Origin of the sequence: Colwellia sp. 5_MG-2023, from assembly GCF_030547795.1 — a bacterium.
GTDB lineage: Bacteria > Pseudomonadota > Gammaproteobacteria > Enterobacterales > Alteromonadaceae > Colwellia.
The window spans coordinates 1-57,671 of sequence record NZ_JAUOPW010000015.1; the positions used below are offsets into that span (position 1 = coordinate 1).

The 57,671-nt window shown below is 35.4% G+C and carries 45 protein-coding genes and 1 tRNA gene; 28 read left to right on the top strand and 18 right to left on the bottom strand.

The features are described from left to right. Positions 1-76: transfer RNA gene (locus Q4496_RS11075), tRNA-Val, on the bottom strand. Between the two features lie 291 nt (positions 77-367). On the opposite strand from Q4496_RS11075, the gene gltX reads away from it, so the two are divergent. Next, positions 368-1,780: a glutamate--tRNA ligase gene (gene gltX / locus Q4496_RS11080; RefSeq protein ID WP_215974611.1), complete on the top strand. Its 1,413-nt coding sequence runs from the start codon at positions 368-370 to the stop codon at positions 1,778-1,780. Positions 1,781-1,910: 130 nt separating this feature from the next. Here gltX and Q4496_RS11085 read toward each other — a convergent pair whose 3' ends face one another. Further along, positions 1,911-2,279, bottom strand: a complete 369-nt coding sequence (locus Q4496_RS11085) for a hypothetical protein (protein ID WP_354668423.1) — start codon at positions 2,277-2,279, stop codon at positions 1,911-1,913. A 219-nt stretch (positions 2,280-2,498) separates the two neighbouring features. On the opposite strand from Q4496_RS11085, the gene Q4496_RS11090 reads away from it, so the two are divergent. Beyond that, the gene (locus Q4496_RS11090) at positions 2,499-3,848 is read left to right on the top strand and encodes a DEAD/DEAH box helicase (protein ID WP_215974610.1); all 1,350 of its coding nucleotides are present in this window, start codon (positions 2,499-2,501) and stop codon (positions 3,846-3,848) included. A 259-nt stretch (positions 3,849-4,107) separates the two neighbouring features. Next, positions 4,108-5,769 carry an FMN-binding glutamate synthase family protein gene (locus Q4496_RS11095; protein WP_215974609.1) on the top strand — a complete coding sequence of 554 codons (1,662 nt, stop codon included), beginning with the start codon at positions 4,108-4,110 and terminating at the stop codon, positions 5,767-5,769. A 168-nt stretch (positions 5,770-5,937) separates the two neighbouring features. On the opposite strand, the gene Q4496_RS11100 is transcribed toward Q4496_RS11095, so the two are convergent. The 3 genes from Q4496_RS11100 to Q4496_RS11110 form a co-directional block, all read right to left on the bottom strand. Continuing rightward, positions 5,938-6,795, bottom strand: a complete 858-nt coding sequence (locus Q4496_RS11100; RefSeq protein WP_303610455.1) for a 23S rRNA (adenine(2030)-N(6))-methyltransferase RlmJ — start codon at positions 6,793-6,795, stop codon at positions 5,938-5,940. A 147-nt stretch (positions 6,796-6,942) separates the two neighbouring features. Continuing rightward, positions 6,943-8,535: an ABC-F family ATPase gene (locus Q4496_RS11105; RefSeq protein ID WP_215974607.1), complete on the bottom strand. Its 1,593-nt coding sequence runs from the start codon at positions 8,533-8,535 to the stop codon at positions 6,943-6,945. 344 nt (positions 8,536-8,879) lie between these two features. Beyond that, positions 8,880-9,077: a LytTR family DNA-binding domain-containing protein gene (locus tag Q4496_RS11110; RefSeq protein WP_303603138.1), complete on the bottom strand. Its 198-nt coding sequence runs from the start codon at positions 9,075-9,077 to the stop codon at positions 8,880-8,882. A 407-nt stretch (positions 9,078-9,484) separates the two neighbouring features. On the opposite strand from Q4496_RS11110, the gene Q4496_RS11115 reads away from it, so the two are divergent. The 9 genes from Q4496_RS11115 to Q4496_RS11155 all read left to right on the top strand — a co-directional run bounded on the left by Q4496_RS11115 (position 9,485) and on the right by Q4496_RS11155 (position 16,669). Further along, positions 9,485-10,111, top strand: coding sequence for a hypothetical protein (locus Q4496_RS11115; RefSeq protein WP_303610456.1), 627 nt, complete (start codon positions 9,485-9,487; stop codon positions 10,109-10,111). Between the two features lie 123 nt (positions 10,112-10,234). Continuing rightward, positions 10,235-10,474 carry a hypothetical protein gene (locus tag Q4496_RS11120; protein WP_303603136.1) on the top strand — a complete coding sequence of 80 codons (240 nt, stop codon included), beginning with the start codon at positions 10,235-10,237 and terminating at the stop codon, positions 10,472-10,474. Positions 10,475-10,600: 126 nt separating this feature from the next. Continuing rightward, complete coding sequence (locus Q4496_RS11125) at positions 10,601-10,954, top strand: MerR family transcriptional regulator (RefSeq protein ID WP_303610457.1); 354 nt, start codon at positions 10,601-10,603, stop codon at positions 10,952-10,954. 59 nt (positions 10,955-11,013) lie between these two features. Continuing rightward, positions 11,014-11,835: an SDR family oxidoreductase gene (locus tag Q4496_RS11130; protein ID WP_303603134.1), complete on the top strand. Its 822-nt coding sequence runs from the start codon at positions 11,014-11,016 to the stop codon at positions 11,833-11,835. A gap of 214 nt (positions 11,836-12,049) precedes the next feature. After that, on the top strand, positions 12,050-13,009 hold the full coding sequence (locus Q4496_RS11135; protein WP_215974605.1) for a phosphotransferase: 960 nt from the start codon (positions 12,050-12,052) through the stop codon (positions 13,007-13,009). 144 nt (positions 13,010-13,153) lie between these two features. Further along, positions 13,154-13,783, top strand: a complete 630-nt coding sequence (gene upp, locus Q4496_RS11140) for a uracil phosphoribosyltransferase (RefSeq protein ID WP_215974604.1) — start codon at positions 13,154-13,156, stop codon at positions 13,781-13,783. Between the two features lie 253 nt (positions 13,784-14,036). Continuing rightward, complete coding sequence (locus tag Q4496_RS11145) at positions 14,037-14,471, top strand: GNAT family N-acetyltransferase (protein WP_303610458.1); 435 nt, start codon at positions 14,037-14,039, stop codon at positions 14,469-14,471. A 187-nt stretch (positions 14,472-14,658) separates the two neighbouring features. Next, positions 14,659-15,066 carry an SHOCT domain-containing protein gene (locus Q4496_RS11150; protein WP_215974602.1) on the top strand — a complete coding sequence of 136 codons (408 nt, stop codon included), beginning with the start codon at positions 14,659-14,661 and terminating at the stop codon, positions 15,064-15,066. Positions 15,067-15,322: 256 nt separating this feature from the next. Next, positions 15,323-16,669 (top strand): DEAD/DEAH box helicase, encoded by a 1,347-nt coding sequence (locus tag Q4496_RS11155; RefSeq protein ID WP_215974601.1) that lies wholly within the window; start codon positions 15,323-15,325, stop codon positions 16,667-16,669. A 97-nt stretch (positions 16,670-16,766) separates the two neighbouring features. Here Q4496_RS11155 and Q4496_RS11160 read toward each other — a convergent pair whose 3' ends face one another. After that, positions 16,767-19,073, bottom strand: a complete 2,307-nt coding sequence (locus tag Q4496_RS11160; protein ID WP_303610459.1) for a YgiQ family radical SAM protein — start codon at positions 19,071-19,073, stop codon at positions 16,767-16,769. A 162-nt stretch (positions 19,074-19,235) separates the two neighbouring features. Then, a complete protein-coding gene (locus tag Q4496_RS11165; RefSeq protein WP_303601847.1) occupies positions 19,236-19,679 on the bottom strand; it encodes a hypothetical protein in 444 nt (147 codons plus the stop codon). Between the two features lie 261 nt (positions 19,680-19,940). Between Q4496_RS11165 and Q4496_RS11170 the strand changes: the two genes are divergently transcribed. Then, the gene (locus tag Q4496_RS11170) at positions 19,941-20,606 is read left to right on the top strand and encodes a response regulator transcription factor (RefSeq protein WP_215974631.1); all 666 of its coding nucleotides are present in this window, start codon (positions 19,941-19,943) and stop codon (positions 20,604-20,606) included. 44 nt (positions 20,607-20,650) lie between these two features. On the opposite strand, the gene Q4496_RS11175 is transcribed toward Q4496_RS11170, so the two are convergent. Further along, a complete protein-coding gene (locus tag Q4496_RS11175) occupies positions 20,651-24,199 on the bottom strand; it encodes a PAS-domain containing protein (protein WP_215974598.1) in 3,549 nt (1,182 codons plus the stop codon). A 262-nt stretch (positions 24,200-24,461) separates the two neighbouring features. Here Q4496_RS11175 and Q4496_RS11180 point away from each other — a divergent pair, with 262 nt between their 5' ends. From Q4496_RS11180 to Q4496_RS11220, 9 genes are all read left to right on the top strand, one after another. Next, positions 24,462-25,544, top strand: a complete 1,083-nt coding sequence (locus Q4496_RS11180) for a DcaP family trimeric outer membrane transporter (protein ID WP_215974597.1) — start codon at positions 24,462-24,464, stop codon at positions 25,542-25,544. Positions 25,545-25,664: 120 nt separating this feature from the next. After that, positions 25,665-26,483 carry an ABC transporter ATP-binding protein gene (locus Q4496_RS11185; protein ID WP_215974596.1) on the top strand — a complete coding sequence of 273 codons (819 nt, stop codon included), beginning with the start codon at positions 25,665-25,667 and terminating at the stop codon, positions 26,481-26,483. Next, a complete protein-coding gene (locus tag Q4496_RS11190) occupies positions 26,483-28,462 on the top strand; it encodes a long-chain fatty acid--CoA ligase (protein WP_215974595.1) in 1,980 nt (659 codons plus the stop codon). The genes Q4496_RS11185 and Q4496_RS11190 overlap by 1 nt, the downstream gene beginning before the upstream one ends. After that, positions 28,459-29,352 (top strand): branched-chain amino acid ABC transporter permease, encoded by an 894-nt coding sequence (locus tag Q4496_RS11195; protein ID WP_215974594.1) that lies wholly within the window; start codon positions 28,459-28,461, stop codon positions 29,350-29,352. The genes Q4496_RS11190 and Q4496_RS11195 overlap by 4 nt, the downstream gene beginning before the upstream one ends. Before the next feature lie 42 nt (positions 29,353-29,394). Next, positions 29,395-30,468, top strand: coding sequence for a branched-chain amino acid ABC transporter permease (locus Q4496_RS11200; protein WP_215974593.1), 1,074 nt, complete (start codon positions 29,395-29,397; stop codon positions 30,466-30,468). Positions 30,469-30,606: 138 nt separating this feature from the next. Then, entirely contained in the window at positions 30,607-31,866 is a 1,260-nt protein-coding gene (locus tag Q4496_RS11205; RefSeq protein WP_215974592.1) for an ABC transporter substrate-binding protein, read from the top strand. Between the two features lie 212 nt (positions 31,867-32,078). Next, entirely contained in the window at positions 32,079-32,900 is an 822-nt protein-coding gene (locus Q4496_RS11210; protein ID WP_215974591.1) for an ABC transporter ATP-binding protein, read from the top strand. A gap of 136 nt (positions 32,901-33,036) precedes the next feature. Continuing rightward, positions 33,037-34,287 carry a phenylacetate--CoA ligase family protein gene (locus tag Q4496_RS11215; RefSeq protein ID WP_303610460.1) on the top strand — a complete coding sequence of 417 codons (1,251 nt, stop codon included), beginning with the start codon at positions 33,037-33,039 and terminating at the stop codon, positions 34,285-34,287. Between the two features lie 153 nt (positions 34,288-34,440). Then, on the top strand, positions 34,441-34,938 hold the full coding sequence (locus tag Q4496_RS11220) for a PaaI family thioesterase (RefSeq protein ID WP_303610461.1): 498 nt from the start codon (positions 34,441-34,443) through the stop codon (positions 34,936-34,938). A gap of 338 nt (positions 34,939-35,276) precedes the next feature. On the opposite strand, the gene Q4496_RS11225 is transcribed toward Q4496_RS11220, so the two are convergent. Together Q4496_RS11225 and Q4496_RS11230 are read right to left on the bottom strand one after the other, a co-directional pair. Continuing rightward, the gene (locus tag Q4496_RS11225; RefSeq protein ID WP_303610462.1) at positions 35,277-39,971 is read right to left on the bottom strand and encodes an EAL domain-containing protein; all 4,695 of its coding nucleotides are present in this window, start codon (positions 39,969-39,971) and stop codon (positions 35,277-35,279) included. 175 nt (positions 39,972-40,146) lie between these two features. Then, positions 40,147-42,957, bottom strand: a complete 2,811-nt coding sequence (locus tag Q4496_RS11230; protein WP_303610463.1) for an insulinase family protein — start codon at positions 42,955-42,957, stop codon at positions 40,147-40,149. Between the two features lie 198 nt (positions 42,958-43,155). Here Q4496_RS11230 and sixA point away from each other — a divergent pair, with 198 nt between their 5' ends. Continuing rightward, positions 43,156-43,698 (top strand): phosphohistidine phosphatase SixA, encoded by a 543-nt coding sequence (sixA, locus tag Q4496_RS11235; RefSeq protein WP_215974586.1) that lies wholly within the window; start codon positions 43,156-43,158, stop codon positions 43,696-43,698. 33 nt (positions 43,699-43,731) lie between these two features. On the opposite strand, the gene smrB is transcribed toward sixA, so the two are convergent. Beyond that, complete coding sequence (gene smrB, locus Q4496_RS11240; RefSeq protein WP_215974585.1) at positions 43,732-44,304, bottom strand: endonuclease SmrB; 573 nt, start codon at positions 44,302-44,304, stop codon at positions 43,732-43,734. Positions 44,305-44,448: 144 nt separating this feature from the next. Here smrB and prmB point away from each other — a divergent pair, with 144 nt between their 5' ends. Next, positions 44,449-45,396, top strand: a complete 948-nt coding sequence (prmB, locus tag Q4496_RS11245) for a 50S ribosomal protein L3 N(5)-glutamine methyltransferase (protein ID WP_303610464.1) — start codon at positions 44,449-44,451, stop codon at positions 45,394-45,396. A gap of 105 nt (positions 45,397-45,501) precedes the next feature. After that, positions 45,502-46,632 (top strand): chorismate synthase, encoded by a 1,131-nt coding sequence (gene aroC / locus Q4496_RS11250; protein ID WP_303610465.1) that lies wholly within the window; start codon positions 45,502-45,504, stop codon positions 46,630-46,632. Positions 46,633-46,791: 159 nt separating this feature from the next. Here aroC and Q4496_RS11255 read toward each other — a convergent pair whose 3' ends face one another. Both Q4496_RS11255 and tpx read right to left on the bottom strand, forming a co-directional pair. Beyond that, positions 46,792-47,250: an Hsp20 family protein gene (locus Q4496_RS11255; RefSeq protein WP_303610466.1), complete on the bottom strand. Its 459-nt coding sequence runs from the start codon at positions 47,248-47,250 to the stop codon at positions 46,792-46,794. Between the two features lie 341 nt (positions 47,251-47,591). Next, positions 47,592-48,164 (bottom strand): thiol peroxidase, encoded by a 573-nt coding sequence (gene tpx / locus Q4496_RS11260; protein ID WP_354668422.1) that lies wholly within the window; start codon positions 48,162-48,164, stop codon positions 47,592-47,594. Between the two features lie 281 nt (positions 48,165-48,445). Between tpx and Q4496_RS11265 the strand changes: the two genes are divergently transcribed. After that, the gene (locus Q4496_RS11265) at positions 48,446-49,552 is read left to right on the top strand and encodes a response regulator (RefSeq protein ID WP_215974580.1); all 1,107 of its coding nucleotides are present in this window, start codon (positions 48,446-48,448) and stop codon (positions 49,550-49,552) included. 58 nt (positions 49,553-49,610) lie between these two features. Further along, the gene (locus tag Q4496_RS11270; protein ID WP_303610467.1) at positions 49,611-50,576 is read left to right on the top strand and encodes a GGDEF domain-containing protein; all 966 of its coding nucleotides are present in this window, start codon (positions 49,611-49,613) and stop codon (positions 50,574-50,576) included. A 40-nt stretch (positions 50,577-50,616) separates the two neighbouring features. Here the strand turns inward: Q4496_RS11270 and lnt are convergent, their stop codons facing one another. The 5 genes from lnt to miaB all read right to left on the bottom strand — a co-directional run bounded on the left by lnt (position 50,617) and on the right by miaB (position 56,159). Beyond that, positions 50,617-52,194 carry an apolipoprotein N-acyltransferase gene (gene lnt / locus Q4496_RS11275; RefSeq protein WP_368411055.1) on the bottom strand — a complete coding sequence of 526 codons (1,578 nt, stop codon included), beginning with the start codon at positions 52,192-52,194 and terminating at the stop codon, positions 50,617-50,619. Beyond that, entirely contained in the window at positions 52,187-53,080 is an 894-nt protein-coding gene (locus Q4496_RS11280; RefSeq protein ID WP_215974577.1) for an HlyC/CorC family transporter, read from the bottom strand. Before Q4496_RS11280 ends, lnt begins: the two co-directional genes overlap by 8 nt. A 26-nt stretch (positions 53,081-53,106) precedes the next feature. Continuing rightward, a complete protein-coding gene (gene ybeY / locus Q4496_RS11285) occupies positions 53,107-53,562 on the bottom strand; it encodes an rRNA maturation RNase YbeY (RefSeq protein WP_215974576.1) in 456 nt (151 codons plus the stop codon). Beyond that, positions 53,562-54,554 (bottom strand): PhoH family protein, encoded by a 993-nt coding sequence (locus Q4496_RS11290; protein ID WP_303610473.1) that lies wholly within the window; start codon positions 54,552-54,554, stop codon positions 53,562-53,564. Before Q4496_RS11290 ends, ybeY begins: the two co-directional genes overlap by 1 nt. A 147-nt stretch (positions 54,555-54,701) precedes the next feature. Further along, the gene (gene miaB / locus Q4496_RS11295) at positions 54,702-56,159 is read right to left on the bottom strand and encodes a tRNA (N6-isopentenyl adenosine(37)-C2)-methylthiotransferase MiaB (protein WP_215974575.1); all 1,458 of its coding nucleotides are present in this window, start codon (positions 56,157-56,159) and stop codon (positions 54,702-54,704) included. A 237-nt stretch (positions 56,160-56,396) separates the two neighbouring features. On the opposite strand from miaB, the gene Q4496_RS11300 reads away from it, so the two are divergent. Then, positions 56,397-57,650 (top strand): FAD-dependent oxidoreductase, encoded by a 1,254-nt coding sequence (locus Q4496_RS11300; RefSeq protein ID WP_215974574.1) that lies wholly within the window; start codon positions 56,397-56,399, stop codon positions 57,648-57,650. The last annotated feature ends 21 nt before the right edge of the window (positions 57,651-57,671 follow it).

The window sequence follows — 57,671 nt, forward strand, 5'->3', positions numbered from 1 at the left end:
TGGTGGACGATACTGGGCTTGAACCAGTGACCCCCGCCTTGTAAGGGCGGTGCTCTCCCAACTGAGCTAATCGTCCGTCTCTGTGGGTGCGTATTATAGGGAGATCCAAAATACTGTCAACATAAAAACTACTAAAAACACTAATTTTTTTCGAAAAAGTGATTGTTTGATTTTTTTTTGCGCATAACGGTGTTTTTGTCGACATTATCGTTGAAATCTTTGCGCAATATTAGAGATTAGTTGTAAACAAATTCTGTTAACAGGTGAATTCGCACAAGCACAGTGTTAAAATGTCGCCAATTTTAGACCTATTTATTTTCTAGGCTGCTTCTTTATATAGCCTAGTTTTTTTCATATTGAGAATTTTATGACTTTAACTACTCGTTTTGCCCCTAGTCCTACCGGTTATTTACATGTTGGTGGTGCTCGTACTGCTTTATATAGTTGGCTTTATGCTAAAAAGAATGGCGGTGACTTTATTCTTCGCATTGAAGACACCGATTTAGAACGTTCAACACAAGCTTCTGTTGATGCCATTATGGATGGTATGAATTGGTTGAACCTAGAATGGACTCATGGTCCTTACTTTCAAACTGAACGTTTTGATCGTTATAAAGAAGTTATTGAACAGTTATTAGCTTCTGGTAATGCATACCGTTGTTATAGTACTGCTGAAGAAGTTGATGCAATGCGTGAAGAAGCCAAAGCTAAAGGCGAAATAGAAAAGTATAATGGCTTATGGCGAGAACGTACTGATTACCCTGAAGACAAACCTTTTGTAATTCGTTTTAAAAATCCAATCGGCGGTGACGTTGTTATTAAAGATATGGTTAAAGGTGATATAACTATTAGTAACGACCAGCTTGATGATTTAATCATTGCACGTTCTGATGGAACTCCAACTTATAACCTTACTGTTGTTGTTGATGACTGGGATATGAAAGTCACTCATGTTGTTCGTGGTGATGATCATATCTCTAATACACCTAAACAAATTAATATTCTAGCAGCACTTGGCGCTACAATTCCTGAATATGCACATATTCCAATGATTTTAGGTGATGATGGTAAACGTTTATCTAAACGTCATGGCGCAGTAAGTGTAATGCAATACCGTGATGACGGTTATTTACCAGAAGCATTATTAAATTATTTAGTACGTTTAGGTTGGTCACATGGTGACAAAGAAATTTTTTCTCGCGAAGAAATGATCGAGTTATTTGATTTAAAAGATTGTAACCGTGCGCCATCTGGATTTAATACCGATAAGCTTATTTGGGTAAACCAACATTATATGAAAACAATGGACCCTGAATATGTAGCAGAGCATCTTGCTTGGCACATGAAAGATCAAGGTATTGATACGAGTAATGGACCTGCACTTGCTGAAATTGTAAAAATACAAGCAGATCGTGTTAAAACATTGAAAGAAATGGCAGAAATATCGCGTTATTTTTATGAAGACTTCTCTGAGCTTGATGCTAAAGCCGTTAAAAAACATTTGCGCCCAGTAGTAAAAGAGCCTTTATTATTAGTTAAAGCAAAACTTGCAGCATTAACTGATTGGCAACCAGCATTGATTCATGCGGCTATTAACGATACTGCAGAAGAGTTAGAAGTAGGCATGGGCAAAGTTGGAATGCCACTTCGAGTTGCTGCTACAGGTGGTGGTAATTCACCGTCACTTGATATTACGCTAGCGTTATTAGATCAAAGTAAAGTTATTGAGCGTATTGAGCAAGCACTTATTGTTGTTGAAGAAAGAATTACAGCAGGTTAAATCACAAAGCTAAATTAAGCTAAGCTGTAGAATAAGCAAATGTTAAAAAGGTAACAATCTAAAGGTTGTTACCTTTTTTCGTTTAAGCGCATTAATAATATATAACTAACCCAAATGTTATGCGAGTGGTTTAATGTACTAAGCCGTTTCTGATTAAGCCTCTACGTATATTTTTACATAACTTACCTAAGCGAGAAATATCCCCCAATAATGGCGTTTCACCTCGATCTATACGTGATTCCCACTCTGAAAGTTCAGTGTCAGCTAGCTCTAATAATTTTTTAGGACAACCGACGCATTTACCTGCACAAATTTGTGCTTCAGGTAAAGTGAATGGAAAATCTTGCCGTACTTGGGTAATTAAATCAATCATTGCATTAGTTGGTTTAGGTTTACGTGCTTCAGATTTTATTGGTGTAGATATACATGACTTAGCTTTATGTGGTGTAGTAACAAGCGCATTAGTTGATATGTTAATGATTGGAATTTGATTCATCATATTTTATCACCCAAATATAGGAATTTACTATTAAAGGGTAATAAAAAAACAAGCTATATAACTTGCGTTAAATCAATTAATCTTTATTTTATTACATGGCAGTAGATGTTAACGTCATAGAGATATTGATTAAGTCAATTTTTGCAATATTTATTAGTTATAAATGTATCGATGCAGGTTATAATACGGCTGTAATACTTACTTTTTTCGGAGAAAAATTTGCAATTTAGCGATCTTGGTTTAGATAATACTTTAATGAGTACTGTTCAACACCTTGGTTTTAAAGAACCAACACAAATTCAGCAACAGGCAATTCCTGCCGCAATGGCGGGGCATGACTTAATTGCTTCTTCTAAAACAGGCTCGGGTAAAACCTTAGCCTTTGTTATACCTGCAATTCAGCGCTTAACGAAAAATAGAGCCTTGTCTAAGCGTGATCCTCGTGTTGTGATTTTAACGCCAACACGAGAGCTTGCAAAACAAGTCTTTAGTCAACTGCGCTTGTTTACTGCCAATACGCAATTTAAAGCGGTATTAATTTTAGGTGGTGAAAACTTTAATGATCAAGTAAAGGTGTTAGAGAAAGAGCCACACTTTATTGTTGCAACTCCAGGACGGTTAGCTGATCATTTAACGCAAGGACACTTTTATTTAAACGGCTTAGAATTATTAATTCTAGATGAAGCAGATCGCATGCTTGATTTAGGCTTCAGTAAAGAGTTGAGCCAAATAAATAAAGCCGCTAATCATCGTAAACGCCAAACATTGTTATTTTCAGCAACACTTGACCATGCACAAGTGAATGAATTTGCCACTGAATTATTGAAAAAACCTAAGCGTATTGCCATTAATGCTGGGCATAGTGAACATTTAGATATTACCAAACGCTTTTATCTTGCAGATAATTTGACGCAAAAAGAAGCGTTGTTACAGCACTTTTTAACGAGTGAAACAACACAACAAGTTATCATCTTTACGGCAACACGCAGTGATACCGAGCGTTTAGCTAAAATGTTATCTGAAGAAAAACTTAATGCAGTAGCGTTAAGTGGTGAGCTAAACCAAGGTCAACGTAATCAGATAATGGAAAGCTTTGCTAAAGGACACCATAAAATATTAGTAACAACAGATTTAGCTTCACGCGGACTTGATTTGGTAAATGTCTCTCATGTTATTAATTTTGATATGCCTAAACATACTGAAGAATTTGTTCACCGTATTGGTCGCACCGGTCGTGCGGGCACAAAAGGAGATTCAATTTCATTGGTTGGCCCTAATGATTGGTTAAGCTTTAAAAACGTAGAAGCTTTCTTACAACAAAAAATTAGCTTTAATAAAGTTGAAGGTATCAAAGTAAGTTTTAAAGGTTTGAAACCGAAAAAACCTAGAGTAGAGAAAGCAAAACCAGTCGTTAATAAGAGTAAAAAGGTTGCTGACAATAGACCAAGAAAAGTTATTAAGAAAACATTTCTTGATATACAAGATGCTGGCGCAATGAAAATTATTAAGCGTAAAAAAGCATTAACACCTGCGGAAATAGAAGATAGCACTAAAAAAGAACAGGATTAAGCTATTAGTTTAACTTGTAGGTATTTTTTAGAATGATATTACCGTTAAAAAGCAACATTAGTTGCTTTTTTTATGCCTTAAATACTATTTTTGCGACCAGTATTGCTCGATTTGAGTAATATGGAAACTAAGCACAGTAAATGTTTAAGCCTTGATTATTTAGAATTTATATAAAAAACCAAATAAATAATGATAGTATTTAAGAAAGAATACACGAATTATTATTAAAATAATTGTTTTCATTTCATAGGAAAATTTCATGACCATAATGCAAAAATTTCTCTGGTTAATTGTTACCTTAGGTAATTTTTCAGCTGGCTACTTATATATACAAAGCCCAAGTGTTTTTAGTTTAATCTTATTGTTGGTCACTATGCTGTACAGTGTTGTTGGGCTTTATGATGTGTTTTATAGTCGTCATAGTTTAAATAGACTTTACCCTGTTGCAGCTTATTTACGTTATTTTCTAGAATCTTTTCGAGTAGAAATACAGCAGTACTTTATCGCCAATAACACCGAAGAGCTTCCTTTTAATCGCGAGCAACGTACATTAGTTTATCGCCGTGCGAAAAATGAACTTGATACCATTGCTTTTGGTACGCAACGCAACTTGTTGGAAGATAATTATTTAAGCTTATGGCATTCTTTATCACCCGTACATATAAAAGAAAGCGCGAAAAAAGTACTGATTGGAGGGGATAGTTGTAAACAACCTTATTTAGCTTCTTATTTAAATATTTCAGCGATGAGTTTTGGCTCATTAAGTAAGAACGCTATTGAAGCATTTAATTTAGGAGCAAAAAAAGCAGGTTGTTATCATAATACTGGTGAAGGTGGCGCAAGTCCGTATCATTTAAAACATGGTGGCGATGTGGTTTGGCAATTAGGCACAGGTTTGTTTGGTTGTCGTGATGAAAGCGGGCGCTTTGATCCTGATAACTTTAAAAAAACGGCAGCCTTACCACAAGTTAAAATGATAGAAATAAAGTTAAGCCAGGGGGCTAAGCCGGGTCATGGTGGTGTTTTACCAAAAGCAAAAATTACCGATGAAATTGCTCGTATTAGGCATATTCCAAAAGACAGAGACTGTGTTTCTCCTGCGGTTAACCCTGAATGTACCACACCTAAAGCTTTATTGGCGTTTGTTCAGCAATTGCGCGAGTTAAGTGGCGGTAAACCTATTGGTTTTAAGTTGTGTATTGGTAATCCCGCTGAATTTTTAAGTCTTTGTAAGGCTATGTTAGCAACGGGTATTACGCCTGATTTTATTACTGTTGATGGTGCTGAAGGCGGTACTGGTGCTGCGCCAGTTGAATTTGCTAATCGCTTAGGCTTGATTTGTTTAGAGGGCGTAAGTATTGTACATAATGCACTAATTGGTGTTGGCCTTCGAGATAAGATAAAAATTATCGCATCAGGTAAAACGGCATCAAGCTTTGAATTACTTTCTAAAATAGCTGCAGGTGCAGATCTTGTGAATGCTGCAAGAAGTATGATGTTAGCCATTGGTTGTATTCAATCAAGACACTGTAATACTAACCGTTGTCCAACCGGTATTGCAACACAAGATCCCGCAAGAGCGAAAGCGATTGATGTTGAAGTTAAAAGTGAACGTGTGAAGTATTTTCATCATAATACGCTAGAGAGCTTTTTTGAGTTAGTTGGCAGTATGGGCTTAGATGATCCTACTAAATTAGAGCCTCAAATGATAAAAAGACGCACGCCTTATGGTTCACAGATGTCGATGGGAAGCTTAGTTGCTCCATTACCGCCTAGAGTTTTAGTTGATGAAACAGTAACGGATGAAACTTGGAAACTATGGTGGCAAGCTTGTAGTGCCGACAATTTTTATGTTGACGATCTATTTATACTGAAAGGGCTTGAGTTTAATCAAGTGAAAAGTTATCAGCCAATTGTGTAGCTTATATTTTAGTTTATTTTAATCGTACTAACCTAACTTAAACAATTTTCCTCTCAATCATGCATACCTTTATTATGGTAAAGGGAAGCCATGATTGAGAGAAGCTATGATTAAGAGAAGCTATCATTGAGATAAATCTTAATTGAAATAAATTGAACAGAATTTATTTTATTCAGGAATTAACTGTTTAACGGTATAACTTGTGTTGTTAGTGCCTAACTTGCTTTTCATGAAAGGTAATATTTCATCAAGTTGTTCCGACAATTGCCATAGTGGATTAACAATAAATAACCCTGTGCCAGTCATTCCATATTCGTCAGTATCATTTTCTAAGCAAAATTCTACTTGTAAAACATTTTTAACCGCACTTTTGCTAAACGTATAACTCATCTGCTCAACAAGCTCTCGTTTAACAACCGGATACCAAAGAATATAAGTACCAGTAGCAAACTTTGTATAAGCTTTAATAATTGTTTGAACGGCTTTGTTATAGTCTTCTTTTAGCTCGTATGGTGGGTCTATTAATACAACACCACGACGACTTGGTGGTGGTACTAAACCTAAAACACCTTGATAACCATCACTTTGCTTAACGAACACTTTTTTCCAGCGATAACAAAAATCATTTAAATGTTCAATGTCTGTAGGGTGTAGTTCAAATAAGTGAGTACTGTCTTGTCGGCGCATAAAACGTTTAGCAATGCCCGGAGAACCCGGATATAACGTTAAATCGTTCACGTCAGTGTTTGTGCTACTTGGGTTTAATGATTTAATTAAATCAATATAAGGCTGAAGAGATTCAGGTATAGCAGATTCATTGATTAACTTGGCAATACCTTCTTTATACTCCCCTGTTTTCTGTGCATATTCATCTTCTAATTGATACATGCCCGCGCCAGAGTGGCTATCAATATAATGAAAGCCTTTCTCTTTACGAGTCATATAGTCAAGTACAAGTGTTAGTACGCTATGCTTGAGTACATCAGCAAAGTTTCCTGCATGAAAAGCGTGACGGTAACTTAACAAAAAAAATCCTTAAAACACATCATATCTGAGTTTATAAATAGGGTAGAGAATAGAGTCAGTTATAGTGAAATTTAGCTAAATCTATTCGATAATAATACAAGGTAATCTTATTAAGAGACTTACCTTGTATTATAAAAGGATGAAATTTTAGGCTTTGCTTGCTAAGTACTCGTCGTAAGTACCGGCAAAGTCAACATAACCGTCGGTTGTTAATTCAATAACACGCGTTGCAATTGTTGAAACAAACTCACGGTCATGACTAACAAATAACAATGTGCCTTCATAGCTTTCAAGCGCCATGTTTAATGATTCAATAGACTCCATGTCCATGTGGTTGGTTGGCTCATCAAGTACTAAAATATTTGGTTTTTGCATCATTAGCTTACCAAATAACATACGACCTTTTTCACCACCAGATAATACGCTCACGTTCTTTTTAATATCATCAGCAGAGAATAATAAACGGCCTAAGTAACCACGAACTGCTTGTTCATCATCCGTTGGTTGACGCCATTGGCTCATCCACTCAAATAGGTTCATGTCGTTTTCAAATTCAAATTCATGATCTTGAGCATAATAACCAATATTAACGTTTTCAGACCACGTAAACTCACCAGAATCAAGTTCATAACCAACATCACTCATTAAAGCACGTAAAAAGGTAGTTTTACCAATACCGTTTTCACCAATAATAGCGACACGTTCACCTACTTCAATCAAGGCTGAAATATCTTTTAGTATATGATTTTCATCAAAACTTTTATTTGCTTTTTCAATAACTAAAGCGTTACGGAATAATTTCTTTTCTTGTTCAAAACGAATAAATGGGTTGCTACGACTTGATGCTTTAACTTCGTCTAATTGAATCTTATCAATTTGTTTAGCGCGAGAAGTTGCTTGTTTTGCTTTAGATGCGTTGGCAGAGAAACGAGCAACGAAAGCTTGTAGCTCACCAATTTGTGCTTTTTTCTTGGCATTGTCTGCTAATAAACGTGCGCGCGCTTGAGTAGCCGCTAACATATATTCATCATAGTTACCTGGATAAACACGTAGCTCACCGTAATCTAAATCAGCCATGTGAGTACAAACACTGTTTAAGAAATGTCTATCATGAGAAATGATAATCATCGTTGAATTACGTTCATTTAAGGTTTCTTCTAACCATTGAATTGTATGAATATCCAAGTTGTTGGTTGGCTCATCAAGTAATAAAATATCAGGATCTGAAAACAGTGCTTGTGCCAATAATATACGTAATTTGAAGCCAGGTGCAATTTCACTCATTAATCCGTAATGTTGTTCAACAGGAATGCCAACACCAATGAGTAATTCACCAGCGCGTGCTTCAGCACTATAGCCATCCATTTCAGCATATTCTGATTCTAAGTCACCAACTTTCATGCCGTCAGCTTCACTCATTTCAGGTAAAGCATAAATACGGTCACGTTCTTCTTTTACCGCCCAAAGTTCAGTATGACCCATAATCACGGTATCAATAACGCTCGATGTTTCAAATGCGAACTGGTCTTGACGTAACTTACCCAAACGTTCACCAGTATCTAGGCTTACATTGCCAGAGGTTTGTTCTAAATCACCACCTAAAATTTTCATAAAGGTTGATTTACCACAACCATTGGCACCGATTAAACCGTAGCGATTTCCGCCACCAAATTTTTGTGAAATATTTTCAAATAGAGGTTTAGCCCCAAACTGTTGGGTAATATTATTTGCTGCAAGCATGATGTATTCCGTTTAATGTTGTTAATTATTAGGCGTGAGTAAGTGATTTATTAAGCAAAGGCTTCATTGAAGAAATCAAATACAATAACCATAAAATAATGCGCGCGATTATACACTATTCTACGTTAACCTGATACGACAATTTAGGTTGAATACTTTTAGGGGGAGGCATTATAAATATATCCGTTAATTTTTAGAAAATTTAAATCATATATTAACAATGCCTGATAGTTATCTCACAAATTCATGAGGTGAGTAGCTCAAATTTTAATGCAAATTTCTATAAGCGGGGGTCCTAATTCATTGTCCTCGTTAATTGACTCTGTTGTTTATTTTTAAAGAAATCATAGTAGGTTTAATGCTGTAATGTTTTTCATATAAGTACGAGATACAGGTACAGTCAATGAATTTGATAAATTAAGAGATACTTTTCGTCCATCACGTTGTGCCGTTGTAATAGCATCAATTGCTACCCACCAAGAACGATGAGTTTGTAACCCCGCATAAGATTCTAATAATGCTAATGCATCTTTAAAGCGCATCTAAAGTTTGATGAGGTGTATAATAACACCTCTAATTAGGTGGCCAAAATCACTGTACCACTACAGATAGAAACGAAAAGTCTCTATTTTTCAATATAAATTCAAAAGGTCGAGCTCTTACAACAGAAGAAACACTGAAAGCAATAATCGATGATAATGATAATTTTTCAGATGAGGAGTTTCAAAGTAATCCATCTTTTGGCTGGCCTTATTACCTAGCTCGTAAGATTAAGGAACAACTTAATTACGCCTATATCCCACATTTAAGAAATGCCATTGAGCCTGATACAAGGACATTCCTAGTTGATACGCTCAAGTATTTAATTAACAAAGACTTAATACAAGAAAATGAGTCCACAATAGATATATTTACTACGCTATTAAGTAGTGTAAATAACCTTTTTAGTATGACCAAACTTACAGAGACTTCTAGTGCAGGCTTACTCGGTGCATTTATCAATTATCAAAAGACTTCTCCACAAAAAGTTCATTTGTTTAGGAACTGGGTGCTTAAAAACCATATTTTTGAGCTAAATGATTTAGACATTTCTGGGTTTGTTAAGATTTTCAATAAAATTGCAGACTCGAAAAGAAAAGAAATATTTATCTCTATGCAATTCTCAGAAGATACGCAGCAAAATTTTGAAGCCATTAAGAATGCTGTTGATGAAGTGAATGCTGAACATAATGAAAATATCGGTATCCGTGAAATCAGGATTGATCAATTTAATACAGGATATTCATATGATATTAACGATGAGATCCTATCGCTCATTGAAAGCTGTGGTTTATTGATTGCTGATTTAACAAAAGGTAATAAAAACGTTTACCACGAAATCGGCTACCTTATGGGATTAAATAAAGGAAAAGGCCTTAGTCATTCTAATTTTATTTTGATTCATAACAGCGGTGTTGGAAACTGTAATGAAGACGTAGGGTTTAACCTAGTATCCACTAAACAGCTTCGTGTCGATAATAGCAATTCACTTCGTCTACAGCTTAAAGAGCAAATCAAAATTTACTATGGTCTTTAAGTTGACTTAATGTATACATATGTTCTACATTTTATTTTTTATTTCCTTACCTTGTTGATATTTGACAATTAAATAACTGGTGACACATAATAAGCTGTTATTTTTTCTGAAAGGAAGTCAATCTTGGATACAGCCGTTATACACTCAAATAAAATGAGTGTAAAATCTACATTAAAATTATTACTTATTCTTTTGCCAGTTTTTGGGGTGCTTACTGGAATAGGGCTTGGGTTAATCCTAGGTAATACAGCGTTTGAAACTATTTCTGATTTATATCTAAAAATAGGGGCAGTTCTATTACCTATAATAGCTATCGTAATTTTGGCGTTAACTCGTTATTTTAAGCAAATTGATAGTTTGTAGCATAGAAAATATAATAATCTGTTAAATAAAAACCAAATACAGTTGGTTTTACTTTATGATTATAACCTAACTATCATTTGCCACGTAAAATGGCGTTGTGCGTTTATCAATATAGGAGTTCATAATTTGTTAATCGGTCAAGTTGCTGAACTTACTGGCGCTACTCGTAAGGCTATTCGTCATTATGAAATGATAGAATTAATACCCTCTCCAAAAAGAAGCGGGACTTATCGAACTTATACTGAACATGACGTAATGGTCATAAATATGATTCGAAGAGCTCAAACCCTAGGGTTTAGTCTTAATGAATTAAAAGAGATTGTATCTAAAAAAATCACTGATCAAAAACTTCCTATTCCACTTGTTTCTGCTCATATCGATAACAAAGTAATCGAATTGGAAAAAAAATCTAAAGCCTTACAATCTAAGATTAAAAAATTAAATCAATTTAAAATTGATTTAATTAAAGAATTTTCTTGACCTTGCCCTTAGGGGTAAGGGTTATCGTTTCTTCTAAATTTATTTAGGAGATAATTATAATGAAAAATTTAACTTTCAAGAACAAAACGGTATTAATTACAGGGGCATCTTCTGGTATTGGTAAAGAATTTGCTCATCAACTTGCCAAACAAAATGCAAACTTAATAATCACAGCGAGAACAAACCGTGTTCTTGTTGAATTAGCTAAAACATTACAGTCTGAGAATCCGAGTATTTGGGTGAAAACAATAGATGTTGACCTTAGTGAGTCCGATGGCGCCCAATTGTTATTTTCAAAAGTTGAGGGCATGGGGTTATCAGTAGATTTTCTAATAAATAACGCCGGCTTTGGCAAGTTTTGTGAGTTTTCTGGCGAAACTTTTTCAAACTATAATAAAATGATGATGCTCAATATGAACGCGCTTGTCGAACTTACTCATTTATTTCTTCCACACATGCTAGAAAAAAATAGTGGCGGTGTTATTAATGTTGGCTCTACAGGATCTTTTCAACCTTTACCTTACCAGGCTGTCTATGGTGCATGTAAAGCTTTCGTCTTAAACTTTTCAGAAGCTTTATCAGGCGAACTATTAGGTACAAATATTCGAGTTATGGCTTTATGCCCAGGTGTAACCGAATCTAACTTTATGAAAAGAGCAGATGCTGATACATCACAAATGAAATTTTCATCAACAGAAAAAGTGGTAAACACAGCATTAAATGCCTATGGTAAAAATCGAATATATGTCGTATCTGGTTGCGTTAATTATTTAACATCATTAATACCTCGATTTGTTTCACGAAAGACAACCGTGAAAATTGTTACCAATATGTTCAAAAATAGCGTGTTAAATAATCAAGAACTGCGAAAAAACGCATAAGATCTTTAACGAACAAAAAAACTAGCTGGCTGTGCTCGTTCCTCACTATTATAGCCAGCTAGTTTAGCTTGTCTTAGTGTGTATTAGTCGACATCCATTAATCAATATTGTGCAAAATCATATAGGCTTTTCTATTAAGTACTTTTATTAAAAGCGTCTTCTAATGTTAAACTACAAAAAATTAATTACTTAATACCTAATACTTAATATAGCTATGGCATTTTACCTTCCTTTAGTAGAGCTTCATTTTAAACAGATTAAAATTCGCGATACGCTAACATCACTTTGGAGCGGATGTGGCAGTATTGTGCAGTGCCAGCTTGATGATAAAGCCTGTGTAATTAAAGCGATTAAGGTACCCAGCTACATAAGGCATCCTAAAATTAAACAAAGTGCATTTGCACTAAAAAGAAAACAAGATTCTTATCGTGTTGAATATCATTTTTATAAGTTACATAGCCTGCATTTACCAATATATGCGCAAAGTATTGAATGTATAAACGCAATTAATAAAGATGATGAATATGTATTGGTATTTAAAGATTTCACTAAGCATGGGTTTGCTCAAGCTGGGCATCAACACATTAAAGCGATATTAAATTGGCTTGCGCACTTTCATGCATTTAACTTAAATAAGCCCACTGACGGGTTATGGCAACAAGGTAACTACTGGCATTTAAGCACGCGTCCTGATGAGTTCAACAAACTAAAAGAAAGCGCAGATAAAAAGTCCGATATTAAAAATGTTGCACATAAAATAGATGAGCAACTACAAAGTTGTGCGTACAAAACGCTGGTTCATGGTGATGCGAAACTTGCTAACTTTGCAGCAAATGAGCGTGGTAAAATACTCGGTTATGATTTTCAATATATAGGTGCAGGTAGTGGGGTAATTGATGTCATGTATTTTATGACCAGTTGCTTTAGTGATAAGCAATTACATGAATACGCTGATGAGTACCTTGTATATTATTTTGATAATTTAAAAGCAGCAATTACTACTTATCATCCAAAAGCACCCGCAGATAAAATAGCTAACGACTGGCTTTTTTTATGGCCTGCTGCATGGGCAGATTTTTATCGGTTTTTAGCTGGCTGGAGTCCACAACATCAAAAAATGAATAGCTATATGCTTAAACAGGTGAACAACTGGTTAGCGAGTAATATTGAATAAACAGGTTTTGCTAAACTCTTGCATAAATATCAAGCAAAACCATATGTTTTGACACCGGATATTAAAATCTCTTGAAAACTACAGGTCAAATAATCATTTTTAATATAAAATATCGCTAATTATTGTCTTAGTAGGTTTTTTATCATGGCTATTCACGTTATTACTCACCCTCTTGTTCAACATAAACTCGGCTTAATGCGCGCATATGGCATTAGCACTAAAAGTTTTCGTGAATTGTGCTCTGAAGTAGGTACATTATTAACTTACGAAGCGACTAAAAACCTACCACTTGAAGATAACGAAATAACGAGTTGGGATGGCAATAAATTAAATGTGCAACATATTAAAGGGAAAAAAATCACGGTAGTGCCTATTTTGCGTGCGGGCTTGGGTATGATGGACGGCGTAATGCAATTATTGCCAGCTGCTAAGGTAAGTGTAGTAGGGCTGCAACGTAATGAAGAAACATTAGAGCCAATTCCGTACTTTGAAAAGCTAGTGGGGAATATTGATGAACGCTTGAGCCTAGTAATTGACCCAATGCTTGCAACGGGTGGTTCAATGATTGCGACTATCGACATGCTTAAAAAAGCAGGATGTAAAGAAATTAAAGTAATTATACTTGTAGCGGCGCCTGAGGGAGTTACAAAAACACTTGAAGCTCATCCTGACATCGAAATATTTACTGCATCTGTAGACAGTCACCTTAACGAAAAAGGTTATATAGTGCCAGGTTTAGGTGATGCAGGCGATAAAATATTTGGGACAGTTTAGAAGAATTTCTTGAGTCGCTAGTTAACCTGTTTTATTTTAATATGCTTTATAAGCGAGTGTCCCTTGTTAATATTAAAAGTAAGGCAATTGGTGATACTTTGGCTTCTTATTATTTGACTAAAAGTTTTTGGGTGTCCCATAGTTTTACCATAGTTTTAGTTTTGATAGTTTTGTTTAGTTAATCAATTTCCGGTATTGTGAAAGGCTTTATTTTATCATGTATCGCAATTGCTGTAATTTTGGCTGAAAATTAATGAAAAAATTTGAAATAAATACAAATAGATTAAACATCGAGTTAATGGATGAGGATGGAAGCCAACAGCTCTATGAAAAAAATTATTGGGGGCTTTGGAAGGTTAGTGTAAAAGGCAATGATGTTTTTATTGGTTACATACTGGTAAAGCCACTAAATATATCGAGTGAGTTCCCTGATGTTAATAACATAGAAATAGGCTGGCGTTTTAAACAAGAAAATTGGGGGCAGGGTTATGCCACAGAAGCTGCCAAAGCCGTTGCTGATAAAGTCACTGAACAAAAAAACATTAAAATTATTAGTGCCACGGCAGATGCGAGCAACATCGCATCAATTAGGATAATGGAAAAGTTGGGCATGTCTTTTATTAAAAACTACAACGATAAAACTAAAGGAGCGGACGTTACGTCTGTACTTTATTCTAAGGTGCTATAACACTAAAAATTTCAGTCTACTTATACCTGATTATTAATAAGTCTGAACCTTTCAAAATTAAAGCTTAACCTAAGTCTTAGTGGTATTATCGACATAAGATATTTATATGGATCTAAAATTGTTAGCTATACATTTTAGCCAATAATTTTAACCCGCTTAATACGGTGGTAACTGACAAGAGGTAACAATGGACTGTATAAACTGTGGAGAGAAAACATTTACAGATTGGGATGGAACTCATTTAAAGCTTTGCTCCGCCTGCAGCAAAGAATCAATTAGAAAAGATTTCAATCGTAAACAAGAGCAAGAAAAATTAGTAAAAAGCCCTGAAGTTACTAATACATTTAAATTTAGAACTATTATATTTATTTTGTTAGGTTTAATTACACCTTTATGGCTCATTACGCTGCCACTATTTTGGTATTTTGCTTATAAATCCTATGTTGCAGGAACTGCTTTGTATCCAGAAAGAACTGCTGGTGTTATTTCTAAATATGATGAGTTAAATAAATTAAAAAAGTTGTATGATTCTGGCGCTATAACAGAAGAAGAATTTAATTTAGAAAAACAAAAACTGTTGATGAAAACAAGTTAACATATTATTAAATGAACAGAAAACAGCTAGCAGTTCTTCTTAGTTACCTCTTCGTGAAGTGCTATATTTACAATGGAAATCATATATTGAATAATTAATTGTAAAGTAAATGAATTACCTGAAAAACAAGGCAAATTCATTGTCTCACTTCAATGTTTAATACACTTACTACAAGGTTAAATAGATTCTACTAACTTAATACCGTATAAATACGTTAAAATGTAGTCATTATCTTTGTTTTGAGCCTCTTATATTCATGAATACTAACAATACCGAAGTTGTTACACCTGCTAGCTTTACGCAGCTTAACCTTATTTCGCCTTTAGTCGCGCGCTTAGCCGAGCTGGAATATCAACAACCAACGCCTATTCAAGGACAGGCTATTCCTAATGTGCTAGCTGGGCGTGATCTCATTGCTGGCGCAAATACGGGCTCGGGTAAAACAGCGACGTTTGCGCTTCCTTTGTTGCAACAACTTTTTAATAAAAAAGCACAAAATAAAAAAAGCATGGGCAAGGAGGGCAATTTTGTTAGTGGGCTAATTTTAGTACCTACGCGTGAATTAGCGAAGCAAGTTGCTGACAGTATTCGATCTTATGCCGCACACCTTAATGGTGCGATTAAAACCGTGGCAGTATTTGGTGGTGTGTCGGCAAATACTCAAATGTTAGCCTTACGCGGTGGTACTGATATTTTAGTAGCAACGCCTGGGCGATTACTCGATTTGATATCAAGTAATGCTATTAAGCTTGATCGCGTTAAAACCTTGGTGTTAGATGAAGCCGATCGCATGTTGAGCTTAGGTTTTACTGAAGAGCTTTCTGCGTTATTAGCGTTAATGCCAACGCAAAAGCAAACGTTATTATTTTCTGCAACCTTTCCAGAGCAAGTTAAAGTATTAACGGCACAATTACTTAACAATCCTGTTGAGATACAGGTACAAAATGCTGATGCTAGCACTTTAGTTCAACGTGTTTTTACCGTGAATAAAGGCGAAAAAACAGTATCACTTGCGCATCTAATAAAACAGCATAAATGGCGACAAGTGCTGGTTTTTGTTAATTCTAAAAAGGGTTGTGAACATCTTGCTTATAAACTTTCCAAGCATGACATTGTCGCCGAAGTATTTCACGGCGATCAAGGACAAGGCGCTCGTAATCGTGTGCTTGATGGATTTAAAGCTGGTGATATTGACGTGCTAATTGCAACTGATATCGCAGCCAGAGGCTTAGATATTGAAAAACTGCCCGTTGTTATTAATTTTGATTTACCAAGAAGCCCATCAGATTACATGCATCGCATTGGTAGAAGTGGCCGTGCTGGCGAAGTGGGATTAGCGTTATCCTTGATTGATTATGAAGATTATCATCATTTTAAAATCATCGAAAAGAAGAATAAGATCATACTTGAACGAGAAGAAATTATTGGTTTTGAAGTTGATGAAACACTTATTGATCCGTCTTTTTCTGCAAATAAGCCAATGGCGCCGCCAGAAGGTAGGGGTAAAAATAGTGGTAAGAAAAAAGCGAAAAAGAATTTAAAAAGTAAGTCGTCTATTAATACCGATATTTGGGCGGGTTATTTAACATCAGATTCTGAGTAACGCTTAAATATAGATAAGAAAACAAGAAGTAATACACTCAAGTGTTAGCCAGCGTTAGTTTACATTGTTACTAACGCTAGCGTATTTATGGTATTCGCTATCTTTTACCTTTTCTGTCATTAAATTGGTTGTCTGCAAATCGCGTTAACCCTTTTTTATGTGCTGGTGTTCTTTTTCCTTTACCTTGCCCTTGTTTAGGTCTATTTTGTCCAGGGCTGCTTTTAAAGCCATGTGCATTATTTTTACCTTGTCGTCTATCATTATTTTGATTACGTTGCTCATTACGTGTTTCTCTTGGCACTAGGCAGCCTGGTGCTGAGCCAATTAATTTACTTAGCCCCATTTTTGTTAATGCTGCACGTATTTCTGGCCAATTATTTTGATCGTGGTAACGTAAAATAGCTTTATGTAATCGGCGTTGAATTGTGCCTTTAGGAACAGTAACTGTACCGTCATCTCTAGCGATATTTTTACTAGTTACATTACGTAAAGAGTTAATCTCGGTGTGATATAACGTTGTTGCATTGGCTAAAGGTGATGGGTAAAAATTCTGTACTTGATCAAGTTTAAAGTCGTTATTTTTTAGCCATAGTGCTAAGTTAACCATGTCTCTGTCGGTTGTTCCTGGGTGTGCAGAAATAAAGTAAGGAATTAAATACTGCTTTTTACCTGCGACTTTAGAGTAATGATCAAACATTTCTTTAAATTTATCATAGCTACCCATACCAGGCTTCATCATATTAGCTAATGGACCCGTTTCGGTATGCTCTGGTGCTATTTTTAAATAACCACCAACATGATGAGTTGCTAATTCTTGCACATATTCAGGATGTTCAATGGCTAAATCGTAACGAACACCTGATGCTATAAGTACCTTTTTAATACCTTTTACTTTTCTCGCTTTTCGATACAGCTCTATCGTTGGCGTGTGATCTGTATCTAAATGACCACAGATGGTTGGCCACACACAAGAAGGTTTACGACAAGTTGCTTCAGCTTTTTCACTTTTACAATTAAGCTGATACATATTGGCAGTAGGGCCACCTAAATCAGAAATAACGCCAGTAAAACCTGGTACTTTAAGTTTTATATCTTCAATTTCAGCAATAATAGATTCATGAGAACGAGACTGAATAATACGGCCTTCATGCTCGGTAATAGAGCAAAAAGTACAACCACCAAAGCAGCCTCGCATAATGTTGATAGACGTTTTAATCATGTCGTAAGCGGGGATTTTAGCATTACCATAACTTGGGTGTGGTACACGTTGATAAGGCAAACCAAATACACCATCCATTTCATCTTGCGAAAGAGGTTTGGCAGGTGGGTTCAACCAAATAATTCGGCTGCCATGAGATTGAACTAAAGGTTTTGCCGATGTTGGGTTTACTTCTTGATGAAAAATACGAGATGCATGCGCATAAAGGACTTTATTGTCTTTAACTTGTTCAAAAGTAGGCAAGTTAATATAAGTATTCTCCCAAGGTTTAGCCTTTTTTTCCCATGTAGTATTGCGAGAATAACTAGTTTTACTTTCATTAAAATCTGAAATATTGATTACTTGTGCAGTTTTTGTAATATCTTTTAAATCGCTATTTGCTTCAGCCGTGGCGGCTTCATTGTCGCTACAACTTTCTGAGGTTATTTCAGCATAAGGATTGATTATAGGTTCTATTTTACCAGGTCTGTCAATATCACGTGAATCTATACCTTTCCAACCGGGTAGGGCTTGGCTCGCTAAAAATGCACTACCACGAACATCCGTGATTTTTTTAACGTCTTCACCTTTAGCAATACGGTGTGCTATCTCAATAAGAGGACGCTCTGCATTACCGTATATGAGTAAGTCAGCTTTTGAGTCAAATAATACTGAGCGGCGAACTTTATCAGACCAATAATCATAATGAGCGATACGGCGTAAACTTGCTTCTATGCCGCCAATAATAACAGGAACGCCTTTAAATGCTTCTTTACAACGTTGAGTATAAGCAGTTACTGCACGGTCGGGGCGTTTGCCACCTTCATCATTTGGTGTATAAGCATCATCATGACGCATACGACGTTCAGCGGTATAGCGGTTTATCATGGAATCCATATTACCCGCGGTAACACCAAAAAATAGATTTGGTTTACCAAGCTCCATAAAGGCATCTTTTGAGCGCCAATCAGGTTGCGCAATAATACCAACACGAAACCCTTGCGATTCTAGCATTCTGCCAATAACTGCCATGCCAAAACTTGGGTGGTCTACGTAAGCATCACCTGTGACAATAATAATATCGCAGCTATCCCAGCCCAATACGTCCATTTCTTTTCTCGACATAGGAAAAAATGGTGCTGTACCGTACATTTCGGCCCAATATTTTGGGTAGTCGAATAAGGATGGCTGTTGTGCTTTGATCATAGAAGAACTCAATTTATTTGGTAATATTCAGCATGCTGAAACTTAGCGCGCGATTATAACAAAAATTGAGTGGTTTTTCTAAAGGTATCTATTATCTTTAAATACAATGCACTTATGTTGGTATTAATTGGATAAATTTAAAAAGAGTTAGTTGGCTAGGTTTTAATGTAATTTACATTGTTCCATTAAGAAACAATGTGTTTTTCCTTTTTTTGCAGATATTTCGAGTTCTGCAATTTCATCAGCGTTAAATAAACTATTCGATAAAATAACAGCAGAGCAATTACCTTTACTTAATACTGAGGTAATTTGTGCTAATGCTATTTTTGCTCGGTTAGTTACAGAGCTTTTATAATTCACCATAAGTATTTTTGATACATCTACACCATGTGTTTTCGCTAGTTTCTCAATAGAGTTTTCTTCTGGGTTAATAAATAATAACCATTTCTTTTCTTGCTTATGTTGATGGCAGATATGGGCATATTGACTTGAAAGCTCGAAGTCGTTTGTGACGTTAGTATGTTGAAACCAATTTATATTTAATGGTGTTGCTGTATTAAAACTATTTTTTAATTTATTGATATTATTGGTGTTAGTGTTAATCATTATTAATTCTCTTAAGGCATATTAAGTAAAAATAGACATACTGTGTTTATATACAGTATGTCTATTTTGTTTAATATTCAACCTTTTTTTGTAATTAATTTATAATTTAGTTTCATTCACGAATAGATCAGAAAAATAAAATTTCTTTATAGCAGCATTTAATAGATTTTGTTATGGTGTTTGATACATTGAAAGTTTTCATTTGATAAGTCTTAACCCTTCCAATTAATAATTATAATTGGTTAAGCAATGAGTATAACTATGTTTAGTAACATGAAGATAATACTGGCGGATGACCATCCTTTATTTCGCCAAGCGTTGACGCTTACGTTAAAGTCAAATTTTAGTGGTGCAAAAATTTTTGAAGCACAAACTATTCCCGATCTTGAACAGCATTTACAAAGTGTAAATGATGTTGATTTATTATTACTTGATCTTGATATTCCAGGTGCAAAAGGATTTGACAGCTTAATTGCCATTAGGCGTACATACCCTGAGCTAGGAGTGGTTATTATTTCTGGTTTTGAAGATAAAGAGACCATTTATAAAGCGATGAACTATGGTGCGGCAGGCTTTATTCCTAAATCTACGCCTGTGCCAGAAATGGTTATTGCGATAAAAGAAGTACTAAGCGGTACGTTGTGGACCCCTGATGGTAAGTTTAATGGTCATGATACCGAAAAAAATATTGCAAGTGAGAAAGTCGCGTCGTTAACTCCAAAACAACATAAAATATTATTAATGTTTGCTGATGGTTTATTAAATAAACAAATTGCTTATGAATTAGGATTATCTGAATCTACAATCAAAAGTCATGCAAGCACTATATTTTTAAAATTAGGTGTTAGAAGCCGCACTCAAGCAGTAATCCTTTTGAATGAAGTGCAATCAAGTCAGAGCGTTTTTGGTCAAACTTCTATCGAATAGCTGAACGCTCTGATATCTATCTAGTGCTAAATTGATTGTTAGCACTACTTATTTGCATAGTTCTTAGCGAGCTCTTTTGTTAGTAATGCGCTCATAAGCGCTCGTAAAGCTAGCGGTTTAATAATTTTTTGTAAGTAACTAATATTATTTTGTTTGGCAAGTGCCATCAGGTTTTCATCTGTGGTTGCTGTTATTAGTACTGCTGGTAAAGAATATTGACTTGTTGACCTTAGCTGCTTAATTAATTCAATTCCGTTAATTTGATGGTCGTTGTTTTCTTTGTTGCGCTCATCATTTCTTAGCTTATGCATCGTTAGGTTTAAATCTTCATTTTTAGCTTCGGTTAGCTGATAATCAACCAAAAAAATGTCTATTTCATCTTCGTGTTTTCTATAAATTTCTTTGGCTTGTTGAGCGTTAATTGCGGTAAATACTTGGCATTGCCATGCCCTTAACAATGTTGACATTCCCTCAAGTATTGCTTGTTCATTATCAACACATAAGACGCCGACACCTTGTAAATTCATACTAGCAGTAGGTTGTACTTGTTGATCTTTCAACATAGATTGAATAATTGGAACATTAATACTAAATAAGCAACCGTGTCCGGCTTGAGATCTGAGATTGATTTTATGATCCAAAATATTGGCTAAACTTTGTGCTATGTTTAAACCCAGCCCTAGCCCTTTAGGTCCCATATAATGACTGCTTTTTAATTGGGTAAACTGTTCAAATACTTGTTTTTGTTTTTCTATTGGGATACCGGGACCATTATCAAATACTTGAATAGAAAGCTCATTTCCTTGTCGACGACAGCCTAATAACACTTTATTTTTTTTGTTGCTTTTATTTGTGTGTGCATAACGAAAAGCGTTACTTAAGAAGTTTTGGATAATCCTTGAAAGTAAGGTTATGTCACTAGCAACAAACAGTTTGCTTGTTTTACAGTGAAACTCTATTTGGTACTCATCTGTTAGCGCATTAAATTCACTGGTTAGCATAATGAACAGTTTCTCTACAGAAATTGACTCAATGCTGGGATCAATATTACCGCTTTCAATACGAGATATTTCATTGAGATCAAGCAATAAGCTATTCGCTATTTCTAAAGAGTTATCTATTTTATTTATTTGTTCGCGAACGTCATGACTGACTTTAGGGTTTAAAGATACTGAAGATGAAAATAGTCTAGCAGCCGATAAGGGTTGTAGTAAATCGTGGCTACATGCTTTTAAATATTGACTTTTTTTAATATGCGCCTGTACGGCTTTAGCTTTTGCTTGTGCTAATTCGAAGTTAGCTTGTGCAAGTTCCTTATTTGCTTGCTCTAATTCTGCAGTACGAAATTGTACTCTTGATTCAAGGTCTGTGTTTTCATCTTTGAGAACTTTTTCTGTTTGACGATATTTAGTGATATCAGAAAATATCATGACAAAACCACCACCTGGGATAGGGTTTCCTTCAATATGAATGTTTTTGCCATTTTTGAGTTTATACTCGGAGTTGTGACGACTACCCGCTTTAATAAATTCGATACGTTTTTCAACTTGTTGATTAATATCTTTAATAAAATAGTCTTGTTGACTTAGGTTGAAATAAATTAACTGACCGATAGGGCAGCCGATATAAATAATGTCACTGGGGTAATTGAAAATATCTACGTATTGTTTATTCCATGCGACTAATTTAAGTTCGCTATCAATAACGGATATTCCTTCACTAACATTTTCAATAGCGCTTTGTAGCACTGTTCGGCTAAATTCTAGTTGCTGGGTAGAGTTGTCTTCAACTAACTTAGCGACTTGATCGAAGGGCATGGTTTGGCCACTGATCGCAAAAGAAGTCACAAGTTTTGCTGATGCTGAGCCTAATACTCGAGCTAGCGTTGTTTCGGCGTGTAGTAATATAGTTTCATTAAATTGTTTACTGTGTTTGTTACGGTAAGGACGATGAAATTGCTTAAAGCATTGTTTTGCTTTTTCTTGACCAATAAAACGGGCAACTAAAAACTCGAGTTCAACAATGTCAACTTTGGGCTGAGTAGGCAAATTCCACTGCGTGTGTAGTCTATTTTTATAGAAAAATTTACTTTGCATTTGCTCTCGAATACTCTGTCTTGTTAATAAAGAAATCAGCCAAAGTGAAATAATGTTGATAAGCAACCCAAGTAAGGTGACTACAGTCGTTTTAGGTAAGTCACTATTTACAAAAGGGTGTTGGTATAAACCTAATTGTGGTAGTAAATTAAAGAGCACCCAAATAGTAAAGCCGCTGCTTATTCCTGTTAGTACACCTGCAAGTGTTGCTTTACGCCAATAAAATGCGACAAATAAAGCAGGCCCCACTTGAGCTATTGCGCCAAAAGCAACTTCACCTAGTGATGATAGAGTATCTGGTGGCGACAGTAATAAAAGGCCATAACTTAAGAAAATAACAAAGAGGACGAGTGCTTTACGAATAAATAAAAGTTGCGATTGAAAATGATTAAAATTGTGATGTTGTTTATGCGAAAACTTAAACATTAACGGGAACACAATTTCATTACTGAGCATAGTACTTAACGCGATTGTAGATACAATTACCATTGAGCTTGCGGCAGAAATAGCGCCCAAAAAGGAGAATAAAGACAGCCATACTTCGCCATGAAAAGCAGGTAAAAAAAGCACATAAGCATCCGCTGGCAATGAATCTCCATAATTCAAATGGCCGGCCAACCCTAATGGGCCAGCGAAAAAAGCAAAAATAAGCACGTAAATAGGCAAAAGCCATCTCGCCATGGCACTTGTTTTCTGCTCTTTTATTTCAACAAACATAACTTGAAATTGTCTTGGTAAACACAAAAAAGCAGACATAACAATAATTAGCATGCCGAACATACCAACAAAGTTAGAAAAATCAAATTGTTGCTTAATACTTAATTGATCTTTTGATAGCGCCCAAATATCCATTGGCGAGTCATAAATAATAAAACACACAAACAAGCCTACCAAAAGAAAAGCGATTAATTTTACGAGTGATTCAAAAGCAATGGCAATCATTACGCCAGGGTGACGCTCTGTTATATCAATTGTACGAATACCAAAAATAATAGTAAATACGGCCAAAATAATGCTAACAATTAACCCTATTTTCCAAATAGGTAAATGCTGGGTTTCTTGTAAAATTTGATAGGAATAAATAATCGCTTTTAGTTGCAAGGCTATATACGGCATAGTTCCGATTAAAACGACTATGGTAATAATAACGGCCAAACTTTGAGATTTACCAAAACGTGCGGAAAGTAAGTCAGCTATAGAGGTTATTTTAAGTTGTAAGCTTGTTTTTATCATCCGCTGAATAAAAGGCCAAGCAAATACAAATAATAAGATAGGAGCTAAATATACTGAAATGTAGGTATAGGAATTATTAGCTGCTTGTGCACTTGTACCTAAAAAACCCCATGAAGTGCAATAAACCCCTAAAGATAAGGCATAAATAATGGCTTGTTGTTTAGTTTTTAGTTTATTTCTGTATTTACCACCTAAGTGGGCAATCAGAAATAATAAACTTATATAGCCAATGCTAACGCTAACTAATAACCAATTTGCAAACATACTTATTCCAGAAAACTAAACCTTCTTACTAAATTTACCATAGTTCACTGACAATATATTTCTATATTTCTATAACTTAAGTACTAGTACTTTGGTTATTTAAACACCTAATACTAAAGGACTAAGCGCTAGGTGCTAAGTCTTATTGCCGATTGTTACATTTGTTTACTGTTCTATTATGTTTTTGAACAAAGAGAATAACAAAACAATAAATACAAAAAGTAAAACTATAAATAAAAAATATAAAAAAGGGGAAATAGTAATGTTTAGCAATAAGTCTACAAAAAATAAATCTAAAAAATTATTACTTGCTGGAAGTCTACTTTTAGCTACGGGTGTCGCTAATGCAGCTTACGATATTAAGTTGACGGATGAAGATAGCCTATCTTTTGGTGGCTACATTAAAGTGGATGCTCGCTATGTTGATGGCGATGTTGCATACCGACCATATTGGGCCGGATCAGGTACTAAGCTAGATGAAAGCGCTTCTCAGTTTAATCTTTTTGCCAATGAAACACGCTTCAATATGAAATATACCCATGATGATGTTATGGGGTTTATTGAAATGGACTTTTGGGGAGGCGGGGGTAATGAGATTGTTTCTAATTCTGCTAACCCTCGTATTCGTCATGCGTTTATTAAGTATAAAGATGTATTAGTTGGGCAAACATGGTCAACTTTTATGAATACTAGTGCTATTCCTGAGTCAGCCGATTTTGCTGGCGCTACCTTAGGTTTAGTTTTCATTCGACAAGGTCAAGTTCGCTATACCATGGGAGACTTTCAAGTATCAATTGAAAATCCTGAAAGCTGGGGTGGCGATACCGCTAATGACAGTATTCCCGATGTTGTTGCGCGTTATAACCTAAAAGGTGACTGGGGAAATATTTCTTTTTCTGCATTAGGTCGTCAGCTAAATACTAATTTAGGTAATACCGAAACAGCGATAGGTGCTTCAATTGCTGGCCGCATTAAAACAATCGGTAAAGATGATCTTAGGTTCCAACTTCATCAAGGCGAAGTAGGTCGTTATGTTGGTGCAGGTTTTACTCCCGATATTTTCACTAAAACAGATGTGAATGGCAATGTCATTGAAGAAGTGGAAGATGTTACTTCTTATCTTGTTGCTTATCGTCATTATTGGACTGACACTTTAAGAAGTACTGTACTTTATGGTGCTGCTGATGCGGACTCTTCAGGTGCAGATCGTCGTCAATGGGGTGTGAATTTATTTCAAAATTTAACCAAGCAACTAGCCGTTGGTGTTGAAGTAGGTAACTTCACCATGAAAGAGCAAGACGCTGATTCTAATTACGCACAACTTTCACTGCAATACGTACTTTAGTTTTCAAGTAAAGCGTTGTTGACGTAACAGTTCCCATTTTGTTGTTACGTTTTGGTGGGGGGATATTCCCCCACTTTTTTTAAACGCATCTATTATTTTTATTTATTTAGGAGAGGGAGTATGGCTGAGTCAATACTCAAAGTAGAGCAAGTTTCATTAGCATTTGGTGGTGTGAAAGCGCTAACTGATGTTAGCTTTGAAGTTCCCCGAGGCTCTGTATTTTCGATAATCGGCCCAAACGGTGCTGGTAAAACGTCCATGCTTAATTGTATATCTGGTCGTTATCGCCCTAATTCAGGCAATATCATTTTTAATGATCAAAATGTCACTAAGTTGTTGCCAAATGATAGGGCCGACCTTGGTATGGGGCGTACTTTTCAAAACCTAGCTTTATTTGGTCACATGTCGGTATTAGACAATATTATGGTTGGTCGTCACCACCTATTAAAAAATAATTGGCTTACAGGCCCACTATATTGGGCTTCAAATGCACAAAAAGAAGAGTTAGCACATAGACGATACGTCGAAGAAGTTATTGATTTTTTAGAAATTTCTCATATCAGAAAATCGGTTGCCGGCACGCTATCTTATGGTTTACGTAAACGCGTCGAGTTAGCAAGAGCAATAGCTTTAAAGCCAGAATTAATTTTACTTGATGAGCCCATGGCGGGAATGAACCTGGAAGAAAAAGAAGACATGGCTCGTTATATCCTCGATTTAAACGAAGAGTTTGGTATTACCGTTGTGATGATTGAACATGACATGGGAGTGGTTATGGATATTTCCCATCAGGTGATGGTGCTCGATTTTGGTAAAAAACTAATTTCTGGTTTACCTGATGAAGTGATGGCTGACCCACATGTGAAACGTGCTTATCTTGGTATAGAAGATGACGATATTGAGAAAGCAACAGTCTATGCAGAAAAGGAGGCTAGCTAATGTCAAGTTTAACAGAAGTAGCAGCGAATAAAGATTTTGATATGGGTGAATTAGATACTTTTCCTAAAATACTTCGTCACAATGCCTTGAAACACCCAAATGATATTTCAATGCGTGAAAAAGAGTTTGGTATATGGAATGAATTCACTTGGTTAGATTATCAAAACCGCGTTAAGTGGCTTGCTCTATCATTAAGAGAATTAGGTATTCAACCTAAAGATGCAATTGCTTTATTAGGTGATAACCGTCCAGAGTGGGTTTGGGGTGAAATATGTGCCCATGCAATGGGCTGTTATTCTATTGGGATTTTCCAAGATTCATTACATGAAGAAGTGGTTTATTTACTTAATAAAAGTAATGCGACTGTTGTGATTGCGGAAGATGAAGAGCAGTGTGACAAATTACTTGAGTTAGGCGAAGACATTCAAGATGTAAAAATTATTGTTTATTGCGACCCTCGTGGTATGCGTAAATATGATGATAAACGATTAGTGAATATTGAAGACCTTTATAAGCAAGGACAAGCAATAGATAAAGCCTCTCCTGAGTTATATGACCTATATGTTGACTCTACACGTGCAGAAGAAACCGCTATTTATTGTACTACTTCAGGTACAACGTCTAAGCCTAAAATAGCATTTTTAGGTGGCGGAAATTTTGTAAAACACTGTAGTTCATACTTGCGAGCAGATCCTCGCCAAGCTGGTGATAACTACGTTTCAGTTCTTCCTTTACCTTGGATTATGGAGCAAGTCTATGCTGTTGGCCAAGCATTAATAGCAAGACAAATTGTTAATTTTGTTGAAGAGCAAGAAACCTTAATGGCTGATTTACGAGAAATAGGGCCAAGCTTTGTATTACTTGCGCCACGTGTTTGGGAAGGCATTTTAGCTGACGTAAAAGCTCGTATGATGGATTCAACACCATTAAAACAAAAGTTATTTGATTATGCCTTTGCCTTAGCTGAAAAAGCACAGAACCAAGGAAAACGCTCTTGGCTCGCCGATTTATTATTAATGAATGCGTTAAAAGATCGATTAGGTTTTACTTTTTTGAAATCTGCCGCAACAGGTGGTGCCGCGATGGGACCTGATACTTTTAGGTTCTTCCAAACTATTGGTGTGCCTTTACGTCAACTTTATGGTCAAACTGAACTATGTGGTGCTTATACCGTGCATGAAGCAAATGATGTTGATTATGACAGTGTTGGTATCGCTTTTGATAGTGCCGAAGTAAAAGTGATTAACACCGATAAAGCAGGCGTAGGTGAAGTTATCGCCAAAACCGTTGGTATGTTTACCGGCTATTTAGATAACCAAGAAGCATATGACGAAGATGTTATTGATGGTTGGATGCATACAGGAGACGCCGGTTACTTTAAACCATCAGGTCACTTGGTGATTATCGATCGTATTAAGGATCTGGCGAAAACAAGTAACGGTGTGCAGTACTCTCCACAATACATTGAAAATAAATTGAAATTTTCATCTTTCATTGGTGAGGCCGTTATTCTCGGTAAAGATAAGCCGTATTTGAGCGCACTTATCTGTATCCGTTTTTCAATCGTATCAAAATGGGCTGAGCAGCACGGCTACAGTTTTACTAATTATACTAGCTTGTCAGCCTTACCTGAAGTGTATGAGAAATTAAGCGAAGAAATAGAAAAAGTTAACGATACGTTACCCGATGCTCAAAAAATTAATAAATTTATCTTACTTTATAAAGAATTAGACGCTGATGATGGTGAATTAACTCGTACCCGTAAAGTGCGCCGTAGTGTTATTGCAGACAAGTATGGAGACATTATTACGTCTATTTATGATAACAAAGAAAAAGTTGATATAGATACTGTGATTACCTTCCAAGATGGTGGGAGCTCACGCATTAAAACTCAGCTTAAGGTATCTACGTTAATCGAAAATGATGGTAGTGCAACTACAGCAAATAATGTTAGCCAAATAGAGAGGAAAGCATCATGAATTTTGAACTCTTAATTCAATTAGTAGTAAACGGACTGATAGTTGGTTTGTTATATGGCGTCATTGGGATGTGTTTCGTTTTGGTTTACAAATCAACCCAAATTGTAAACTTTGCCCAAGGTGAATTTCTGTTGATTGGTGCCTGGGTTTGTTGGGCATCACTTATTTACTTAGAGCTACCATTTTTTGCTGGTTTCTTACTATCGCTTTGCTTTATGGCTGCTTTTGGGGTGTTACTACAAATGATAGTGCTAAGACCTATGATAGGCGAGCCTATTATCTCTGTGATTATGGTAACGATTGGCTTATCAATATTTTTCCAAGCACTAATGAAGTGGATATTTGGTGTGTCACCACAAAGTTACCCTCAAGTATTTGATACTCAAACAATTAATATTATGGGATTAAATATTGAGATGGCGTACTTAATGAGTACCATTATTGCCTTAGTTATCATGATAGCTTTCTACTTATTCTTTAAACATTCTAAACACGGTCTAGCAATGCGCGCTACTGCTTTTGACCAACAAGTATCACAAAGCTTAGGTATATCTGTTAAACACGTTTTTGCGATGAGTTGGGGAATTGCCGCAACTGTTTCAGCAACGGCAGGTATTGTGATTGGCATGGTAAATGGGGTTTCAGATTCACTTTCTATTATGGGAATTAAAGTTTTTCCAGCGGTTATTTTAGGCGGATTAGATTCCATTATCGGTGCCATTGTCGGTGGTTTAATTATCGGTGTGTTAGAGAATGTTGCCGAGTTTTTTGATAGCCAATATTTAAACATTGGCAATATGTATGACATAGCACCATTTTATGTCTTGTTAATCATTCTTTGGTTCAAGCCTTATGGGTTGTTCGGTACTAAAGACATTGAGCGTATATAACGCGACTTAATTAACAAAAAGAATAATTATTAGGAGTAACTTATGTCGAGCTTAACTATGCGTCCGTGCGGAGATTTCCGTACCAGCTATAAACAAGACAATACAATTTTTGAAACGAAAACCATCCGTTGGGTGACTATATTTACCATCATAGCGTTGTGCTTTGCACCGGTATTACTTGACGGATACTTTATTACCTTATTGATTCAAATATCCTATTTAGGCATTGCAGCACTGGGGTTAAATATTTTAGTGGGATACACCGGACAAATATCGTTAGGTCATGGGGCTTTCTTTGGCTTTGGCGCATTTGCCTCAGCTTGGTTGAATACAAGTTTTAATATACCTGTGTTTTTGTGTATTCCTTTAGCTGGTTTTTTAACCATGGCGGTTGGCATGATGTTTGGTGCACCGGCGGCAAGAATTAAAGGCTTATACCTAGCAATAGCAACATTAGCATCGCAATTTATTATTGAGGATTTCTTTGCTCGTGCTGAGTGGTTCTCGGGTGGTGCATCAGGCTCTATGGCAGAGCCAGTAAAATTATTTGGTTTTGTTTTTGATACCGACCAAAGTTTTTATTATATCGCGCTGTTTGCCTTAGTTTTTATGTTTATTTGGGGATGTAATTTAATGCGCAGCCGTGATGGGCGAGCTTTTATAGCGGTACGAGACCATTATTTATCAGCTGAAATTATGGGCGTTAAATTAAATAAATACCGTTTATTATCCTTTGGTATTTCTTCATTCTATGCCGGTATTGGCGGTGCATTATACGCGCATTACTTAGGTTATGTATCTGCAGAAGGTTTTACCATTATGATGTCTATTCAATTCTTAGGCATGATTATTATTGGTGGCTTAGGGTCTATTAAAGGCACATTAATGGGCGTTATCTTTATGGTGTTTTTACCTGAAGTATTATCAAGCGGTGTTGGTTTTATGAAAATGACTGATTGGGGCAATATTCCAATGGTTATCGATGGTTTAGCTTACATTAAAGAAATGGCAATTGGTTTGGTTATTATCGGATTTTTAATTTTTGAGCCAGAAGGTCTATCACATCGCTGGACGCAAATTAAAAACTATTGGAAATTCTATCCATTTGCTTACTAAGTGCTTTGTTTAAGTTATTAGTAAGTCATGGAGAATAAGATGAAGTTAAGTTTATGGGGAGAATTTTAGCTTAACTTCTGAATAAAATGTAAAAAAGTTTAACAATCTAATATATAACAATAAGTTAAGGAACATCACATGAGAAAAACTATAAATAAAAAATTATTACTAAGTTCAATTGCGACTACTGTTTTGTTAAGTGCTATTAGCCAAGCACAAGCACAAGATTCTGTTTTTGTTGGTCATTTGGCAGATATGTCGGGTCCAACAGCATTTGTTGGTAAAAATTATGCTGATGGTGTACGAGACTCTCTCGCCTATATAAATGCTAATGGTGGCATTAGTGGGACTAGACTTGAATCTGAAACAATTGATTATGCTTATAAAGTACCACAAGCGATTGCCAATTATAAAAAATGGAAAACGCGTAAAAATATGGTGGCGATGCAAGGTTGGGGAACGGCAGATACTGAAGCATTAATCTCTTTTGTTGCTCGTGATAAAACGCCTGTTTTTTCTGCGTCTTATTCCGGACATTTGACTGATCCAACCGCTAAAAATCCACATACGAAAAAGCCAGCACCATATAATTTCTTTTATGGAGCATCTTACTCTGATGCTTGTCGTGGTTTAGTTCAGTGGGCCGCTGATGATTGGAAAAAGCAAGGTAAAGACGGCAAACCCAAATTTACCCATATAGGCGCCAACCATCCATTTCCAAATGCTCCAAAAGCTGCTTGTGCAGAGTATGCTGAAGAACTCGGTTTTAATGTGCTACCACCCGTTGTTATTTCTATGAAACCTGGCGATTTTAAAGCCCAATGTTTAAGTATTAAAAGCTCAGGCTCAAATTATGGTTATATCGGTAACTTAGGTGGTTCAGTTCAATCGTTAGTTAAATCGTGTAGTACTGTTGGTGTTGATATTCAATTTATGTCAAATATTTGGGGCGGTGATAAAGAAGTCTTTGCAGCTGCAGGCGAAGGAATTCAAGACTATATATTCCCAACGATGACCCCTTTTTGGGGAGATGATGTACCTGGCATGAAGCTGCTACGTGAAATTTCTAAAATGTCAGATGAATCAGGTAAAGAAGAACGTGTTCATCACTATATTCGTGGTGTTTGTTCAACTTACTTTATGAAAGAAGCAATGGAGTGGGCTAAAGACAATGGTGGTATTACTGGTGAAAATATCAAAAAAGGGATGTATGTTCATAAAGATTGGGTGCCAAAGGGGTTAGAAGGTGTTTGTTTAGCTGCTAATTGGACGAGTGAAGATCACCGTGGTGTTAACCAAGTTAACATTTACAAAGGCAACTATAACGATGGTGATATAAAAATTGAAAAAGTATCACAAGTTACCTTAGACCGTCGCGATGATTGGTTAGGTTATTAATTTTAACTTATTAATTTCAAGTAAGCGATTGCAGCACCAATGATGTCATTGGTGCTAGTCATAACCACTCATTGCGTTATTTAGCGCTGTGGTTGTGGCGATAACTTGATGATTTTTAGCGTAATAAAATTAGTTAGCGAGTTTGTGATTATATCTAATGGGTATTGATTTCAAATTAGACAAATATAAAGATTTTAACGGAGCCTATAAATATGTCTCAGGCAGCAGCAAAAATTCAAACAGCCACACCTATGTTATCAGTTAACAATATAGAAGTTGTTTATGACGAGGTTATCCAAGTACTTCGAGGAGTATCTTTAGATGTACCAGAAGGTGATGTTGTTACTTTACTTGGACCTAACGGGGCAGGAAAATCGACAACATTAAAAGCGATTTCTGGACTTTTAAAGACAGAATATGGTGAGGTCACTAAGGGTGATATCACTTTTATGGGCGAACGTATCGACAAAAAGAACGCAGAAGATGTTGTGCGTAGTGGACTTTTTCAGGTAATGGAAGGGCGTCGTATTATTGAAGATATGACATCAATTGAAAATTTGAAATTAGGTGCTTATACCCGAAACGACTCTCAAATCAATCAAGATATAGAGATGGTTTTTCATTATTTTCCAAGGTTAAAGGAGCGTACCGGCTTAGCAGGGTATTTGTCGGGTGGCGAACAGCAAATGTTGGCGATTGGTAGAGCATTAATGGCACGTCCTAAAATGATCTGTTTAGATGAGCCATCGATGGGCTTATCACCATTGTTAGTAAAAGAAGTTTTTGGAATTATTAAGAAAATAAATGTAGATCAAGGTATTACCATGTTATTGGTCGAACAAAATGCTAACTATGCAATAAAGGCTGCTGATTATGGTTATATTATGGAATCAGGGAAAATAGTGCTTGATGGTACGCAAGAACAATTAATGAGTAATGAGGATGTGAAAGAGTTCTATTTAGGTGGCGGTAATGAAGAACGCAAAAGTTTTAAGAATTTAAAATCTTATAAACGACGTAAACGTTGGTTATAAGATTGTACTTAATGATTTATTGCCATGTTGAGCTTCGTTTTATTTTGTAAACATTAAATGGCTTGACGGTGAACTTAAAAGTACATTGCAAATTTAAATAATAATAAACGTTATCATAAGAGATTATCGAGTGACCATGAATAAATACTTTTACGAGAGTGAGTGCGAGAGCTCACCATTGCGAGAGCAAGCATTATTAAGACGTTTGGCAGATTTTATCAATTATGCTAAACAGGAGTGTGAACATTACAAGGAAACGCTAGCTCATATTGATGGAGAGAAAATCACTAGCCGTGAATTATTAGCTCAGCTTCCTATTACCCGAAAGTCAGATTTAATACGTTTGCAGGCTAAGCAATCTCCTTTAGGTGGATTAAACGCTGCAAAAGCTAATTTAGGTCGAATCTTTCAATCACCAGGTCCTATTTATGATCCTGAAAACACGAAAGATGATTGGTGGCGTATGGGCCAAGCTTTTTACGCCGCGGGATTTAGGCAAGGTGAACTTGTTCAGAATTGTTTGTCTTATCATTTAACGCCGGGCGGTTTTATACTTGACTCAGGCGCTAGAGCTTGTGGTTGTATCGTGATTCCTGCAGGTCCAGGACAAACAGATCAACAACTCGATATTATTGAACACTTAAAACCACAAGGCTATGCCGGTACACCATCATTTTTAAAAATTTTATTAGATAAAGCCAAAGCTGAAAACCGAGACGTATCTAGTATAACTAAGGCGTTGGTTACTGGTGAAGCTTTACCTAAACCCTTAAGAGCCGAGTTAGCTGCTGCAGGAATTGATACTTTGCAAGCCTATGCGACTGCTGATGTTGGTCTTATTGGCTTTGAATCACAAAGTGATGAAGGGTTAATCATCGCAGAGGATTTGCTGGTTGAAATAGTGCGACCAGGAAGTTTAGAGCCTGTGGCTGAAGGCGAAGTGGGTGAGGTTGTTGTTACTAGTTTTAATGTAGATTATCCACTTATTCGCTTTGCTACTGGAGATTTATCTGCTGTGAAGTTAGGTGTAAGTGACTGTGGTCGGACGAATATGCGTATTAAAGGCTGGCTAGGACGTGCTGATCAAACAACTAAAGTGAAAGGTATGTTTGTTCATGCAAGTCAAATTGAGCAGGTGAGACAAGCTTATCCTTACATTGCTAAAATGCGCCTAGTAGTCTCGCAAGCTAATTATAATGATAAAATGCATCTACAGTGTGAAGTAACAGACAATAAGTATTTAAAAGAAGATGTTACCAATATGCTTGATAGAGTTAGTAGCACATTAAAAAAGGTTACTAAATTAACCGGTACGATAGAGTTTGTTGCACTTGGGTCGCTTGCTGATGATGGCAAAGTGATTGATGATTTGCGAACTATTGATTGAGTTTAGGGAAGTTAATTGTATAAAAATAGGCATTAAGCAAAATTAAGATAAATTAAGTTATAAGTAAGCTCTAAGAAAGCTCAGTTAAAGTTAAGTTTAATATTTTTAATAAACAAAGTTGAGCGCTATTTTATCTACTATTAAGGAATAAATATGGAAATCAAAGCTTTTCAGGATTGTTACCCAGAAGAACTAAGTCATTGTTATGGTTGTGGTAAAAATAATAATTATGGTCACCAACTAAAAAGTTTTTGGCAAAATATTGATAAAGATAATGTATTAGCAAGTACGACTGTAGCTCATTATATGCCGGCAGATATATACACTGCGATTCCTGGCTTTGTCTATGGCGGCATGCTTGCCTCATTGATCGATTGTCATGGCACTGGCAGTGCCTCAGCAATGGCTTATCTTGCTCAAAATCGTGACATGGGAAGTACCCCAGCATTGCGTTTTGTAACAGGTGCGCTCAACATTAATTATTTAGCACCAACACCTCAAGGGGTTGAGTTAACGTTAATTGGACGTTTTAGTGAAGTAAAAGAAAGAAAAGTTATTGTGGATATATCTTTGTCTGCTAATGACATTGTTTGTGTTAAAGGGCAAGTGATTGCAGTATTAGTGCCTGAAGGTATGACACCTAAACGTTAGTGTGTATTTATATACAGATGTGATAATTCAACCTAGCTTAAGTTAATTAGTCTAAATTGCTATGGTAGTAGTTGTAGGACTAATTAACTTTTCAGACTGATTTTTGACCCATTTCTTGAACTGCCTTTTTAGCTAAGCGCTTACCCACTAAACTCTTTCGATTCTATATTTATATCCTACTCACAATTACCTTCGTAAGTTTCAAACCACTAAAGTATTTTATACAGCGACTTATTTCCGCCATAAACAACCCTTTATTTTTTCTAATAACATCGTTACTGTCAACTGAACTATTAGTGATATCGTTTTACCCCCCCCCCCTAAGTATTACATGTTTTTTATTGGCTAAAGGAAGTCGATTTACTTGTTATTTGATGAGCAATTAAATATTTTTGGAAGTGATCGGTGGCTAATGGTTTACTGTATAAATAGCCTTGTAATTGTTCGCAGTGTAGGTCTGATAGAAATTTTAGTTGTTGATTAGTTTCAACACCTTCAGCCACAACATCCATACCCAAGTTATGAGCGATAGTGATAATGGTCGCAACCATATTTCTACCTTGCTCAGACTCTTCAATATCATCGACAAAAGCTTTATCTATTTTTAAGGTGTTAAGTGGGAATTTTTTTAAATATGCTAAAGATGAGTAACCGGTACCAAAATCATCTAGCGATAAATGAATGCCCATAGCTCTTATTTGTAGCATGGTCTTAATGGCGCTTTGCGGAGAGTCCATTACTGTGCCTTCGGTTATTTCTAACTCTAAATGCTGAGGCGGTAGCTCGCTTTCTTTTAAAATAGTTGCTATTTGTGCAACTAAGTTCGATTGGGTGAATTGTACAGCAGATAAGTTAACAGCAACTCGACCAGTAAATAAGCCAGCATCAACCCATTTTTTTGTCGCGAAACAGGCTTTTCTTAGGACTATTTCGCCAATATCAATAATTTGTCCCGTTTCTTCTGAAACTGGAATAAATACAACTGGGCTAATAATACCTTTACTGGGGGTTTCAAAGCGAACTAAAGCCTCCATTCCAGAAATTTTGCCACTCGCAATTTCAATTTTAGGTTGATAGTAAACAGAAAATGAATCGTCTTTTAAGCCATGCCGAATTAAACTTTCAATTTGTAATCGTTTCACTGCTTGTTTGTTCATGGAGGCACTAAAAAATTGATATTTATTACCGCCACTGCCTTTTGCATGATACATTGCTGTATCGGCATTTTTAAGTAGCTCGTGCCCAGTATTACCATCTTCAGGAAATAAGACAACACCAATACTACTGTACAAAACTATTTCTTGGTTGTTTATTTTAAAAGGGATGGCAACAGTGCGTAAGATATCTTTGGCTAATGAAGTAATAGTATGTATATCATTAGTACCTTCAAGAATAATACTAAACTCATCGCCCCCTAATCGATAAACGGTATCTTGTTCACGTCCAAGAGTTAACATTCTTTTAGCAACTTGGCATAAAATAGCATCACCTATTTGATGTCCCATAGAGTCGTTAATTTTTTTAAAGTTATCTAAATCAAATACGAATAAGGCATGATTAATATTACTTTTGACTAACCTTGCTTGGTGAGCTTGAAAATATGAGCGATTGGGCAAACCTGTTAAAATATCTGAACTAGCTAGCTTTCTTAATTCAGATTCTATTTGTTTACGTTTGGTTATGTCAGAAAAAACACCCACAAAATGAGATATTTGATCATTTTCATCATTAATAATATCTAAGTTTAAATCAGCAAAAAACTTACTGCCGTCAGCTCGTAAACTTTCAACTTCGCCATGCCAACTGCCTTTGGTGACTAAGTGTTGTTTAAGCTTTTGGGTAAAGCTTTGAGGGTACTGTTTGAATGTGATCGGTTGACCAATCATATCCTCTCTTTCTTGTCCTGTTATTCGCTGAAAAGCTTTATTGATATCAACAATTGTAAATTGACGATCATAAATGACAACAGCATCCGATATATTTTGAATACATTTAGCAAATAATTTTAAACTTTCTTCCGTTTTTTTAAGTTTACTTATATCCTTAAGTGTACCAGTCATACGTGAAGGATTATTTTTTTCATCACGTTCAACTATTTTCCCTCGATCTAAAATCCAAATCCATTGATTGTATTTATCTTTAACTCGGTAGGTTGCTTCAAAATGCTCTGTTTTTTCAGAAACATGATCGGCGAGGGTCTTTTTTACTCTCTCAATGTCATGTTGATGTATGTTAGTAGCTTTACTACCATTGTGATGTTTTTGCGCACTTTTATTTCGAGTTCCATCTTGTGGGAAGTCCAAGACTCCCCAAATATTAGAGCGATAAATTTTATCAGTGATAATATTCCAATCCCACATTTCATCACCACTTCCCCAAAGTGAGAGTTTTAAACGTTCTTCACTTTCTTTTATTTGAGAATTATAGTGTTTCTTGTTTTTATACTGTTGAAATATATAAGTTAAAAATAAAAAAGAAATAAAAGCATAAACGGCTATCATGCTTGCTGATAACCACCATGGAGGTAAAATTCGTACATGTAATCGACTGATTTTCGTTTTTTGAGGGGAATGAACATCAAAGGCTTGTACTTCAAATATATAATTACCCGGGCTTAAGTTAGTGTACGTAGCGCGGTTGTTATATCTTCCTGTATTAAGAGAAGCATCAATCCATTCAGTCTCTAGTTCAACTAATCTATACTTGTAACGGATTTGATTATTAAGTTTTGCGTTAGGAGAGACAAACTCAAAGCTGATAGGGGATTGTTTGTAGGCTAATTCGAGCAAGCTTAAAGCATTTAGCTGTTTTTTTAAGGTAAAAGGAGCATGAGTATTGGTTAATTCAGCCTCATCTACTTTTATTGGTACTTTTTTGTTAGCAACATAAAGGTTGGTAAATATTGGTGCAGTAATGTTTTGTTCTATTTTTAATAATTCATCAGGGTTAAATTGATAAAATCCATTGGGGCTACCAAAAAACATATCGCCATTACTTGATTTAAAGGCCGCAGATTCTTGGAATTCAGGGGTATTAATATCGAAGTCTACATCAAATTTTATTACTTTTTCTGTTGCCAGTGATATTGCGTTTATACTTGTGTTTGTTGCTACCCAAATATTGTCATTGCTATCAACTAATAGTGATGCGATATAGTTATTTTGTAAGCCATTATTTTCATTGAAAGTATATGTTTTTTTTTCATTGAATACAGTTAACCCTTGTGACTCTGTGCCTAATAGAACATTATTATTTTGCATCCAAATGTTATTGATTAAACTATTATTAATGATGTCAGTTAACTTTTTACTGGTTTTTTGATAAGAATATTCATTTGTATCAAAGATAAAAGCTTGATTTTTTGTTGATAACAGAAATAATTTATCGCCATTAACTTGAAAGTTAATGAATTGACTTTTATTTAGGGTTGGATAAACAGTAAATGTTTTTTGCGCTATGTGATATTCAGCTAGAAAGTTTTTGCTGTTAAGGTACCAAAGGCTGTCTTTTATTTTTACGACAAAGTTTTCAACAGGGTGGTTTGACTCATTGAACCAAGCTTTATGTTCCGTTACGCTATTTTTATTAATATCATACTGATAGAGCTTGCCACTTTCTGTTCTGAGAAAAAGCTCATCATCATTAGCTGAGAAAACCTGCCAAATATTTTCATTTAAATTTAGTTTACTTTTAGCTAATACTTTTGTTTTAGATAAGCTAAATAAACCATTTTTTTCAGTAGATAACCATATAGTGCCGTCAGAGCTCTCTGCAAAAGACTCAACACGATAACCTTGACCATTATCTCTGGCTAAACCATGATAAATAAAATCTTTCAATGCTGAATATTGGTTTACACCACCGCCATAACTGGCAAGCCACATATTATTATTGTTATCACGATATATATCCATTAACCAGTTGTCACTGATAGACGTTGATTTTGGGCTGCTTTGATAGCTTTGAATTTGTCTATTTAATAAGTTAATTGTATTTAAACCATTGTGAGTAGCTAACCAAATGTGGCTTTCATCATATTGAGCAATGGCTCTGACATTATTAGACAATAATACTTGCTGATCATTAACATCTTGTTTAGTTGTGGTTAAATGTGAAATTAATTGGTAACGGTCATCAACAATATATAAGCCATTATCTGTGGCTAACCAGTATTGATTGTCAATAGTTTTCATATCAAATAAGGCAGTGGCAGTAATTGATAAGTTATGTTTATTTTGTTTATTAAGGGATCCGATATAATTGAGATTTTTACTGAGTAAATGAATGCCTTTATCATAACTACCAAGCCAATATGTACCTGCATTGTCTTGGAATATCGTTTTTATTTCTTTAAATAATTCGTTGTAATTCCGGATGTAAATGGGGTCGAAAGCTATCTCTTTAACTGGTGTTTTGACCGACAACGTTTGTAATCCTTGAGTTGTCGCAATCCATAATAACGACTCACTTTGGCCACCTTGTGCCGAGCTGCGCTTATTTTGATAGATATCCCAAATAACGTTATCTTTGAGTGATAAATTATTTTGCTCTTCATGAACAAAGTTATTGAAGTTATCGAGCTCATAATTATAACGGCTTAAGCCATTTTCAGTACCAACCCAGAGTGTTTTCTCACTATCAATGAATATTTTTCGAATAATATTATCAGCAATAGAGTGTTTATCTTTAGTGTTATGTCTGTAGACAACAATATTATTACCGTCAAAACGGTTTAAACCATCTTCTGTGGCAAACCAGATAAACCCTTGATGGTCTTGGGTGATATTAAATACATTGGAGTTTGATAAACCGTCTGACGTTGATAATTGGTTAAACTTGAGGAAGTTATTACTTAAAGTGCTTTGAGCAACCGATTGGCTGCTTGGTAATGCGTTAGCTGTATAACTATTTATCGATAGGATTGCGAGTAAAAGGCTGCTGATAAACTTTTTTATAATAACCATTCGCGGTATTTTATCGGCAATTAAATACAAGGTTATAATAGCAATAAATGTAAAAAAATATGGCAGCACAGTACAACCTAGTTTGATTTAAAGTAAAAGAGATATAAAACATTATTGTTTTTTATACAAAAAAAGAAAAATAAGGTTTGTACCATTAAAAATCATGCACCGCTTTAAGTCAACTTTTCTCTTTAATTGTTTTAAATACTGCTTATTATCTACTCATAAATTTATATCGGTAGTGTTAATATTTTCTTTTACTTTTTTTAGTGAAGTAGTTAGGTGTTATTATATTTTTTCTCTTTAATTTTGCTTCTATTTTTTGCGTGAATTCAGGTTCATTTGTTGGTGTAGACATAAGAATGATTCTGTCAGGGTGGGAAATAGTCATCAATTGAGCCTGAATAAAGGTTATTATTTCTTCAAACTTTATACTTAAAATAACGTTGATAAGTTGTTTAATATGTGAAAAGTGTACATCTTTATTGCAAATAGCTGCCCAGAATCGCTGACTTTTTATTCTTAAGTTATTATCTTTTTCTTGCAACTGTCCAGCTAGACCTTGAATAAGGTGTGTCCAGTCATCTGGAGAGATGCTTGTTATTGTTTCAACACTTTCATTAATGAAGCGATCAATAGCCTGCGTTAAGGTAATTGCATCGGTATGTGGCGACTGAATGTAAAAGGCAATGCCTGGGTAGCGATTTATTGGAACATAACCAACACCGACTAAATAACCATATTGTTTATTTGTGCGCATCTCTTGAAAGAATAAAGGAGATAATAGGTGACTAGTTATCATGGCTAAAGCAATTGAGTGATTATTTCTCGTTTCTAATGGGGCGTACACTACGGTTGCATGATCATGTTCCGGTATGGTTATTGGGAGTACAAGCGTTTCTGTATTGGATATATCAACAACAGGGCAAAGAACTGAATAGCCAGCATGATAATTGTGATTAAATGCGCGTTTAATGTTAGCGACTATCTCATTAGCATGTTCCATTAGCCAATTACCATGGATAAGTACTTCTAGGGTAACTTTTTCGAAAAGCTTTTTACTATAGGCTTGATAATGGGCAAAGGAAATGTGAGTTAAAGCCTGTGCTAAATTGGCTGACGTTGGGTTGTTTGGTTGCATCAATGAACTTAATGTGGAAAATAATTGTGAAATAGATTTACTCTTATTGCTATTTTCCCAATGATTGATTAATTGTTTTTTAAATAAATTGAAATCGTCTTGAGTGATATAATGATGCTTTAAGCGGTATATAAGTTTCTCTAATAATTTAGGCTGATTTTCACTAAATCCTGATATTTGTAACGTCATACCACCTTGATGAGCATATAAATGATAGTGAATAGAGGCAAGCTCTGCATCATAATTTTCTTCGATTACGGTATTGGTGAATAAGTCGACAAATAACCGCGTCATGGCAATATTCTCTATACTCTCTATTGAGCAAGGTGAATCTATACCAACATATATATACCCTTTGGGGACTTTAAAGGTTGTGTCTTGTTGATACCATACAACTAAGCCATTAGAGTCTTCAATTTTTGTCGGGTGTTTTTTATCATTATTATTATCAAAAATTTGTGGTTTACCTGTAATGTAAGGGTTTTCTTTAGGGAGATATAGAGCCTTATTTTCCTGAAAAGCTTCACTGGTTGGTGTTGATAGGTTATGCCAACGAGCTAATAGGTGCTTTTCTATTTTAGTGACATGATAAGGAACTTGATACCAAGTACTGGTTTTAGAAAAACGGTTGTTTTGGCTAACGTGAATAATGCGTACATTGTCTGCATTCAAATAATTAAGTAAATGATTAACATTTTTATGACTCATACCTGACATGATGTAGTCACCAAAAATATAGTCTTTAGCCGGATAATGCTGCATATTAATGACCAATTGGCTTACATTATCGAGCGGGGGGCACTTTTCATGGTAAATAAAAGCGAGTTCAGCAATGGTTTGTTTTTCTTTATAGTAGTAGCAAGGGATTTTTGTGGATTTCAACAAACCAATATAGGAGAAAACAAGGCTAATAATTTCATTAATATGTGCTTCACCTAATTCAGTTAAACTAATGCTGACGTTAAAATCTTTAAAGTTAGAGCCATTAATGCCAGAGCCTGCGGTTAAATTCATCGCCCATTGTGTTTTTTTTAGTGCTGATAAAATACTGCCTTTACCTTCATGTCCAATTAAATAAGCTAAGATAGATTCAGGTTTATCTTGATAATATTTATCAATACTTTCCATTGCAAAACTGATAATTAATTGATGTTCATTCTTTACCGGCTGCACATCTATTTGTATACCTTGATGTTCAGATAGATATAACGGCTCAGTAATTTTATTTAATGGTTGGCTATTGTTTTGAATGCCACTGAACATGCTTTCGGCTAAGTGTTGTAATTCAGCTAAAGGTTGTGGCCCTTCAATGGCAAGTGTCATAGAACTTGCTTGGTAATATTGATTGAAAAAAGCGTTGATTTCCTTACTTATTGATTCATTATTTCTATCTGCAAGTGTATCTAAATTTCCGACAGAAAATTTTGAAAATGGGTGGTGTTGATTAATTGTTTCTTTATGTACGTCATATAACCGTCGAACATCATCCTTTAGTTTTAATTTAAATTCAGCTTCAATGTTTTTTCGTTCTGTGACAACAAAGTCATCGGAAAGTAACGGTGAAATAAAAAACTGACTGAAGCGCTCTAATGCTTCGGTAAAATATTGATGTTGGATATCGAAGTAGAAACAAGTGTGCTCAGTTGCAGTCCAAGCATTGTTACTGCCGCCATGTTGGTTAATAAATTTTTGATACTCACTACCATCAGGAAACTTACGTGTACCTAAAAATAACATATGCTCTAAGAAGTGAGCTAAACCTTGCCTTGTTTGTGGATCATTAAAATGCCCTGCATTTACCGCTAATGCAGCGGCAGACTTTTCAGACTCTGCATTATTAATCAGCAAAACGCGTAGACCATTGTCCAAAGTAAGTGGTTGGTATTTTTTTAAATCATTTGGACTTTGCTTCAAGTTGCAGCTCCTAAATTAGCTTGAGAACTCTTTTTTAAATTGAGCTGTTTTTTTATTAATTGGCAGCCTTTAAATTACCTTATGAAATAAGTAGAGTCTAATTTATTCTTAACAGTTGATTTATATTCTATTACCATTACTATAGCCAAAATAAAGACAATAAGGGTAAGTTTATCTACTCGATAAACTGGAGAATAAATGCATATTTTTATCATGCGCCATGGAGAGGCTGCAAATACTGACACTGAAGACTCAGTTAGACCGTTAACAAAAGTAGGCATTATTGAAACTACCAAAATGGGAGCGTGGTTAGCACACCGAAAATTATCGCAAGTGAAAGTGTTTGTTAGCCCTTATCTTAGAGCTCAGCAGACGTGTGCGAATGTTATTGAAGCTATACCTGAAATGGCAATTAATAGTGGACTCATGCCTGAAACACTTAATTTAATTACGCCTTCAGGTAACCCGCAGCAAGTGCATGATTTTATTGATGGCTTCATTAAAGATATTGGTTCTTTTAATAAAGAGACAACTCTAGATAAAAAACAAGGTGTCTTATTTGTTTCGCATATGCCTTTTGTTAGTTATTTTGTTGCCGAGTTAACTAATTCGAGCAATATGCCACTTTTTGCGACAGGAACAATAGCGATAATTGATTATGATATTGAAAAAATGCATGGTGAATTAGTCGGTATGGTATCACCAGAAAATGCAGAGCTTTACAGTGAGGAATTTTTTTAGTTGTTATTAGCGTAAGTTAGCTGAATCGATATATTACATTCTTGTAAATTTATCTTTGAGTTCAATAAGAGCTAATAAAGCGCCATTACCACCCCATTCTAAAGGCGCTTGGTGAAATGCCATTACATCAGGGTGTTGCACTAACCAATGAGGAACTTTATTTTTTAATATCTTTGAACCAAGACCATGAATAATACAAACGCATTGCGCATGTTCTTTTTGACAAGCATAGAGTAATGCAGCTATTTCTTGCTTGGCTTGATGTTGATCTAAACCATGTAGATCTAAAATTAAATCAGGTTTGTATACACTACGTCGTAAATTCTTAGCTTCAAAACTGTCAACATCGGCGCGTACATATTTCATTGGCCCCTGTTTATTTAAATTGGGTTCAAACTCATCAGAAAAATGAAATTGTGCATGGGCTTTGTTTTTGTGTTGTAACGTACTTTGTAGCGAATTTTTTAGCTGATATTTACTTTTTGGCTTGCTGAGCTTTTTATCAAAGTGTATTGTGTCCACCTTTAAAGGTTTCACCTTGCCAATGGCTTGTTGAAACAACTTTTCTTCCACGTTGTCGTTTGATTTTTGAAATATATCTTTCATTTTTATCATGGCAGTTTAAAAATATCAGTTAATCTTTACAAGAGATGAATGTAATGAATTATAATCAAACAAACGTAATTGATGATGCATACATTCTAAAGAATGTAGAGTATACAGAAAACTTAAAGGTTTTAGGAACTAAAAATGAGTAAGTTCACCGCCGTAACGAGCCAACTTCACACAATCGCTGATTATTGCCGATATGGAGCAACGTTATTTAATCAAGCAGAGTTGTTTTATGGCCATGGTAGCGATAATGCTTTTAACGATGCTTATATATTAGTTATGTATGCTTTGTCTTTACCTAATGATACTGACGACAGTATTATGTCATGTCGTTTGATTGAAACTGAAAAAGTAGATATTTTGGGTTTGTTTACTCGTCGTATTGAAGAGCAAATCCCTGTTGCTTACATTACGAATGTGGCTTACTTTGCCCAACTACCTTTTTATGTAGATGAACGTGTATTAATCCCTCGTTCACCGATTGGTGAATTAATTGAAACTAAATTTTCACCTTATATTGCGAAAAACAATCCACCTAAGCGTATTTTAGATTTATGTACCGGTAGTGGTTGTATAGCAATTGCTTGTGCTAGTTATTTTGACGAAAGTGAAATTGATGCAGTTGATCTATCTATAGATGCGTTGAATGTTGCTCAAATAAATATAGAAAATCATGGCCTTTGTGAACAAGTTATTCCAATTCAGTCTGATATATTTTCTGGGGTTGAAGGGCAAAGTTATGATTTAATTGTCAGCAATCCACCTTATGTTGATCAACAAGATATTGATAGCTTACCGCAAGAATATCATCATGAGCCTGAAATGGGCTTAGGTTGTGGGGAAGATGGTTTAGATATTGTTCGTGTTATTTTAGCTGAGAGTGCTAACCACCTTAACGATGAGGGATTACTTTTTTGTGAAGTAGGAAACTCAGAAGTTCATGTTAAAGCCCTATATCCAGATGTTCCTTTGACTTGGCTTGATTTTGAACGAGGCGGGCATGGTGTTTTTATGTTAACGAAAGCGCAGTTGATTGAGTTTTCAGATGTTTTCGTTGCTGCTTTAAAACACGATTCAATAAATTAAATAGTACTAAGCTAGTTTAAGTAATTAATATTAGTGAGTTAATATTAGAAATTAGCAGTATAAATTCATATATTTGTAAAATAAGAAATAGATCTTGGAGCTAAAATGTCAGGCAATACCTTTGGAAAATTATTTACCGTCACCTCATTTGGCGAAAGTCACGGTTTAGGACTAGGCGCCATTATTGACGGTTGTCCTCCGGGAATCGAATTATGTGAAGAAGATTTACAGATTGACTTAGATAGACGCCGTCCAGGTCAATCACGCTTTACTACAGCTAGAAATGAAGCGGATAAAGTTAAAATAATGTCAGGTGTTTTTGAAGGAAAAACCACTGGCACGCCTATAGGGCTTATTATTGAAAATACAGATCAGCGTTCTAAGGATTACGGAAATATTGCGCAAAGTTTTCGACCAGGCCATGCGGACTATACTTACACACAAAAATATGGATTACGCGATTATCGAGGGGGCGGTCGTTCGTCAGCAAGAGAAACAGCTATGCGTGTTGCTGCGGGTGCCGTAGCTAAAAAGTATTTATTGCAAAAGTTTGGTATGAAAATACAAGCTTGTGTTACACAAATTGGTCCTATTTCGGCAACAACTGCTGAAGGAAAGCCACTTGATTTTGCAAACATTAATTGGAATGAAGTTGAAGAGAATCAGTTCTTTTTTCCAGATAATAATAAGCTTGAACAGTTAGACCAATATTTACGTGATGTTATGCGTACTAAAGACTCTATAGGCGCAAGACTTAGTGTTGTTGCAACAAATGTACCTGTAGGCTTAGGCGAACCTATTTTTGATAGACTTGATGCAGAGATTGCCCATGGTTTAATGAGTATTAATGCTGTTAAAGGTGTCGAAATTGGTGATGGTTTTGCTGTTGTTAATCAAAAAGGCTCTGAACATAGAGATGAGCTAACGCCGGGAGGTTTTAATAGTAATCATGCTGGTGGCGTTTTAGGTGGAATTTCTTCAGGACAAAATATTATTGCTCATTTAGCCTTAAAGCCGACATCTAGTATTGGTGTTAGTGGTAAAACAGTTGATGCTAATGGCGAAGCAGCAGATATTATCACTAGAGGTAGACACGACCCTTGTGTTGGTATTCGTGCAGTACCTATTGCTGAAGCTATGTTAGCACTAACATTAATGGATCATTACTTAAGACACCGCGCACAGAATGCTGATGTAGTTTGCACAACGCCGGTGATCACAAAGCATTCAATTTAATTTTTATGATGTAGTTATTTACTCAGTAACTATTTAGCAAGTTGTTGTTTTTCAATTAATCATAACTCATAAATTATCATAACCTAGACATAAAAAAGCCCAGTCAATGACTGGGCAAAAATAACAAATAAGTAGGAAATAGGGGAGAATTACAAACGCTTAACTATCACTTAGTAAGCTTTTACCATTGATTGCAATTTTTCTTGGTTTTAACGCTTCAGGTATTTCTCTCTGCAAATCAATATGTAATAAACCATCCTTCATAAAGGCACCAATGACTTTAACATGTTCACCTAATTGAAACTTTCTTTCAAAATTTCGTTCGGCTATCCCTTGATGTAAAAATTTTCTCGGTACTTGTTTTTCTGAATTATTATTTAGTGCTTTTGTGCCAATAATAATTAGACTGTTGTCTCTTGATTCGATATCAATATCTTCTTCACTAAAACCAGCCACCGCCATAGTAATTCTATACTTATCTTCGGCTAGCAGTTCTACATTATATGGTGGGTATGAAGATTGTTTTTCAGCTTGTGAAGCTTTGTCAATTAAGCCAGCTAAGTGATCAAAACCAATAAATGAACGGTAAAGTGGGCTGAAATCTGTAGATGTACGCATAATAAAATATCCTAATAATTAGCAATAATAATATTATTTTAAACAATAAGTGATTGTAACTTCTGATCTCTATATTGAGCGACTCTTACCAACTAGGTTGCATAAAAGTAAATTTTCAATACGCTATTACATAGTGATATAAAGTAATACTCATTGATAAAATAATGCTGCCTTTCTTACCTAATGTAGGCGTTAACGAACAGGCAATGAGTTATACCATTTGGTATTTTGTAGCCCCTTACGGCGACTACACTAATAAAGATGGGACTGGTAAAATATTTTTCAAGGAAAAAAATAAAAATATTTTTATTATATTGATTTATATGGAATTATTTATTTAATTAATTATCAGGTAACTCATCATCGTTATCATTATCTTTACTTTCAACGACTAAAATGGGGGCTATATCTCTCACTGCTTTTAATGCAGCGGTGTAATCTGGATGTTGAGAAATATTTTTAACTAATTCTTTATATTTCACTTTTCCTTGAGCATCAACAATAAAAATAGCACGAGTTAGTAAGCCCATATCTTTGATAATTAAACCGTATTTTTCACCAAAATCACGCCAAACTGAGTCGGATAGTACTTTGATTTGATCAACATTTTCGACTTTGCAAAAACGCTTTTGCGCAAAGGGTAAGTCATTACTGATAGTTAAAATAGTTATATTACTGGGTAATTTTGATGCTTCATCATTAAAGCGTTTGGTTTGAATAGAGCAAATGCCTGTGTCCAAACTAGGAACAACAGAGATTAAAATAGTTTGATCTTTAAAATCAGATAGTTGCACAGGCGCAAAGTTTTTGTCTACTACTTTAAAGTTAGGTGCTAGATCGTTTATAGCCACTTGAGTTCCAAGTAATGTGACATACTTATTATTTGCTTTAACTAAGTTTTGTGTTTGATTCAAATTGTCCTGACTAAATGCTTGAACATTGAAAGTTAAAAGAGAATTTATAATGAGTGATGCAAATAAAAATTTGTTTAAGCTAGTAGTTTTCATCATTAGTTGGGATAATTAGATTAAAAATTAAGTTTACCGTTTTTCTGATCTAATTTCTGCATTATTTTTAATAATAGTTGTCAAGTTCTGAAAGATTAACCTATTGTTAGATTATATTATGAAAGTATTTTACTTGATGTAAATAAAGCCTTCATATTGTACATTTTTCTTAAAAAAGTGATATCTATATGTCCACTAAGCTACTAATTTGTGACGATTCAAATATGGCACGAAAGCAACTTGCACGATCTTTACCTGATGGTTGGGATGTAGAAGTAAGTTTTGCAACGAATGGTATCGAAGGGATTGAAGCCATAAAAGAAAACAAGGGAGATGTGTTACTACTTGATTTAAATATGCCTAAAATGGATGGCTATCAAGTACTGGAAGCTATTTTAGCGCAAGATTTACCAACATTAACGATAGTGGTTTCTGGTGATATTCAACCAGAAGCACATAAAAAAGTTATTGGATTAGGTGCATTAGCCTTTATTCAAAAACCTGTTAATAAAGATAAATTAACTGAAGTTTTATTGTCTTACGGTCTATTTACAAAAGATGAACAGCAAAATGATCTCCAAGATATTTCTGATCGTATACCAACAGCTAGTAAGCCTGAGCCAACTAAAAGTGGTAATAAGCAACTATCATCGCCACAAGCGAATACTAGTTTCACACCGACCTTAAGTGATGAATTAACTTTAGCGCCGAGCCTACGTGACTGTTATCAAGAGATTGCTAATGTTGCTATGGGCAGAGCAGGTGATTTATTAGCGCGTTTATTGGATGTATTTGTAAAACTACCTATACCTAACGTAAATTTTATTGAAGTTAGTGAGCTCAGAATGGCATTGGGGGATGTTGAATCCAATGAGAGTACATCTGGTGTTTGTCAGGGCTTTATTAGCGCAGGGATATCAGGTGAAGCATTACTTATTCTTAATGATTCAAGTTTTAAAGATGTCGCTTCTTTAATGAATTATCAGTATAACGAAGACGAAGGTACAGAGTTAGAGCTTTTAATGGACTTATCAAACGTATTGATTGGTGCTTGTTTAAAAGGAATATCAGAACAATTAGATATTAATTTTAGCCAAGGCCATCCCGTAGTTTTAGGTCAACACAGAAAAATATCAGAATTAATCGCTAACAATGTAAATAAATGGAAAAAAACTTTAGCCATAGAGATCAGCTATAGCATTGAGAGTTATGAGATTAAATGTGACTTGTTGCTGCTGTTTACCGAGCAATCAATGCGAACGTTGAATAATAAACTTACTTATTTGTTAGAGTAAGTTTATTACTCGTTGAATAAATTTAAACCGTTATACTTAGAAAGTAGGATTAGACCGTATGTCGTTAGAAACCTCGCAGTTAAATGAATTACACTGGTTAATGGAAATGCTTCACAGCATTGACGTTGGCTTAGTTGTTTTAGATACAGAATATAAAATTCAACTGTTTAACGGTTTTATGGAAAATCATAGTGGTTATTTGCCTAGAGAAGTAAAAGGAAAAATACTTTTTGATCTCTTTGATGAAATCCCTAAAGATTGGTTTAAACGCAAAGCTGAGTCGGTATTTTTATTAAAGAATAAAGCATTTACTATTTGGGAACAGCGACCTTATTTATTTAAGTTTGATAGCTATCGTCCAGTAACCGGTAGTGCTGAGTTTATGTATCAAAACTCGACATTTATTCCATTGGCTTCTTCTACGGGTGAAATAACACATCTTTGCTTACTTGTTTATGATGTAACCGATAATGCTATACATAAAATGAGTTTAGAAAAGGCAAATGCCGAGCTTGCTATTTTAAGTCAAACAGATGGTTTAACTAACTTATTTAATCGCACTCATTGGGAAAGTTGTTTACAAGCAGAATACAAACGTTGGATTAGAAGCCAACACCCTTGTTCGTTAGTGATGCTTGATATTGATCACTTTAAAAATGTGAATGATAGCTATGGCCATTTAGTCGGTGATGAAGTTCTTCGGCATATTTCAGCGTTAATCAAAGAACAGGCACGTGAGACTGATATTTCTGGTCGTTATGGTGGTGAAGAATTTACTATTTTACTCACTGATACTGAATTAAAAAGTGCTTATGTTTTCGCTGAACGTCTGCGTAGAGCAGTAGAAACAGCCGTTGTGAATTATAATGATATTAAAATTAGTTGTACTGTGAGTATTGGCGTAGCTGAAGTAGATGCAAGCATAAAAACGCCAGCAGCTTGGATTGAGTGTGCAGATGCGGCGCTTTATAATGCAAAAGAAAATGGTCGCAATAAGGTAATATTACATTCAAAACAAGATTAGTTTACTTTTTAGCCATTAGAATAACTAGAGATTCTAATGCTTACTTGTTTGGTATTATTCTTTGTTTAATAAAAATAAATACCATTGGTACTAAAATAATTAGTAATAATATTAATCTTGGCCACTGGCTATAAGGTGTTTTTCCTACCACTAATGGTACATCAGCTTTTAATACACCTTCTTTAAATTGTGGAATGCGAGCAATATAGTCGCCATTATGGTCAACAATAGCAGTAATACCATTATTTGTTGCTCGTAATAATGGTCTGCCAAATTCTAATGCGCGCATACGTGCAATTTCCATATGTTGATGTGGCCCATGAGAATGACCAAACCAAGCATCATTACTGACTGTTAGCAGTAAATCAGTTTCAGGTATTAAATTAGCGGCTAATTGATGAGGAAAGGCGATTTCAAAGCAAAGTAACGGTAGTAAGTGTAAACCGTTAGCGACTAAGTTAGGTTGAACATAATCACCTCGACTAAAAGAAGACATAGGGAGATTAAAAAGAGGAGCTAATGGACGTAATAATTCTTGAAAAGGGACAAACTCACCAATAGGTAATAAATGGTGTTTAGAATAACGGTTTTGATGATTATAGTAATAGCTTATTTCATCTGTCGGCTGTGCTTTTCCTAGAGTAATTAAACTATTGAAATACTCTTTACTTTCAAAGTTATAATTAAGAATTCCGGTAATAATAGCACTATTATTTAATAGAGCGGAATCGTTTACAGTGGTTAAATAGTCTTGAACGGTAGGCTCTAATGCCGGAATTGCTGATTCAGGCCAAATTATAATATCGGCATCATAATTTACGCGGGTAAGATCTAAATACTTGAGCATGGTTGGCCACTCTTGTTCAGGCGACCACTTTATTGATTGTGCAATATTCCCTTGAACTAGCGCTACTTTAGTGGTTTTACCATTCGTTTCCACCCATATCATTTGAGATAAAACAAAGCTAAGCAAAGCCAATGAACAAATAATACTTGTAGGGAGTACCAATTTCCCACGTTTTTGCTGTGTTAATGCGATAAAAATTTTAACTAAAGATATATTTATCAATAAGACAATCGCTGTTACCCCTACCTCACCAATTAAGGGAACTAAGCTCGCCAAAGGACTGTCTATTTGGCTATACCCTAATGATAACCAAGGAAAGCCAGTAAGGACTACACTACGTAGATATTCACAAATAAGCCAAAATGAAGGTAATAGCCATAAGTTTAATTGCTGGTTATTGGAAAACCGGGCGGTTAGGTAAGCAGCAAGAGCAGGGAATATTGTCAAATAAAGACAAAGTAGCAGCATTAAGGCTAATGAAATAATTAAGGGCAGACCACCAAATTGGTCAATACTGACATGAACCCAACTAATACCGCTAGCAAACCACCCAAAGGCAAATAAGGCCATGAATTTGGCTGCTTTTTTAGGTGAAGTATTACGTATTTTGTAAAAAACAAAAGCAGGAAGAAATAAGGCTAAATACCACTGCGAAAAAGGGGCATAAGCGAAAACTAAGCTTAAGCCAGTTAAGAAACTAAGCCAATAATCTTTATTTTGTAGTTTTTTCAGTAAACGTGAATAGACTATGTTAACGTTTATTTTAGTCACTCACTTTACCATTGATTGTATGTTTTTTATTAACGGTTACTTGTAACATTTGCATACATCGAGTATCGGCAGCTACTACTTTAAACTCAAAGTTGCCAATAGTTACTTGTTCACCTTTTCGTGGCATATGATGTAAATTTTGTAAAATAACGCCTGAGATCGTATCCGCTGATTTCTCGTCAAAATCACTGTTAAAATAACTGTTAAAATCTTCAAGTTCGGTTAATGCTCGAACCAAATAGACGTTACCAGCGAGTACTTTAATATCTTCTTCAATATCTTCATCGGTTTCATCTTCAATTTCACCAACAATTTGTTCAAGAATATCTTCTATTGTAATAACACCTGAAATACCACCATATTCATCAGCAACTAATGCCATATGATAACGATTAGAGCGAAACTCTTTTAACAAAGGCTCAACTTTTTTGCTTTCGGGTACAATGATGGCTGGGCGAATTATGTTATTTAAACTAAATTCTTTGTCATCTATGCCTAAGTTAACGCTATTAAAACCAAAAGCGATTAAATCTTTAGCTAATAAAATACCATCTACATGATCAATATCTTCATTAACGACAGGGAATCTTGAATGTCCAGACTCTAAAATTATTGGTAAGAACTCATCTAAACTTTGGTTTCTATCAATAGTAACCATTTGTGAACGCGGGATCATGATATCGCGAACACGCATCTCTGATACACCTAAAACGCCCTCAATCATTAGTTTGGTTTCAGGGTTTATAAGTTCACGACCCTCAGCACCAGTTAATACGTCGACGAGGTCATTTTTATTTTTCGGTTCAAGACGAAACATATGCATAAAGTTGTGAAAAAATGATTTCTTCTTTGAACCGCTATTCGAGTGGGGGTTGTCATCGCTCATAGAGCTTGGGTATTTCCTATATTAATTTATACGTTATATGGATCATTAATGGCTAATGTAGCTAAAATTTTAATTTCTAGCGCTTCCATTTCATTTGCATCAGTATCGTTTATATGATCATATCCTAATAAATGCAAGCATCCATGTATTACCATATGTGCCCAATGATCAAATAATGCTTTTTTTTGTTGCTTTGATTCTTCTTCGACAACCTCAGAGCAAATGATTAAATCACCCAACAAGTTGAGTTCAATGCCTTCAGGGACTTCGAAAGGAAAAGATAACACATTAGTCGGTTTATCTTTTTGTCTATATTGTTTGTTAAGTTGCTGGCTTTCTTGTGCATTTACCAGACGTATAGTTAACTCAAACTCTTTTTCTGTAACAGTTGTTAATGCTGCATTAACCCACTGTTGAAAAAGTTCAGCAGTAGGTAGATTCTGCGCATCACAGGCATTTTGTAAATCAACAATATGTTTCATTACTCAGTACTACTTAATTTATTTTCTTTTAATTTTTTTTGTCTATTTAATTCTTGTTCATGAGACTCATAAGCATCAACTACTCTAGCGACAACAGGGTGACGAACAACATCTTTCGATTGGAAAAAATTAAAGCTAATACCATTAATGTTTTGTAACACTTCTATAGCATCACGTAAACCTGACGTTTGGTATTTAGGTAAATCAACTTGTGTTATATCCCCTGTGATAACCGCTCTAGAATTAAAGCCAATACGTGTTAAAAACATTTTCATTTGTTCAACTGTTGTATTTTGACTTTCATCTAAAATAATAAAGGCATCATTTAATGTTCTACCACGCATATAGGCTAAAGGGGCTATTTCAATAACATTACGTTCAATCAACTTTTCAACACGCTCAAAGCCTAACATTTCAAATAATGCATCATAAAGCGGTCTTAAGTAAGGATCGATTTTTTGTGATAAATCACCAGGTAAAAAGCCAAGTTTCTCCCCCGCTTCGACAGCAGGGCGAGTTAGAAGTATGCGACGAACTTCTTGTCGTTCTAATGCATCTACAGCACAAGCGACTGCAAGATAAGTTTTACCTGTTCCTGCAACACCTACCCCAAAACTAATATCATTGGTGATTATATTTTGTACATAGGTTTGTTGGTTACCATTACGAGGCTTAACTACACCACGTTTAGTTTTAATGGTAACCATTTTTTCATAGTTAGCACCTAACTCTGACGCTTCTTTAGTGTTGTTTGAAGTATCGGTTGCGCTATCTTGCTCCAACATATCAGCTTCAATAATTGCAAGATGCACCATTTCACTGGTTATTTCTTTATGTTGTCCTTTTACGGGAGCTGTTTCTATATACAGATTTTTTAATAAATTAATAACGGCAATACAATGACTATCTTTACCTAAAACGGTAAATTGACTACCACGGTAACTAATTTTAACCCCTAAACGACGTTCAATTGTTTTGAGGTGATCATCCATAGGACCACATAAATTAGCCTGACGAGCGTTATCAACAGGCTCTAGGCTTAATTGATGGTTATCTTGTTTACTTGTTTGCTCTAGTGATTTATCAGTCAAAATATTATCCAGTATTTTATATGTTCATCTAGTATTAATAACAATGTTTTAACTTGCAGGGTTATAAGTGCCAACACCTAAATCATCAATATTACTTATGATTGATTTTGATGTTTTATGATGGTTATTCGCTAATATATCAGCTGGTGAATGCGCTATACGAAGGCCCATTTCACTTTCTTGACGAATTAACTCGCCACGCAAAGAGTTAGCGTAAACATCGGTAATTTTTACATCAACAAATTGGCCAATCACAGAATGTGGTGCCACAAAGTTAACTGTGCGGTTGTTTTCAGTTTTACCACGGAGCTCCATCGGGTTTTTCTTTGATGGACCTTCAACTAAAATACGTTGCTCTGTATTCAACATTTGTCTGGCAATACGTAATGCTTGTTGCGTAATTTTATCTTGTAATAGCGCTAGACGTTCTTTCTTGATCTCATCGCTAATATCATCAGGTAAATCAGCTGCTGGCGTACCAGGACGAGCACTGTAAATAAAGCTAAAACTTAGATCAAAATTAACGGCTTCAATTAAATTCATGGTATCCATAAAGTCGTCATTGCTTTCACCAGGGAAACCGATGATAAAATCAGAAGACATACAAAGATCAGGTCGTACTTTTTTTAATTTACGAATTTGAGATTTATACTCAATTGCCGTATGCCCACGTTTCATTTGCGTTAAAATTCTATCACAACCACTTTGTACTGGCAGGTGTAAATGATTGACTAATTCTGGTACGTCAGCATATGCGTCAATAATATCATCAGTAAATTCAACAGGGTGTGAGGTGGTATAGCGGATGCGGTCAATACCATCAATGGTTGCAACTAAGCGTACTAAGTCTGCAAAACGACAAATACTACCATCATGCATTTCACCACGGTAAGCATTAACATTTTGTCCTAATAAGTTAACTTCACGTACACCTTGCTCAGCAAGTTGCGCTATTTCATATAATACATCATCAAGAGGTCTACTAACTTCTTCACCACGAGTATAAGGTACAACACAGAAAGTACAGTATTTACTACAACCTTCCATAATTGAAACAAAAGCGCTTGGTCCATCGGCAACCGGCTCAGGTAAGCGATCAAACTTTTCAATTTCAGGGAAACTAACATCAACAATAGATTTCGATCCATGTTGTAATTGATTAAGCATCTCAGGTAAGCGGTGTAAGGTTTGTGGACCAAAAACCATATCGACAAATGGTGCTCGTTTACGAATTGCATCACCTTCTTGTGAGGCAACACAGCCACCAACACCAATAACTAAGTTAGGGTTAATGTCTTTTAAATTTTTCCAACGGCCAAGTTGGTGAAAAACTTTTTCTTGTGCTTTTTCACGAATCGAGCAGGTGTTGAGTAAAATCACATCAGCATCTTCAGCTTCTTGTGCTAGTTCAAAACCATGAGTTGAATCTAGTAGTTCGGCCATTTTTTGCGAGTCATACTCGTTCATTTGACAGCCCCAAGTTTTGATATATAGCTTTTTACTCATTTATTTTACTCTTACATATTCGTTTAACGATAGAAACCGACATCTAATTTACTCAACTTACATTGAATGCCAATTGATTTGTCGATAAAAGGAGACGTATTTTACATTAATTTAATCAAACATTCGAGCAAACTCCGTGTTGTTTCGGTGAAATTAATTTCTGTCTATTTTCACTAGGTTTAACTCAAGCTCTTCGATACAATAACCGTTATCATTTTTAATGGAAATAAGTGCAAAATGAAAGACTTTGATTGTGTTGTTATTGGTGGTGGCATGGTAGGTGCCGCAAGTGCATTAGCATTAGCACAGCTAGGATTGACTGTGGCTCTAGTTGAGCAACATCAGCCGCAACCATTTACGAAAGAACAAAGTTTTGATTTACGTGTTTCAGCGATATCGCTAGCCTCTCAATATTTATTAGAGCAATTAGGGGCGTGGACACAAGTGATGCAATGGCGAGCTTGTCCTTATAAACGATTGGGTGTTTGGGAACAAGAATATGCTTATACTGAATTTAATGCTGATAATATTAGTCAGGCTCATTTAGGGCATATTGCTGAAAATAGGTTATTACAATTATCTTTATGGCAACAAATAAAGCTGCAATCTAATATTGAAGTATTTTGCCCAGAAAAATTGATTTCGTTATCTCAAAACAGTGATCAAGCGACGTTAGTGCTAGAGCATATAACGTTAACTGCCAAGTTAGTGATAGCGGCTGATGGTGCTAATTCTCAAATAAGAGACTTAGTTAATATAGGAATTACATCATGGGATTATCAGCAATCAGCTATGCTTGTGAATGTAAAAACCGAGTTATCTCAACAAGATATTACTTGGCAACAATATTTACCAACAGGTCCGGTGGCATTTTTACCATTATCAAAAAATACAGTATTACAAACTACAAAGCCGCAAGAGACGATTGATGATGTAAGTTCAAAAGATAAAGTTGATACTGGTGGTTATGCATCTTTGGTTTGGTATCATCAACGTGATGAAATTAAACGATTGGCCGCTTTATCAAACCAGCAATTGCAGCAAGAAATATTGTCAGTTTTTCCTAAACGATTAGGTCAAATAGAGGTACTCGATAAAGGAGCTTTTCCATTAACTCGACGTCATGCCAATACTTATCAGAACAAGCGGGTACTGTTGTTAGGTGATGCAGCCCATACGATAAATCCGATGGCGGGGCAGGGTGTTAATTTAGGTTTTAAAGATGTTCAAGCATTACAAACTGTAATTTCATGTGCGATTGGTAATGGCGAATGTTGGCATAATACAGTTGTATTAAGCCGTTATGAAAGAATGAGGCGCAAGGATAATTTGTTGATGCAATCAACCATGGATGTTTTATATCATGCATTTAGCCACCCATCACCATTAATTAAAACCTTAAGAAATGCGAGCTTATTTGCGGTTAGTAAGGTTCCTGGACTGAATAGTGTCGTAAAAAATAAAGCCTTGGCTTATGCTTGTGGTGTGTAGGTAAACCAAGTTCAGAGTATA

Bases quoted from the DNA above. Each gene is read 5' to 3' on its own strand.
- gltX (WP_215974611.1), top strand. From the start codon at position 368: ATGACTTTAACTACTCGTTTTGCCCCTAGTCCTACCGGTTATTTACAT.
- Q4496_RS11085 (WP_354668423.1), bottom strand. From the start codon at position 2,279: ATGATGAATCAAATTCCAATCATTAACATATCAACTAATGCGCTTGTT.
- Q4496_RS11095 (WP_215974609.1), top strand. From the start codon at position 4,108: ATGACCATAATGCAAAAATTTCTCTGGTTAATTGTTACCTTAGGTAAT.
- Q4496_RS11105 (WP_215974607.1), bottom strand. From the start codon at position 8,535: ATGCTTGCAGCAAATAATATTACCCAACAGTTTGGGGCTAAACCTCTA.
- Q4496_RS11110 (WP_303603138.1), bottom strand. From the start codon at position 9,077: ATGCGCTTTAAAGATGCATTAGCATTATTAGAATCTTATGCGGGGTTA.
- Q4496_RS11115 (WP_303610456.1), top strand. From the start codon at position 9,485: ATGACCAAACTTACAGAGACTTCTAGTGCAGGCTTACTCGGTGCATTT.
- Q4496_RS11130 (WP_303603134.1), top strand. From the start codon at position 11,014: ATGAAAAATTTAACTTTCAAGAACAAAACGGTATTAATTACAGGGGCA.
- Q4496_RS11135 (WP_215974605.1), top strand. From the start codon at position 12,050: ATGGCATTTTACCTTCCTTTAGTAGAGCTTCATTTTAAACAGATTAAA.
- upp (WP_215974604.1), top strand. From the start codon at position 13,154: ATGGCTATTCACGTTATTACTCACCCTCTTGTTCAACATAAACTCGGC.
- Q4496_RS11145 (WP_303610458.1), top strand. From the start codon at position 14,037: ATGAAAAAATTTGAAATAAATACAAATAGATTAAACATCGAGTTAATG.
- Q4496_RS11150 (WP_215974602.1), top strand. From the start codon at position 14,659: ATGGACTGTATAAACTGTGGAGAGAAAACATTTACAGATTGGGATGGA.
- Q4496_RS11155 (WP_215974601.1), top strand. From the start codon at position 15,323: ATGAATACTAACAATACCGAAGTTGTTACACCTGCTAGCTTTACGCAG.
- Q4496_RS11160 (WP_303610459.1), bottom strand. From the start codon at position 19,073: ATGATCAAAGCACAACAGCCATCCTTATTCGACTACCCAAAATATTGG.
- Q4496_RS11165 (WP_303601847.1), bottom strand. From the start codon at position 19,679: ATGATTAACACTAACACCAATAATATCAATAAATTAAAAAATAGTTTT.
- Q4496_RS11170 (WP_215974631.1), top strand. From the start codon at position 19,941: ATGTTTAGTAACATGAAGATAATACTGGCGGATGACCATCCTTTATTT.
- Q4496_RS11175 (WP_215974598.1), bottom strand. From the start codon at position 24,199: ATGTTTGCAAATTGGTTATTAGTTAGCGTTAGCATTGGCTATATAAGT.
- Q4496_RS11180 (WP_215974597.1), top strand. From the start codon at position 24,462: ATGTTTAGCAATAAGTCTACAAAAAATAAATCTAAAAAATTATTACTT.
- Q4496_RS11185 (WP_215974596.1), top strand. From the start codon at position 25,665: ATGGCTGAGTCAATACTCAAAGTAGAGCAAGTTTCATTAGCATTTGGT.
- Q4496_RS11190 (WP_215974595.1), top strand. From the start codon at position 26,483: ATGTCAAGTTTAACAGAAGTAGCAGCGAATAAAGATTTTGATATGGGT.
- Q4496_RS11195 (WP_215974594.1), top strand. From the start codon at position 28,459: ATGAATTTTGAACTCTTAATTCAATTAGTAGTAAACGGACTGATAGTT.
- Q4496_RS11200 (WP_215974593.1), top strand. From the start codon at position 29,395: ATGTCGAGCTTAACTATGCGTCCGTGCGGAGATTTCCGTACCAGCTAT.
- Q4496_RS11205 (WP_215974592.1), top strand. From the start codon at position 30,607: ATGAGAAAAACTATAAATAAAAAATTATTACTAAGTTCAATTGCGACT.
- Q4496_RS11210 (WP_215974591.1), top strand. From the start codon at position 32,079: ATGTCTCAGGCAGCAGCAAAAATTCAAACAGCCACACCTATGTTATCA.
- Q4496_RS11215 (WP_303610460.1), top strand. From the start codon at position 33,037: ATGAATAAATACTTTTACGAGAGTGAGTGCGAGAGCTCACCATTGCGA.
- Q4496_RS11220 (WP_303610461.1), top strand. From the start codon at position 34,441: ATGGAAATCAAAGCTTTTCAGGATTGTTACCCAGAAGAACTAAGTCAT.
- sixA (WP_215974586.1), top strand. From the start codon at position 43,156: ATGCATATTTTTATCATGCGCCATGGAGAGGCTGCAAATACTGACACT.
- smrB (WP_215974585.1), bottom strand. From the start codon at position 44,304: ATGAAAGATATATTTCAAAAATCAAACGACAACGTGGAAGAAAAGTTG.
- prmB (WP_303610464.1), top strand. From the start codon at position 44,449: ATGAGTAAGTTCACCGCCGTAACGAGCCAACTTCACACAATCGCTGAT.
- aroC (WP_303610465.1), top strand. From the start codon at position 45,502: ATGTCAGGCAATACCTTTGGAAAATTATTTACCGTCACCTCATTTGGC.
- Q4496_RS11255 (WP_303610466.1), bottom strand. From the start codon at position 47,250: ATGCGTACATCTACAGATTTCAGCCCACTTTACCGTTCATTTATTGGT.
- Q4496_RS11265 (WP_215974580.1), top strand. From the start codon at position 48,446: ATGTCCACTAAGCTACTAATTTGTGACGATTCAAATATGGCACGAAAG.
- Q4496_RS11270 (WP_303610467.1), top strand. From the start codon at position 49,611: ATGTCGTTAGAAACCTCGCAGTTAAATGAATTACACTGGTTAATGGAA.
- Q4496_RS11280 (WP_215974577.1), bottom strand. From the start codon at position 53,080: ATGAGCGATGACAACCCCCACTCGAATAGCGGTTCAAAGAAGAAATCA.
- ybeY (WP_215974576.1), bottom strand. From the start codon at position 53,562: ATGAAACATATTGTTGATTTACAAAATGCCTGTGATGCGCAGAATCTA.
- Q4496_RS11290 (WP_303610473.1), bottom strand. From the start codon at position 54,554: ATGGATGATCACCTCAAAACAATTGAACGTCGTTTAGGGGTTAAAATT.
- miaB (WP_215974575.1), bottom strand. From the start codon at position 56,159: ATGAGTAAAAAGCTATATATCAAAACTTGGGGCTGTCAAATGAACGAG.
- Q4496_RS11300 (WP_215974574.1), top strand. From the start codon at position 56,397: ATGAAAGACTTTGATTGTGTTGTTATTGGTGGTGGCATGGTAGGTGCC.